The sequence below is a fragment of the Novosphingobium sp. PhB165 genome, from assembly GCF_004341845.1.
Classification (GTDB): Bacteria; Pseudomonadota; Alphaproteobacteria; order Sphingomonadales; family Sphingomonadaceae; genus Novosphingobium.
This window is the reverse complement of sequence record NZ_SLVB01000017.1, coordinates 1-44,036: the sequence shown is the minus strand read 5'-3', so window position 1 is coordinate 44,036 and position 44,036 is coordinate 1. Positions and strand designations below refer to the sequence as shown.

Sequence of the window (44,036 nt, the reverse complement as noted above, 5' to 3'; positions counted from 1 at the left end):
AGCCGGCGTGCTGATAAAACCCATCACAATGACAAAGGGCACACAGTGCCCCAAAGAGGGCCCTTGAGGCCCTCTTCGCGTCTCTGCAAGACGCAACACACGGTGACGCGGGGTGGAGCAGCCCGGTAGCTCGTCAGGCTCATAACCTGAAGGTCGCAGGTTCAAATCCTGCCCCCGCAACCATTCCAAATTGCCTAGTGTCTACCGAACCGGAAGACCCGCTCGAACCCGCCTGCTTTTTGGCGTGTTTTTTGCGTTCGGCGGCGATCGTCAAAATACCGGCCAAATCGCCGTGGACGTCGATGACCAATCCATCGCCTTCCGGGGTCAGGATGATCCACTCGATCAACGAGCGGATGATCTCAGTAGCGATGAGACGGTTGCATTCATCTTTCGAGGAAAGCGCGCGGGTGAGGTTGTCCAACTGCGCGCGGTAATGGTGGGCCATGCTTGGATGCAGCTGCGGAGGCGGTTCCTGCGCCTGCGATACCTGCGCCTCAAGATCCCGCTTCCTGGCCTCCATCTTGAGCATGCGCTGATTGATCTTGTCGGCATTGCCGCCGGCCAGAATCATATCGACGAGCTTGTCGAGATCGCGATCGATCTTGGAGACTTCGGCGCGCGCGGCCTCGGTGGCTTTGCCGGCATTCTTGCGCAGTCTGTTCATTTCTTGCGTGAACTCTTCACAGAATTCGGCGAAGAGGGCTGGGTCCATGAGGTGATGGCGGAGCGCGTGTATGACACGATCCTCCAAACGATCACGTCTGATCGAGCGCCGGTTGTCGCAGGTGCCCTTGTTGCGCGCAGAGGCACAACCGACCCTTTGTTGCGAAATCAATGTGACGGCACCGCCGCAACAGCCACACTGCAACAGCCCAGACAGCATGTACTTTGGTCGTTTACGCGGCCGTGCCTGTCCCACCGTGTCGACTGAGACCCGAGCCTGGCGGTCTTTGGCCTCATGCCAAAGCTCATCGCCAACGATCCGAAGCTCGGGAACGGCTTGAACAATCCATTCCGACTGTGGATTTGGGCGAGCCTGCCGTTTGCCGGTATCCGGATCCTTAATGAAGCGTTGGCGGTTCCAGACCAGCTTCCCAACGTACATCTCGTTGTTGAGGATGCCGGTTCCGCGCTTGGGATTGCCGTTGATGGTTGAGAAGCCCCAATCGCCGCCACTTGGACACGGAATTCCTTCGCGATTGAGATCGGCGGCGATAGCCCGGCCCGATTTGCCGGCGCAGTATTCGCGGAAGATCCGCCGTACAATCTCGGCTTCCTCTTCGTTGATGGTGCGCGTTCCGCGCACGAGTTCACCGTGCTCATTGAGGCTCTTTACGACATCGTAGCCATACGCATTGCCGCCGCCAGACTTGCCTTGTTCGACACGGCCCCGGAGCCCTCTGCGGGTTTTGTCGGCAAGATCCTTGAGGAAGAGGGCGTTCATGGTGCCCTTGAGCCCGATGTGCAGATGGGTGACTTCTCCCTCCGAGAGCGTCACGATCTTGGTGTCTGCATAGGCCATGCGCTTGAACAGACCGGCGATGTCCTCCTGATCGCGCGACAGTCGGTCCATGGCTTCGGCCAGGATCACATCAAAGCGCCCCCGTGCAGCATCGGCCATCAGCGCCTGGATGCCCGGGCGGAGCAGGGATGCCCCGGACGTGGCATGGTCGGTGTATTCCTCGACGATCTCCCAGCCCTGCTTTTCTGCATGAAGGCGGCAGATGCGCAGTTGATCGGCGATCGAGGCGTCGCGCTGGTTGTCGGAGGAGTAGCGGGCGTAGACGGCAACTTTCACAGGAAACATCTCCTGCTTCAGGTATCCGATGGATTGCGTTCCTGAAGCATCTGGGAATAGGTTTCTCGAGCAGCCTGCCGTGCGAGAATGCGCACCAACTCAATCAGCCGGGGATCCCGGCTTGCGTGTGGTGAACTGAACTCCAAGGGCGGCTTGCCCATCCTGCCCGAGCTGCTTTGCTCGTGACGGCTGTGAGCGCTCATTCTTGCGTCACTCGAGCAAGATTGCAAGCCCAATGCGAACGTCGAGCGACTTGCGTTCGTCGGGGCGTTTGCCGCCTCCTATCTAGGCAGCCGACGGTCAACTGACGCGCATTCGTTGAAGGCATATGCGGCACGTGCTTACCCAAATTGGGTCTGACCGCCGGTCGAGACTATTATGCGGATCGGATCCGATGCCAATCAGATATATTTAGGGGCTCGTGCCGAGCCGACGGAACTGTGCTTCGATTGTAGCGCCAGCAATGACGACTTGGTGCCGGGTGCCGATATCGGAACCGCGCATCGAGATAGTGTTTCAACCAGAAGGTGTCGTCCGGTCATGTAAGACGGTTTGCGGCCTGCAACGACGGCAAAATCGGATGATCCGGTTAGTCCGCTTCCGGGCGGCATTTGGCTGGAGTGGACGTTCGTTCAGGCTTTAGCGCGCTTGCTTTGGGAGCAGGATGTCGGCGCGGCTACGTCGGATGATCCGGAACGGTAGCTTCGAAGACACGAAATGGGACCGACGTTCGATTACCTCGGTGCCGGCTTCTGACCCTCTGAGGACACTTAGCGGTGCTTCTTCCATCCTCGAGAGTGGACCGACCGCTCTATCTGGTCGATGCGGAGACCGAGCGGCCGCTTAGGATCTTCTAAATCGAGCTATGGCGCCGTCAACGCGCTTAAGGCGCGTATCAGGAACCAGTATAACGTCGACGATCCGGAGAGCGGTTTGCTGCTGAGGGACAGCGCTCAGTATCCGCTGAGGTCAGACGTGGCGCAGCGCGTCATGACCAGCATGCGTCGGCAATAAAGGCGTGCGTCCGGATTGAGCCAGACTGGATCGATCTCTCGGTATCATCCCCGGCATCTGCGATATGTGTTTGCCTCTCACCGGTGAAGGAGGCTCTCGCTGTTGAGTAAATATGCAGAAATTGCTCGCATGCGCGTGGCAGACCGTGAGGGCCGCGGAAATCGCCCCAGAATTTACGACAATTTGACGGTCGCCTACCTGTATAGGCACGTGACCTACCCCAGGGCTAAAATGCCCCACCGAGTGCCAAAACCCTTCCGAGAACCAAGTGGCACGTGACTACGCTTGTGCGGGCGCGCGATGACATAGATTTCACGGGCGGTCGGTGTGCGGCGTGCTAGGCGTCTGGCATGTCATTGATTTTCGCCGCTGCCGTTTCAGCCTGCATCGCCAACGTCCACGATGGTGACACCGTCCGTCTCTGCGACGGTGAGCGCGTCCGTATCCAGAATATCGATGCCCCCGAGGTCGCCGGATCGCCGCGGTGCTCGCCGCAATCTATGCGCCGCTTGATCGGCTCGAAGAACCCTTCCTGGTGCGACTACCAGCTCGGCGACAGGAGCCGGGATGCGCTTGCCTCGTTGCTCGGGCAGGGGCCGGTGACGATCGCGCGCACTGGCACTGACCGGTACGGGCGCACACTGGCGCGGCTTGTCGTCAACGGTAAGGACGCCGGGAGCTATCTCGTGGCGATGGGGCTGGCCCGGCCATGGCAATGAGCTATCGGATGAAAATCCTACTTTTGCTTTTGCTCGCCTATGGTGTCGGCTTCGCGCAGACATATTGGGAGCGCACCCATCGCGCGCCTTCGCCTCCGGTACACATTAGAATAATACCGGGTGCAGTTTTGGCATGAACTGGTTAACAATTTTCGGAAGTCGGTTAACATTTTGTAGCACGGCACTTATACTCGAAATGGATAACTGCGGTAATTAGACTTAGGTACTCTATCTAGCTTTTACCAAAAAGTGGGGGATAACGTGCTGGAATCGCTTAAAAGAGCTGACGAGCAACCTGCGGGCTCGGGCGAGAAAGCTGGCGTCGATTTTGATGATTTCAATAGATTGAACGGAATTGGCCTGAGACTTGCCGAATTGGTGAGTGAGTATCAACGAGTAGTGCCACAGATCGATTCCATGTTGAACGTTCGGGCGACGGTTGCAGCAAGAGTAGCGAGTGCGGCGTGAGTGGCTCAATCCACCATAGAAGATCGGCAACTTGGCGCTGCGGCAAGGGAGATTTATCGCAGCCGGCGGTTCCGTGAATGTTCTATGCCCAGCGAGCTATTCGGGGAGCCAGCGTGGGATATGCTGCTCGATCTGTTCGCATCTGAATGCGAAGGGCGGCGAATTTCAGTCACGACACTTTGCATTGCATCTTCGGTGCCATCAACTACGGCTCTTCAGTGGATTGCAATCCTTGTGAGCAACGGGTTTGTTGAGCGCGAAGATGATCCTGATGATAAGAGACGCGCGCACGTAAGCCTCACGCCGAAGGGGCGGGCGGCGATGATAGAATACCTCCGCAATTATCTGGGTGTTGAAACGCCGTCGCCCTAGAGTCGCATTCTGCGAACTCCCATGCTAGCTTCTCTGCCTCTCAAGGAACGGCAGGGCATGGGCGCGCAGAAAATCTCGTTGGATCAAGCTCGAGATATCTTGGAAAAGCTGGAGGAAGCGCTCACGTCGCTCGAAATTTGCGGGCAGCCGATCATTGCGGCGCACGTCCAGATGGCTGTCGATCTGCTGTGCGCGTCTACGGATATCGACGAGAATTCAGGCGCGCAGATCGATCCCTGATCGCCGTTGAAACGCTGAAGGCTCGGTATTTTGTTCCGAGCCTTCAGCCTATCTGGACATCAGGGGCACTTGGCGAATTTGCCCTTGTTCGTTCCGGAGGTGTAGCGGCACTTGCCGTCCTTGCCCTTGGCGACTGACGCGGCTGCGGGCTTCTTCGCTGCATCCGGACACTTAATGAACTTGCCCTTTGCGTCGCGGCACTGGTTGGCAGCGAGGGCGGGCGTAGCGCTGATAATTCCAGCGATGGCAATGGCAGCGATCATCTTACGGATCATGACGTGATCTCCCGTTCCGGGCCCGGACTCGGCGGGCCATCGCATTGATGAACCACCGTTTCCGATGCGACAATAGGGTTCGCGACGTAGCTTAGAGCGGAAGTCGCGGTTGTGCGGAGGGATCGTCTGCGGGCGATGCCTTTTCGGCCCAAGTTTCATCCGTGGCATCGATAATCAGCGGATGTTGCCATGGGCGGCAGCGCATTTCCGCATCTTCCAGCGTGCCGTCTGTCCATCGGTCCCAGTCCTGACGGGCGAGGATTCCGCTCTCCGGCGCCCAGGAGTGGCCGCTCTTGGCGGATGCCGTTGAAAAAGTCGCTTCTTGGGTGAGGTGGAGGGTCGGATTGAAGCGGGCGAGCGGAGTTGCCTGACCTCACGTCATCGCTGGCTGCCTGGCAAGGCTGATCTTGGCCAGCTTGCGCAGGTTCTGGGCGGCGGCGGCGAGGTGGAATTCGTCTCGGGCACCGTAGGGGCCGCGTAATCGTAGCCGCTCGAGCCGCATGATCCGTTTCAGGTGAGCGAAAAGCATTTCGACCTTCTTGCGCTCGCGGCGCGAGGCGATCCATTCATCTTCCTGCGATAGTACCCGAGCCAGATCGCGTGCGCCTTCGTGGATCGAACGGGTCACCTTGCGAGCCGGCAGAATGGGTGTGCATTGTGGCTTGAGAGCGCAACTGCTGCAGTCCTGCTGCCGGGCTCGGTAGCGGATGAAGCCGTCCTTGTCGGCATCTGGTCGTGGTGAGGCAAAGTTGCGGTTGCGTGGACGCAGGCGCTTGCCGGCCGGGCAGATATGCTGTCATCCCCGTGATCGAAGGTGAAGTCGCTGCGCTCGAAAGCACCATCGCTCCTGGCGGACTTGTCGAAGACGGGCACGTGCGGCTCGATGCCACGCTCGTGAACGAGCCAAGCGAGCATACCCGCAGAGCCGTAACCGGTGTCGCCAATCAGCTTGCGTGGCCATAAGCACATGGCGGTCGGCCGCTCGCTCGATCATCCTCTTGGCTGCGGTAACCTCCGCTTGGCGCACTGCAGTGCTCGCCTCGACATCGACGATCACCGCATTGTCGACGTCGATCAGGTAATTGGTGGAGTAGCAGAAATCGGCGCGCCCGCCGTGCGCCGAGGTATAGCGGGATCGACAGGCGAGACGCGCTTGGGCTCGAACCGAGTTGCGCCACCGAAGACTGCATCATCGAGAACGGCGAGGTACTCCTCGACGGCACGCCGGGACTGTCAGGATTTCCGTGTGCGGCGAGGCATAATGGGCAACAAGGAGACCCAGCATGTCACGACGGAAAGACCCTTCTATACCGAACGAGATCCTCGATCAGCTGCTTGCGGGCACTGACGCGGCGGCGGCGCTCAGCCAGGGCGGTTTGTTAGATTCCCTGAAGAAGGCTTTTGCCGAACGGGCACTCAACGCGGAGATGGATCACCATCTCGGGCATGATGATCAGGTCGGCAACAACCGCAATGGCTATGGTCGCAAGACGGTGACGACCGACAGTGGGCGGATCGAGATCGAGGTGCCGCGCGATCGGGCCGGCAGTTTCGATCCGCAGTTGATCGCCAAGTACCAGCGTCGCTTCCCCGGATTCGATGACAAAATCATCTCGATGTATGCGCGCGGTATGAGCACGCGCGAGATCACGGGCCATCTGCGCGAACTATATGGCATTGATGCCTCGCCCGATCTGATCAGCACGATCACCGATGCCGTGCTGGAGGAAGTGGCAGCTTGGCAGCAACGCCCGCTGGACCCAGCCTATCCGCTGGTTTTCTTCGATGCGATCCGGGTCAAGATCCGCGACGAGGGGATGGTCCGCAACAAGGCGATCCATATTGCTCTGGGCGTCATGGCCGACGGCACCAAGGTGGTGCTGGGGCTGTGGCTGGAGCAGAATGAAGGCGCCAAATTCTGGCTGCGCGTCATGAACGAACTGCGCAACCGCGGCGTCGAGGATATCATGCTAGCTGTCGTCGATGGCCTCAAGGGCTTCCCAGACGCCATCACCGCCGTCTTCCCCGAAGCGATGGTCCAGACATGCATCGTACACTTGCTGCGAAACTCGATGGATTTCGTCGCGTGGAAGGATCGCAAGGCGCTCGGAATGGCTCTGAAAGCCATCTACCGTGCCGTTGATGCTGTGGTCGCCGAGGAAGCGCTGACAGCCTTCGAAGCCAGCTTCTGGGGGCAGCGCTATCCCGCCATCGGCCAAAGCTGGCGCCGGGCATGGCCCGAGGTCATCCCATTTTTTGCCTTCCCCGAGGAAGTCAGGCGGATCGTCTACACCACAAATTCCATAGAGGCGCTCAATTCCAAGCTTCGTCGCGCTGTTCGCGCGCGGGGGCATTTCCCCAACGATGAGGCGGCGACAAAGCTGCTCTATCTGATCTTGAACCGATCGGAGAAAGAGTGGAAAATGCCGCCGCGTGAGTGGAACATGGCGAAAGCGCAATTTGCCGTGCTCTTCGGCGAACGTTTCATCAGGGCCATGGCGGCCTGATCATCAACCGCCTCGCCGCACACGGAAATCCTGACAGTTCCCGGCACGCCTCGGCAGATCGGCGGGAAGGCCCTGCGTTCCCTCAACATAGGTCTGCCGATTGGCTTCGGCCCGGATCAGGCTAGCATCGACAGCGAAACCGTCGCCTCCCACCAGTCCTTCATCGATGCAGCGCCGCACGGTGGTCTCGAACAGCTGGCGGAACAAATCACTCTCACGAAAGAGACCATGGCGGTTCTTCGAGAAGGTGGAGTGATCCGGCACGTCGCCCTCGAGACCCAGGCGGCAGAACCAGCGGTAAGCCAAATTGAGATGCACCTCCTCGCACAGCCGGCGCTCCGACCTGATGCCGAAACAGTACCCCACGATCAGCATCCGGAGCATCAGTTCTGGGTCGATCGAAGGACGACCGATCGCGCTGTAGAACCCTCGCAGGTGCTAGCGGATGTCTGACAAGTCCACGAACCGGCCGATCGCCCGAAGCAGATGATCAGCAGGAACGTGCCGATCCAGGCTGAACTCGTAGAACAACGCGTCCTGCGCCACTCGGCGCTCGCCCATCATTGCTTGGCATCCTTCAGCATCAAGATGCTGAATCAGAAGCTCACCGCGACTGCAAGACCAACTTTTTCAACGACATCGGCCGTAAGGAGACTAGCGGCTTTCGGCAGATGAACGGGATTACCTGCCCCTCAGGGCATGCCGTCATTGCGGACATGACTTGATGGAGATGCGTCGTCGCTCTGCTAGCTAAGCTGCCATAATCATGCCACTTTCCGTAACGAGCAAGGGCGCAATGCAGCAGCCTCTTTCTCTGATCGAGCACCGCTTTCGCGGGATCGCTCTGATGTCGCTTCTTGCGGCTACCGCTTTGTCTCCCTCGGCATATGCGAAACCGATCTCGATCGAAGATGTGCTTAGGATGACATCGGTTGACGAAGTCGCGCCGTCACCAAACGGTCGCGATCTTGCTGTCGTGGTTCAGCGTCCGGCCGAAAATGGAGAAGCATTCGGGCGCACCTATTACGAGATCGACCCCTCGCGCACCGATATCTGGCTTGTATCCCGCGATGGCCCCGGACAACGCAAGCTCACCTCGGGCCATGAAACGGCCGCCGGCTACTGGTGCGCTCAATGGAGTCCGGACGGGCAGCAACTGGCCCTGCTTTCCACACAGCCCGAAGGCTCGGAACCACAAGGCGGAGACGCTGTCAGGCTTTATCGCTGGAGCCGTAATAAGGGAGCGCTCAACCGGCTGTCACAGCAGCCGATGTTGACGATGACACGCTACGGCTCACCGCTCAATGCCCTTGATCTGCGTGGAGGAGCCAGCGGGGACCGAAAGCCGCGTGAATGCCGACATTATCAGGAGAACGCGCCCTTCCTGTGGCTGGATAAACATCGATTGTTGGTGGTGCAAATGCCGGCCGGGCAAAACTCCGCGCTGTTTACCCAGCATACGCGGGCGTTGGAGGCAGCACGCGATACTGCCCGGCGCTTGCGGGAGGGACAGGTCAGTTCGGTTGATGTTGCCGACAGCGACCGTACGCACCTCGCAGATGCAATCGGTTCATACCAGGCGGAGATCGCCGTCATCGATACGAAAAGCGGAAAGCGCCGATTGCTTGCCCGGGTTCCGGCCTTTCCTTTCCGGGGCATGCTTTCCCTGCTCGTATCGCCGGACCGTCGATCGCTTGCCGTTCTCGCGCCGCGCGGGGTGATCCCGCCGCATGAGCTTGGTCTTCAGCCGTTCAACAATGACGATACCCAGGCAAGCAAGGTGCTGCTGGTGATGGATGTCGAAAGCAGGTCCGCTCCTCGCCTGATCGAGATGCCGCAAGAAGCGCATTATCCACTCGATCTGCTTGACTGGTCGCAGGACAGTTCGGCCCTGATGCTACGGGCGCGGCAAACCGGAGACCAGCGCGAGGCCCACGTTTTCCGGCTCGACGTTGCATCCGGAGTTATAGATCCCGTTGCCCCGGCCATCGTGCAAGATCCGGGAAATGCGACGCCCGAACCGCACGATCTACCCATTCGTTGGGCGTTGGATGGCACTTTGCTCGTGCGCGGCTACCGGGCATCGGAAGGTAAGGCGCCCGAACGCTGGTGGCGGATCGACCAACACGGTCAACCGATAGGGGCTCCCGATCAGAAAGCCCTGGCAGATCCCGAAGTACCGGCGGGAGGAGAATTTCTGGCTGCGGACCAGTACGGGTTTTTCTGGCAGGAGCCGACCTCGCAAGGTCTTGCCTTGCGCCATGCCTCCGCGCCTGACGAGAATCCACGCGATCTTCTTCTGCTTGACCGTCACCTTGCCGATATCGACTGGGGTTCGGTTTCCACTATCGATTATACAGGCGAGGACGGACAAGCACTCAAAGCGCTCCTGATCCTGCCCCCGGGGCATCGGCCGGGAGAACGCCATCCGGCACTCGTGTGGGCCTATCCCGGCACCATGATACAGGGAGCGAACGACTACTGGGCGGATAAGCGTCTGCCCGGCATCTACAATCTGCAACTCTACGCCGCGAAGGGGTATGCGGTCCTAGTACCGTCCATGCCGCTTGCAAAAGTCTCGGCAGGCGGCCCTTACACGCAAATGAAAAATGGCGTGTTGCCTGCGGTAGATCGTCTGGTGGAACTGGGACTGGCGGAATCCGATCACATCGGTTTGTTCGGCCAGAGTTTTGGCGGTTACGCGACTTATGCCCTGGTCACCCAAACGGACCGGTTTGCAGCCGCAGCCGCTATTGCGGGGATTACCAATCTGGTGGCCGACTTTGGGAGTTTCGACCGCGGTGCGTCAGGATGGCCTGGCGCCGCGCAAGACAAGTCAGTCAACCCTACCATCCTTTCCGCCGCAATGCGCATGGATCGCCCGCCTTATGCTGACCTTGAGGGTTACGCGATCAATTCGCCCGCCAACCACACGGGAGCCATCCATACGCCATTGCTCATGGCCCACGGCTCTCTGGACATACGCGGCAGCATTGAGGAAGCGGAAACCGTATTCACTCTTCTGGACCAACAGGGAAAGCCGGCACGTCTCCTGCGATATGAGGGTGAAAACCACGCGCTCGCACTTTCTCCAGCCAACGTACGCAATCTATTTGACGAGCTAATTGCCTGGTTCGATCACTACCTGAAGAAGCCGTGAGGGCGTTGTCCTTGCTGCGGACTAACATTCCCTTCCGTGTTTCCGCTTCCAGGCGCGGCAAAATCGCTGTCGAACGGCTTGAATGGCCGCGTAGCTGACTTTTAGGGCTGCAGCTTGTAACCGGTGATGAGTTGGCCGATCCCGACGCTGGTATCAGCATCGACTCCCGTAACCGTACTGATTGCTGATACGGCCACACGCGGCGCAACAGCAATCGCCATCGCGTCTCAAAGCTATCATCGACAAGACAACCGTTTAAACGCTTGACCCTGTAGCAACTACAGGCGGTAAGGGCCTATCTCACTGACGCGCCGTGTGAATGCATGGGCACACTGAGGCAGGGGCTAATTTTGAGTTTCAAGGGAGTTATCGGGGCACGGCAAAGCACCGTCGTCGCATTGGCAATGGCATCTTCGATTGCTCTGCGGCACAGGCCAAACAGCTGACGGCGATGATGGAGCGGGCGAGGACACCGAGATTGTCGTCCAGGCGACGCGTAGCGGCCGGCGGGTGCAGGATGAACCGTTCCGGGTGGACATACTCGACCGCGAGGAGATCGAGGAAAAGCTCCTAATGCGTCCTGGCAACATCGCCATGCTGGTGAGCGAGACGCCGGGCGTCCGGGTGCAGACGACATCTCCGTCGGACGATCCGGTTATTCCGCTTCCGGGGCGGCAGCTGGCAGGAGCGGACGTTCGTTCAGGCTTTAGCGCGCTCGCTTTGGAGTAGGGTGTCGCGTCGGCCATTCATTTCGCGTGATCGGCAGTCGCCGTTGACTGTAAGGTCTGAAATCTCGGGCTGCGCCTATCACGTGGAGATCGCCCGAAGATGGCATTCGCCAAAATCGCCTCGGTGGCCGGAAGCGACTTTAATCCGAGGTGTCGCAGAGTGCTAAGTATTAAGATTTACCATGCAATCAAGATATTCGTGAGGCATCGGCTGGCGCTTTTTTAGATACTATTATTCCGTCACTTCCGTTGATCTCAATTGGGGTGGCAAACGTCCTCGGCGTCCGGCCGTCTTGGCTCCGGAGCCGTTAAGTTTTGGGTTATGTATTTGATGGCAATCGTTCCTGCGAGTTCCGCTGGCTAGCCTCCACAAGGCGCCGGAAGTTTCGGGTCATGGTAGCCTCCACCTCGGCAGAGCCGCAACCCCAGAGCTCAGCCACGGCCTGGTAAACTCGCCCTTGATCGCCAGGCTCGCGGACTATTCCGTTATGCATTGCAAAAGGGCCGTCAGTCTCCGGAAGGATGCGGTCCCGCGGCATGGCGGAAACTGCCTCGCGTCCAGATTTGCTCAAGAGCATAGACGACCCTACAGAAAACCAACACCCAAGGCGCGATGCTCTCTCAATTGTCATTTGTCCTGTAGAGAACCAGTGAAGCACAAAGCGTCCGGCGCGCGGCTCAAACTCGAGCATATCTAGCAACATCTCGGAGGCGCCTCGGCTGTGAAGAGATATGGTGCGTCCCCCTGATGCAGCGCACAAGTCAAGTATCTCGTGGAGCACCTCCGCCTGAATATTTAGTGTGCTCTTATGCGGTTTAGAGCCATCCAGGCCGACTTCGCCGACGTAGTCCACTTTTGGAAGAAGCTCTTTGAAGAGAACCAGTTCGTGACGGCGGAGAGCTGCGAGCTCAGGATGAAGACCGAGAGCGGTTCGGATTCTGCTACCGGGTCTCGCAAGCGCGGCAGTCCCGACGAAGGCTGTGGGAGTTGTGGTAACAGAGAGTACGTAAACGCCTTCGTCGTCCGCCTTTTGCGCCGTCGCGGCTGGGTCGGGGTAGAGATCAAGGTGACAGTGGAAGTCGATCAGAGCCATTTGATCGTTTTGAACAGTTCTCCGAGTTCCGCCAACCCCCTACCTACGGCATCAATAGTCGCATCCCGAGTCTGCTTGTCCGCCGGCAACGGCCCCGCTTTTCGGATCCAACGCGCGAGATCGTCGCGTGAGGCACGGTTGAACTGGGCGACCGCTTGCCTCGCCGCGAGCACATCGTCGTTTCGCGAGGCGAGGGCGAGATCGTTCAGATAGTTGGTATCATCTTGGACACCTGCAAAAACGAACGAGGCTCTGCGAATTAGGCAGGGCACGCATCGACCACACTGGCCGTTCACTCGCTTTCCCTTTCCGCATGAGTACGATGCACTTGCCAGTCGGGAGAGGTTTGTATGGTGCGCACTTGCTAGCATCTCGCCTTTAGTCAAGTGAAAGAATGGATTTTGGAGCGTTACGTCGACGCCAGCATCAGCCCAAATGCTATTCAACTCAGCAATCAAATGTGGGTGTGTTGTGCGCGTGCTAAGTGAACCCATTCGCCGCCGAGTGAACGGTGGATTAATCGCGATGAGGGCGTTTTCCGGTACCAAGAGATCCCGCAAGTTAGCAGCGGTTGCAGCGACAACGCCGTAGCCAAAGAACAAGATAGAACGGGCTCGCGTAGACCCTTCATAAGGCTGGCGCCAACGTTCGGACACTCGCCCCTCAAATCGATGATGGGTAAGGCCTAGCTCCTGCGCAAGTGTAACCTGAGGATGGATTTCTTTTGGCGATCCCTGGCTGACAAGAAAAGGCTTACGCCTGCCGGTGTCTAGCCATAGCGCACCCAGAAAACTGTCCAATCCCCCCGAGAAAAGCGACACCACATGCCGATCGTGCTGCTTTGGCGCCACATTAGGAACAGGGCAGCCGCCGTCAGTGAACGACACATGCCAGATGTCGCCAGTTAGGAACCGCAGGACGGTGGATATGCGTAGCGCGAGCGGGTGCCACGGCGCCGGGTCCACTAAAGCGACCTTTAGACCAATTACGCGGGTCCAGCTGTTTGCTGAGCTCGCCCTAACGACGAAGCGGTCGGCGGCGAATGCACTGAGAGCAATCGCGAGGAAATCCCAAGCAGCAGTGCTTGGCCGGCCAAGAAGCCCTCGCTCCATTAGGCGCGGGAGCTGCGCGCCCAAGCCGGGGAGCGCTGGCGTTCCCATGCCGAAAAGTGTGACGCCTATAGCGTCCGGTCCCACATGTGCCGCGGCGGCTACTGCAGGGTCCGGCGTTGCGTGCACCGTCAGGTTTACCATTGTGCCATCTCCCCTTCCACGGCGGCGGTGATTTGCGAAATAATCCCGCTCAGGCGTTCTGTATTCAGCGCAGCGCCAGCATGTTGGATGATGGGAGTAGCGATCTGGTCAGAAACTTCCCTCACAAGATCACGCAGCCCGTTCTCCCGTTGTATCGCGAGATCCGGCGACACGTTGTTTGCCGCCTGCCCTTGCTCTATGGCCATTGCGGCAAACACGATCTCCGCGACGAAGCAAGACGTTGCCACGACAACTACGCGGTCCGTAATCTTCGCGATCTCAAAGGTTTCGTCGCCACCGAGGGCCTCGAAGAGGGCATCTCCTACTGCCGCCCGGATCACGTCCTCATCTAATATCCCTGGCGGGCAAAACCGGTCGACTATCTCACCTATCGCTTCTTCCAAGGGCCGTCCGGTAAGTGTGCCAAGGTCAAAGCCGTGGATAACGACCGACTCGCCGCCGGCATTCGCTACGGCCGCCAGCGCCGCGATTGCTCCGGCGCCGGTTCGAGCCGCGCGGGCGTGACGAGTCGCACCGCGGCCGCTTCCGATAGCGCGCGCATACCGGCCGAGGGCCTGGCGGCCGCTCGCGCGGTCGCCGGTGCTGAGATAGTCGCGCATGGCGCGTTTCATCGGCCCAAACGGCGAAGGCGGCAGAACCGGCCCAATCGCACGCGGATACTCAGGCGGGCCTTCGTTGTCCTGTCCGTCCTGGTCGTCCTGACCATCTGGTTCATGGTTTGGTGGGACCGGATCTTGATCCGCCCAGCTGGGCACGAGAGGTGAGCCGCCGCGCGTTCCCGGCTTCGATTGCGAAGTACCCATTAGCCCTCTCCGAGATACTTTTTCTGCCGCAGTGCATAACGTAGCCCGGTGTGGATTTCGGTCGATGCGATGTCGGTTACGAGTGCCTGGAGCACGCGGCGCGCCTCTGCGGAAGCGTCACCAAGAAGAAGGGCGCCGTGAACGCCGCCAAGCTTCGTTGTCCAGTCGCCTTCTCTCAGGCGTGAGACAATGCCCTCCATGACAGCCACACGCTCGTCATTACCGAGGCTGCCTATTATCCTTGTAGCGGTTGGTGAGTTGAGGCTAGTGACACCAAGCAGGCCATCGATCGCTTGTGCAACTGCGTCTGTTTTGTTCCGGCGATGCGAAGGCGCCATTACGTCTCGACTAAGGAACAGCGCTGGATGTAGAAGGTCTGGATCCCTGAAGCGTGGTTCTAAGGAACGCCACTGTTCTATGAATGCCTCGTGCGCCTTCCAAGAGGTGGGGGACTGCGGGCGTTGGAACCCTTCGTCGAATTCCTCGCTGGCCGCGATGAGACGTTCGGCGTCCGTACCTCCGGCCATGACCATGGAATACAGCGCCTGTGTGGCCTCCGCATCCGTGCCCCTCTCGAAGATTGCAAGTTTGGCAAGCGTAGCCAAATCAACATTCATTTTTCGGGATTGAGCGAGTGCCCTGCGCATCACTACAGCGTTTAGCAAGCGCTTGATGATGCGGGGATTACCCTCGATGCGAGGCGCGGTCGCAAGGATCCCTGCCAGGCGATCCGCAGTTCCGAGCATTTCAAGGAGACCAACGGGCTTGCCTGCAATCTCCTCGATTTCGTTGGCGGCGAAGGTTTCGCCCTTCCAGCCGCGTTGAAGCGCTGTCAGCAGGCGCTCTTGGACCCGCGACAGCGCGTCCGGCGCAATCTGCTGGACGAAGAGCGAGTACATGTAGGCGCGCACATCTTCGACACCCACACGGGGCACGTGGAACGGGACCTGAATGACCTTATCCAGATAGTCTCGGACATGGGGGCCGTTTGGGTCGTGAAAGTGCTTGGCGACTGAATGCCGGATCATGTCTTCGTCAGCCGCGACGACGAACGCGGTCCGCGGCATGAACAGGAAGAGGCGGACTGCCTCTAGCGTGCCGATGGCCACATCCGGCAGACATCGGTCGAGATTGTCGATAAAAAGGACGAGCGTCCGGTCGAGTTTTTCTAGAATTTCCGCGAACTCTTTGCGGAATGCTTCGATTTCTTTCGGGGGCGTCTTGGCCTTCTCCGGCTTGATGAGCTTGGACCAGCCCTCCGCAGCCTCTTTTCCGATCTCCTTCAACTCGTCCGCGTTGCCCGGCTTCGCATGACCGGACACGATCGACGATATGGCATTTCCGGCTTTGGTCAGGAGGCCTGGTGGGACGCCGAATGCCATGCCGACCCCGAAATCGGCGACCATGCCAATGGCACGGAAGTAGTTCACGCGAGCGGCAAAGGCCTTAACTTTATCCAGCAAGTCTTTGTCTTGCGCTGCGGCCGTGAGAAGTCGATCAGCAACGACCTCCATCAAGGCAGCCTTGGCATCGTCGAAGCCCTGATAAAGCCACGCGTCGAACTCTATGACGAGGGGCGGAGCATCTTCTATTTCGAGCCTTGCCTTAACGAGCTTTAGGACAGTCGATTTGCCTGTGCCCCAGGTTCCAAATACGCCTATTGATACTGGAAGCATGTCACGACGTGAAGTTAACGTCGCGACCTGGTCAGCAATCTCTGTGAAATTCAGGAAATCCTCATTGCTTTCGCGGTCACTCCACATTGTTGCTTCTCAGATTCGACAGCATTCCGCCCCCTAAGTCTCAATTGCGGGGTGTTCATAGGGGGGGCAGCCCCGGCAATGCGTGATAACGATCACACTCAGGAAGTTGGACAAAAAAGCCCATCGCGGAAGCGTTCGTCGTTGAATTTAAGACATTGTTGTCCATTCAGCTTCTGCATTTCCAGGCGGATTCCTTGACGCGATAATTGCGAAGTGATGTGTCCCGTATTCACGCTAACTATCAACAGCGCCAGATTTATCGAAAGCATGAAACTTGGAGAGCCGTCCTTGACGGAGCCCTCGTTTTAAGAATACCGCTCTGTTCACTGAACGCCTGATGCTGGCGGTTCCCGTCAGCCCAGCTTGCCAGCCGGCGAATGGCAGCATTTCAATATTTTAATGTTAAAGGGGCCGTTCCGGAGCCGTCAACTTTACGGACATTCCAAATGAGAGGCGCTTTCGATCCTCATTCAGTAGGTGTCATGCATAGCACAGCGCGGCTTTTTGATAGCAGACGTCGCACTTGCCGATTATGGGGCAGTGAGTTTCGTAGGAGAGCTTATGAATGACCGGGTTGCTGCGAGGGTTCTCGTCAAAGGTGGGGAGCTTTTGCTCGGTCCGAGTGACCGTGATTGCACTCTTTCTGTTCAGGACTTGTCATTTGTGATCGCCTTTGCGCCAGCTGAAGGCGAACCAAAAATATCGTGGCAGCAGAGCGGTCCGACTGGGCTCAGCCTGCTTGTCCGCGGCGACACCACCTCGGCTCTCGGCACAATGTTCTGGCTCAATAACGTCGGAACCCTGAACGGACAAACCCTCAATCTAACGCTGCTAGTTCGCGGCATCGGTCAGGATCTGAACTTTCACGGCAAGTCCGTAGCTTTTAACTTCACCTTGGGGGCAAACGGATGATGGCCGCTAATACCGCTCACTCTCCTAGTGATATCGATGTTCAGATCATACAGGGTGAGGCTCCAACAATTTACATCTATCGAGTTGATGCGGGTGAGTTGGAGCGCCTGACAAATGCCTCGAACCCGATACCTCTGGCAATATGCGGTATAGGCATCGGCGCCTTCTTTAGCTTGCTGCCAACCGTCGTAGGCGGCCTTGGTAATTTGGGAACTACGTCTTTCGGAAAGTCAGACCTAGCTTATACAATTGCAATTGTTATTGCCCTCCTTGTTGGTGTGATTGCGGGGACAATTGCGCTCAAAAATGACAGCGTCGTTAAGGCAGTTCTAGCGGATATCAAGCGTCGCGCCACCTGACAAAATCCTAACTTTCACATCCGAGAAGACACATTCTCGGGGATCCGTTCGACGGGCGTAGTCCTTCGCATCTGCTTTCTGAGCCACGAGACACGCTCTGACTATCAGTTTGGAAACAGCGGGCCGAAAATCTCGCGCCATTTCTGATTGCGGGACCAAGTCATGTTCTTGTCATCGTAGTTGATGGCCTCCAAGGCCAGCCCGTGCGCTTTCCTCGCCTTTGCCTCGAATGGCCCTTTACGAAATACGGAGGAGCCACTGCCAGGCGCACGCCAAGTCAGTTGGGCGGTGTTCTGACCAGCCAGATACGCGAAGAAATCTCTCGCCATAAAGTCGTGATAGAGAAAGGATTTATCGCGATGCTGCCACGTTGCGATAAACTGATAGGCGAGTGTGTCGATGAGCATTCCGCTCATGGCCACAGAGTGTCTATCTCGCCATACGCGCATCATGCGGCAGAGGTATTTCAGGTTCCGGTTGGTCTCCGCGCTGCGCTTCTCGACTGCCCCTATCTCGGCGCGCGGGTTGCAGACCTTCCAGCTTCCGCCTCCATTGGCGTTAGGGTACGTCCAACTGGTCGCATTTTTGTTCTCGAAGGCTGGCAATACCTCAAACGTTACGCCGTCGTCGAAGCGGATCACAACGACCTGTCCATCGCCGAAGCTATCGGTTGTCCGGTAGGTTTTCTGAATCGATCTCTTCACCGCTTGGAGAAGCGCGGATTGTCCGTTGCCGACATAGGCATTGTACTGGTGGTACACCGCGTTCGGCAGTACGAAACCGATGTCCAAATCGCTGAGGCCATGTGCTGCGGTGTCACGCCCATAGGATCCCACGTAGAGGCTGTGGGCGGTATCCGAGGTGGTGCTCCAGAAATCTGAGTTGAGCTGCTTCGTGATCCGCCTGTACCGGTACGAGATGCTTGTCATCTTCTCGAAGCTGATATTGTAACCGTCCTTGAATGTCGCGAAGGCGTCGCCGATTCCCATGTCGGTTCCTATCAGTCTATATTTACTACAAACGGGCCGCTGCTGGCGACGCAGTAGCCGTTCTTGACGACGAAGCATTCGATGCTGTGAGCACCGGGATATTTTGTGGTTTCCGTGCGGACGAGCCAGCCACGAGAGATCGTTGCCTCCTCGAAATTGCCCCTAAGGTCTTTGGCCTCGGCCGCGGCGGAGCCGGTGTTCACGATCTGCCAAAAGACGTTGTAGGGGGTGGGCACATCGGTCACCGCTTCGAACCGGATCGATCCACCTCGAGGTAATGCCTCGCCGTCGGATGCGATGTGAGCATCGCGGAACCCGTCGCGACTGAAGACGGCGGAGCGAATGGCGACCTGTCCGGTCTTGACGATTGGCCAGGAGGCGGGACGCTTATGAGGGGCGTCCAATATACGCCGAAGCGAGCGGCTCATGCGTGAAATGGTGCTCGCGCGATCTGTCATCTGCCGTCCAGACCGGTTTATAGCCGCATCCATGAGTTCGCGGCCGAGGCGTGGCGAGAGGAGTTCGACGATCGCCTGGGGGTCATTCTCCTCGGCCGCCCGCCGGAAATCGGTGCGAGCGGTCTCCAGCCAGTCGTCGAACGCCGCCTTTCGATCCGGTACGTCATTCCAGGAATCTGCGAAGTTCTCGCGCGGGTCGGATGGGTTGGCGATCCACCACAGGCCGTTGCGATTTTCGACGAATGCCTCCATCCGGCTCAGGATACTCAGTAGCGCTCCGGAGATGTCCGCTTCCTGCTGATAAGCGTGCGCAGCCAGTGTCGTGATGACGATCGACGATGGACGCTTTATCTTTTCCTCGGAGAAGCGCACGTCGCGATGCCGCTTGAGGATTTGGATGGCGCTCTGCAGCGGCGTCTTGACCATGAAATGCGGGATCTCGGCGACCTCGGCCCTCATGTCGGCGAGAGCGATCCCCTTGCGTAGCGTCTCGAACACAACCTTCATGCGTTCGTAGAACCAGTCCGCGTAGCCATTTGGGTTGCTAGCCGGCCAGTCATCCGAGATCCGATCGAAGTTCCTGTGCTTGGAGTCGGTGATCGCCACGGCCTTCTCGACGAAGTCCATCGAGATGGTGTGGTCGAGCCGCAACTGGCGCTGCGTCTGTGAGTCCGGCAGGCATGGCAGAACGTCCATGTGAAAGCGTGCCTCATCCGCATAATTGAGCGTCCAGACCCGGTCCCATGGCGAGGGGGCATCCATGCCGTGCTCCCTGGCGTAATCGACGAGTTCATGACCTAGGTCGGCGTGCAGAGCTTTCTGAGTCTTGAGCGCCTTCGAAACGGCGAATTCACAGACCACGTCTAGATCATAATGTTCGTCGGCACCTATGGGACGGATCGCCGTGCCCAGGCGAAAGGAGCCTTGGACATAAACGTCGGTGTGGATTTCGCAGAAGCGCGAATGCTCGCGCTCCAGCCAGCGGGCCAGAGACTTGTAACTACGGTCGGTGGATTCGTAACGGCTGATCGGAACTTCGAGGCTTTTAGCAAGATCCTCGATCAGTGCTTCCGCGATGCGTGTGGCCACGGGCGTCAACTACCCTTCTTCAGCCCAGCGGGAACGAATGCGTCGATCTCCGCGTCGGAGAAGGTATAGTCCTCATACTTCTTGAGGGCCGTCTGTGCGGCGGAATAGGCCTTTCCGTTCGTCTGCGGCGCGCCCTTATAGATTGCCGCGAGCTCTGCCTGAAGGTCGTCGCGCCGCTTCGCGCCCTCGTCGTCGGTGATCCGCTTCATACGCAAATCGGTGAGCAGAGAGAGATAGGATTCCCGGATTGGCCAGATGCTCGCCGCCGCGTCTCGGTGCTTCTGCGCCGTTCCGCCCGGATCGAAGCTCTTCATGTAGATCGATATCCAAGCGCTCGCGATCGCAGAGAGGGCAGCGACGACTTTCAGCCCGCAGCCGGGGAGAAAGACCGCCAACGAAGCTCCGGCTGCACTGATGACCGAGGTGGCGATCTGCGCCATTTTGTACCAGCGAAGCGTGTCGGCGCAGCGGTCGGCCATTTTCTCATGAGTTTTGTGCGTGTAGACGCACCGACCGAAACATTCTCGAACCTGATCCTCGAGTACGGTGAAGTCAACCATGGAACCCCCTCAATCCAGAGGATTCTAGCTAACCGGATGCCGTTCGTCTCGCGAAATCTGTTCACTTTCTGATCACGGCAAAATTTGTCATCCGCCCCGGGCGGCAACTCCTTCCGTGCCTCTGTACGGCAGCTTGTCTCCGCTGGTTCCTCGAGAGCGGTCGGAGCACTAAGTCCAACATGACTGCCGTTCACGCTTGCGTGCAACTCGCTGAACGGAGGGCAGCTTCCAAGGTGCCCTGATGGGGCACTGAACGGCGGCTCTGTCGGCGAAAATTGAGCCACACCGAGGAAGGGCTTTGGCGGCTACTGCGCTCCAAAGCGGCCGTTGGTAACCTCAAGCGGGTTTGCCCGATACCGGCTTTTCGGTGATGCGGCAGCGCAGATTAGGACTGCGCTGCCGGTCGTCGCTTTTCGGTACCTCTACGCTCAATACGCTGCCGACAGTGTCAGGAACCACTGGCGCGGTGCGATTGGATAAGCCGAATAACCGTTCGTGGCCGATCCGATCGAAAGCGTCGAGACACCCTTTTTGTCGGTAAGGTTGGTCACGTTGAGAGCAAGCTCCACCTTTTGCAGCGGCAACACACCGTCAGGCACTCGTCCCGCGGCGCGCAGCGAGGTCAGGAAGTAGGAGGCGACGCTGGCATCGTTGGTGAATGTGGCGAAGCGGCGGCCAACGTAATCACCGATCGCTTGTACCTCGATCGGGCCCACGTCCAGCGTCGCGACCGTCTTGTTCATCCACTTGGGCGTACCGGGCAATTGCTTGCCGCAAGTCGGGACGATGCCTCCGGTGACGACGTAGCCGCCGATGCAGGTGTCCGTAGCCGCGCCGATGCCCAGCGCCGTAGACGTGTAGTCGTTCTGGTATTTGGAGAGATTGTATGAGACGGCGTTATAGAGCGAGAATATCCGCCCAACCTTCAGCGTAATCGCGGCATCGATGCCATTCGTTTTGACGTCGCCGACATTCACTAGCGTCGAAGTGCCGCCTGTGATCCCGCTTCCCGCGATCCCGCCCGGGTTGGTGGGGATGGCAAGCAGGCGGTTGCTGAAATCGACGTGATAGTAGTTGATCTGCGCCTGGATCGCGAGGCCATTGGAAAACGTGCGGTTGGTGCGTACGCCCGCCTCGTACGTCCAGCTCGTCTCGGGCTTGCCCTCATCGGCGAAGGCGTCGAATGCCGCCTGGCTGCCGGTGAACCAGGGACCACCACCGCCCGCAAGATAGGCCTGATACTGCCGCAGGTTTTTCTGGACGTTGAAGTAGACCTGCTCGTGCCCATTGAAGTCATAGGTCGCGCCGAAGGCGGGCAGGAACCAGTTCTTGGTGTTGATCTTGCCTTCGGGAAGCGCCGTCGTGCCGCCCAGCGAGCCGACGCGCGGCTGGACCGGGAACCACCCGTTCGCCCACTGGGCGCTGGTCTTGACGCCGCCCTGGACGAGCAACTGGTCGGTTACCTGCCAGGTGTCCTGGATATGGAGTTGCAGTTGCTTGATCCGCGCTTCGCCCTGATACTGTGTGAACAGCGGCTCCATGACGTCACGGGGGCGGATGTAGGGAGTGCTCAGCGAAGGATCGGAAACCGGCACGGCATACCAGCGGCGCCATTGCGTGGTACTGTTGTGTTCGAACCAGCCACCGAATTCGATCTTGTGGTTGCCCAGCTCAACGCTTGCTGCCGAAATCACGCCGACGCGATCGATGCGGTATTCGGTGGTGCGGGTGATCATGCCTGAACCGCCAGTAGCAGCCACCAGCGCGGCACCGGAGGCAGCCGCCTGCGCAGCGGTCAGCGCGGTGCAGGCGGACGGGCGGATCCCATTGGCATTGGCGCTAAAGCGGCAATTGGTGGGCAGGGTTGCATAGTTCGGATCGAGATAGGCCTGCGCCGTGGTGATCGACTGGCCGAGCGGTCCAGCGACAACGCCGGCACCATCGTTATGGTGGTAGTAACCCGTGGTCGACCAGGCAATCTTGTCGGTTAGGTGGGCATCGTAACGCGCGTAACCAAGATAGTCGGTACGCTGTGCGTCCGAGTAGTAATTGCGATAGTTGCTGCCTTCGGCTGCCGGCGTGTTGCCCAGCGGCGTCAGGTAGTCCGTGCGGTACCCATCGAAATCCGGATAGAAAAAGGGCTTGGTGTAAGGCGTGAAGAGCTGGGCGGGCGTGGCCGTACCGCCGGCGGAGGGCTTGTAGAAGACAGTCGCGTCCTCGTTCGACTGCGTCATGTCATTGTAGTCGAAATAGAGCGTGAGCTTGCCGGCGTCGCTGTCATGCACGAACTTTGCGTTGGCCTGCCAGCCCTTCTGGATACCGTCGAAATCCCAGGCGCGCGCTCTCTGACGTACGCCAGAGATATAGGCCGAGTTCCCGCCGCCGATGTCGCCGCTATCGATGCGCAGATACGTGCGCGATGCGCTGTAGCTGCCGAAGGTCTGGGCAGCGCGAACGCCCAATTCTTTCTGCGGATCGGAGGAGAAGGTTTCCACGGTACCGCCAAGGTTGCTGTTCGAAGGCGTCCCCAGGTCACCGGCACCGGTGGCCACGACAACGCGCCCCACGTTCTCCGAAATGACGGCGCGCTGCGGCGAAAGGCCGTTGTAGTTGCCATAACTTTGATCGCCCAGAGGGATGCCGTCCATGGTGTAGCCGAGTTGGTTACTGGCAAAGCCATGGATGAACATCTGCGCGTTCTGTTCGTTATTCCCCCAGGGATCGGCCGTGATGTAGAGAACACCAGGCAGGGTCTGGATCGCCTTCAGGGGGGAAACGCCAGGCAGAATTTTCTGGATTTCGACATCGGAGAGCGCCGTGGCCGAACGGGTCGTCTTAGCTCCGGTGACGATGATCGAGTTGCTGCCGTCGGCGGGATTGGCATCGACAGAAGCAGCTTCGTCCGCAACGACCTCGCTGGCCATCGCTTGCGTCGCGGAGCACAGAGTAAGCGCGGTGCCAGCGAGCATAGCCCAGCGCGGGGCCTTGGCCGCCGATCGAATTGCCGTCATGCGATTGTTTTCCCCGAACCTTGTCAGCGGTGGGTTCACCGCACGGCACGGTCGGTAGCCAAGCGCTGTGGCGGTTTGACTTAACTTTGATTGCAGTTTGATTTCACAGGCAAAAGTAGTGAAATCTTGCATTGTGTGCGCACAAGCCGACCTGATCGCGATGAGACCATGCCGATTGGCCATGTCGTGCTGCTATACATCCCGGCTCGACAGGTGACTTTTGACTGCCAGCGATAGCCTGACGCATTAACGAAGGGCCGGTTTGGGAGAAGGCGCTTGACGTGGTCACGGCCGCTCTGTCGGCCTTCATGCAATGCAACCTCCATCCCATCGCTGTGGCATCGGCCAAGCTCAGGCCGAACTCTCCGTTGCTGCTAATTTTGCTTGAAATGCAAAATTAGCAGCAATATTGCTTATAATGCAAAATTGCGGAGGGAAGCGCCGATGAAGGTTTCAGTGCGCAAGAGGTTTATTGCTCTTGAACAACCATTCCGGGTCGCCTTCGGGACGATTTCCGGGTTGGATGTGGTTGAGGTTGAAGTTTCCGACGGCGATGTGATCGGGCGTGGCGAATGCTGTCCAATGGGCATCTACGGCCAGGACGCAGACTCGACATTGGCCGAAATCGAGGCGATCGCCCCTCGACTGGCGAGCGGCGAGCTGGATCGACTTACCCTGCAGGGCGCTATGCCGGCGCGGTCGGCACGAAACGCGCTCGATTGTGCCCTGTGGGATCTGGAGGCGAAGAGATCGGGGCGCTCTGTGTGGGATGTCGCCGGATTGCGTGCCCCGGGCACGATCACGTCGGATGTCACCATCGGCATTATGTCGCCCGAAGCTACCGCCAAATTCGCGGCGACGCTTCGCGATGCATCGATGATCAAGCTGAAACTAGGCGGCGAAGCCGATCTGGAATGCGTTGCAGCAGTTCGTTCGGTGCTGCCCGAAGTGCCGCTGTTCGTGGACGTCAATGCCGGATGGACCCTTGAGCGCCTCAACTTGCTTTCTCCGCGCCTTGCCGATGCGGGGGTGTTCATGATCGAGCAGCCGCTGCCACCGCAGGACGATCATCTGCTTGACGAGTACAACCATGCCGTCAGCCTGTGCGCGGACGAATCCTGCCACGACCGCACCGACCTGGATCGGTTCGTCGGCCGGTATGATTACGTCAACATCAAGCTGGACAAGACCGGCGGTCTTACCGAGGGTTTGGCGTTGGCCGCAGCTTCGCAGGCAAGGGGGTTTCGTTTGATGGTGGGGTGCATGCTGGGTTCTGGGCTGGCGATGGCGCCTGCTTATGTGATCGCCTCGCTTTGCGAGGTCGTCGACCTCGACGTGCCGCTTATCGTCAAGGACCGCGCCGATGCCGGGGTGCACCACGATGGTCGGCGCCTGCATCGCTTTACCGCCGAACTGTGGGGCTGATTGCCGACGGTCCGATCTAGCCAAGCCCTGAGGCAGGGATTAACAGGCACACATGGACATCGTCAAAGACGGGCACATGCAGGTGGGCGACATGCCGGGCACGATCGGCGCTTTGCTGCGTACACTTCGAAAGCGCCGGAAAATGACGCTGGAACGTCTATCCGAACTGACTGGCATATCGGTGTCGTCGCTTTCGCGGATCGAGAATACCCAGCTCGGCTTGACGATCGAGAAGGTAGAGCTACTTGCCAAGGCGCTTGAAATCGCGCCCGAGGATCTGATCGCCCGTAAGCCGGCCCCGGATCACGATGGTGGGGGCGGCTTTGGGGTTGGCAGCGATGGCGGAGTCATTGGGGCTGGCAGGAGTCCGCGCAGGGTCAGTTATCGACGTCTTGCCGTCGATCGTGAGCGGACGCGTGGTAGCAAGGCAAGCAGCTATCGCGAACTCAATCTGAAGCATCTGTTCGAGCCGGACAGCAGTCGTGCGCTGGATTGCATGCAGGTGGCGATCGAATCGATCAGTATCTGGGAATCCGAATTCGTGCGCCATCCTGGCGAGAAGATCATCTACGTGTTGCGTGGCGACGTGCTGATATATTGCGAGGGGCATGCGCCGCTCGTTCTGGAAACCGGCGATGCCCTCTTCATGGATGGTTCCATGTGGCACAGCACCGTCGCTGCGCATGGTCCTCCAGCCGAGCTGCTGGTGACTTATTATCACGGCCCCGACGCGGACCAAGGGGTGTTCGAAACGCAGGTTTTCACGCCCGAAAGTTGGGCGGCGCTTCAGGCCGCCTGACTTTCCCCCCACCCCCAAATCCCGAACAATAGCGCTGCGCACGAATGGTCGTAGCTCGTCCACATAATTTGCTTGAACTGCAATTTTGAAACATATATTGCAGTTAGTGCAAAATATGTGGACAGGGTAGGCGCATGACGGCGCAATGGGGCTTCAAGGTCGGCAAGGCAGGCATGGCCGATGCGCGCTTCGGCTGTGATGACCGTTTTCGCAGCCTCATCGGCATTGAGCGGGGTGTCGGATTGCGGGCAGCAATGTGGTTCGGCTGCGCAGACTCGGCCCACCGTTCCCGCCTTCCCGAACCCTTCCGCGCTGAAGGCGCCAACGCCGATCGAAATGCGGCGGAGTCCGCCGTGCTCGCCAAACGCCAAACAAGGGGTATTCGCATGAGGACATTTCCGAGAGGCAAACTGCGCTTTCTGCTCGCCGCCGGCACGGCGCTTTCCTACATCCCTTCTGCAACCGCGCAGGACGCCGATGCTGCATCCAGCGGCGGATATCCGGGCGAAATCGTCGTTACAGCGCAAAAGCGCGCCGAACGCCTGATCGATACACCTCAATCGATCACTGCGCTTTCGTCGGATGACATGTCGCGGATCGCCGCGAGGCAGTTTGTCGATTTTGCCAATACGGTTCCCGGGCTTCAATATACTTCGCAGGGTGCAGGCACATCGCAGATCAGCATGCGCGGCGTCACCAGCGGTGCGGACGTCTCGTCGACGGTCGGCATCTATGTCGACGAGGTGCCCTATGGTTCGAGTTCGGCATTCGCCAACGGCCCGCGCCGTGCGCTCGATGTCGGGCTTTTCGACATCGACCGTGTCGAGGTGCTGCGCGGACCGCAGGGCACGCTTTATGGCGCCAGTTCGATGGGCGGCGTTCTCAAGTATGTGATGGCCAAGCCCTCGTTGACCGAATTCGAGGCAAAGGCGCAGGCCGGTATCTCGGCGACGGCGCACGGCGGGACCAGTTACGACGCATCTGCGGTGGTCAATGCTCCTCTCGCAACCGATAGAGCGGCAGTACGGGCCAGCGGCTACTATTCGCGCGACGGCGGCTACTTCGACAATGTCGTCACCGGCGAGAAGAATGTCGATCGCGGCAAGGTCTATGGCGGCCGGCTCGATGCCCTGTTCACGCCGGTGGAAGATCTTTCGATCCGGCTTACCGGCTTCGCGCAGAATATCCGGCGCGAAGGCGGCAGTTATGCCAATATCGGCCTCGATGGCGTGCCGGTTGCCGGATATGTCGATCAGGCGCACCCGCTGGATGAGCCCTTCCGGTCAAACTTCCGCCTTGGCAGCGCGACCGTCGATTACGATTTTGGCGACGCATCGCTGACGTCGGTGACCAGTTATCAAGAGAACAAGACTTACGCGTCGACCGATGGATCGGCAGTCTACGCGCCTTATCTTCAGATACTGGCCAATATTCCCGCCGAAGCCGTGGCGATCAACGAACTGGCGAGGACGCGCAAGTTTGCGCAGGAAATCCGTCTGTCGTCGCCAACGGGCCGCACCTTCGAATGGTTGATCGGCGGGTTCTACACCCATGAAAAGAGCCTGTTGCAGCAGGTTGCCGATACTTATGGCGCGGGCCTTGTGCCGATGCCGCAAGTGAACGCGGTAACCGCCGAGATCGACAGTACGTATGAGGAATATGCCGCCTTCGGAAACGTAACCTGGCACCTGACCGATGCCTTCGATGTCAGCGGCGGTATCCGTTATGCGCACAACCGGCAGAAATTCACACAAAACGCCTCGGGCATCTTCGTCGTTTCTGCGCCGGGGTCGACGTCCAGTGAAAGCGTCGTCACCTATCTTGCCAACGCGCGCTATCGATTCAGCCGCAACGTGACGGCCTATGCCCGTTTCGCCACCGGCTACCGCCCGGGCGGCCCGAACTACCGCGTGATCGACCCTGCAACCAACGAACCCTCGGCCGCGACGTACGATTCAGATTCGCTGGCGAGTTACGAACTGGGCATCAAGGCGGAGACTGCCGATCACACCTTCGGCCTCGATCTGTCGGGCTATTATATCGACTGGAAGGATATCCAGCTTCTCAGCCCGGTTGCCGGCGTCAGCAATTTCACCAACGGGCCGGGCGCACATATCAAAGGCGCCGAACTGGCCCTGACCGCACGCCCGGGGCCGGGCTTCGCTGCAACGGCGAATTTTGCATACAACGATGGTTATCTGACGCAGGACGTGCCGCTGCTCGGCGCCCGGAAGGGAGAGCGCCTGCCCAACACACCGCATTTCACGGCTGCGCTCAATGCCGACTATGTACTGCCGAACAGCGACCTGAAGCCGGGGCTGGGCGCGACACTGCGCTTCGCTTCGGACAGCACGGCCAGTTTCGACGCCAGCCCGGCGTTGCGGCAGTATGATGTGCCGGATTATGTGACCGTCGATCTGCGCGCCAGCATGTCGCTCGGGCCGGTCGATGCGCAAATCTATGTGCGCAACCTGTTCGATACGCGGGGCCAGCTGGCAGCGCAGACGGTTCTGTCGCAACTGGGCGGCCCCGCGCAGGTCCTGATCCTGCGGCCACGCACCATCGGCCTGCAGCTGAGTTCGCACTTCTAGGGCGCAATCGCAAGAATGCTGCCGAAAGCCCCCAACCGCGAGCCTTTCGAGGAAACGTGCATGTCCGCGGAATCCAGCCAGACTGCCTACCCCAGCCTAGCACGGGCGCGCCGTTCGCAGGCCATCATCGTCGCCATAGCCTTTTTCACGGCCATGGATATCTACGTGATCTCGCTTCTGGTCGAACCGATCAAACATGAGCTTGGATTGACGGACATCGAAGTAGGGCTTGCCAATACGACGGTGCTTTATGGTGCCTATGCGCTGTTCTGCATTCCGATGGGGCTGCTGGCGGATCGTGCGAACAGGGTCCGGATGATGGCCGCCGCGATGCTGCTCTGGTGCTTTGGCCTGCTGCTCACGGCTCTTTCGGAGGGCGTGTGGCTGCTGGTTGCCAGCAAGGCCGTGCTCGGGATCGCCAACGCCATCACCTTGCCGACCGCCATGTCCTTGCTTGCCGACTACTTCGCGCCGGAGCGACGGGCGATGGCGACGACCTCCTACGGGATCGGCCAGGGGGTCGGTCAGGCCGGGGCGATATTCGTCGGTGGTTTCGGTTTGGGCGCGCTGACCCAATTGACTATCGGTGGATCTCGGCTGCTTTTCGGACTTACTCCGTGGCGGCTGGTATCGCTGGGCTTTGCGGCTGCAGGGTTATTGCTCATTCCTGCTATCCTGTCGCTGCGCGAACCCCGTCGCATGGAAGTCCGGCAAGAGGGTGGCGGCAACATTCGGGAGCTGTGGGCTTACCGGGGTTTTCTTGTTCCCTTGCTTGCCGGAACGACTTTCCTCTCGGGCATGTCGACCGGGGTGGTGAGTTGGATGGCGCCGGCACTCACGCGAATTTATGGGCAGCAACCCGGCGATTTTGCGGGATGGTTCGGCGCGGTTTCGCTGATTTCGGTGCTGGCTGGAATGGTCGCGGGCGGCCGATTGAGCGAATATTTTCGCCGTCGCGAAGGGCAGGGCGGCGTCATGAGACCGGCCGCTTTCGCTGCCGCCGCATGTGCTCCGGCTTCCTTCGTTGCGATGATGCCGGATCTCCTCTGGTTTGCCATGGCAGCGATCTGCTTTACGGTTGCCTTCGCTATCGCGATCACCATTCCGATGGTCGCCATCAGCTTCAGAATCCCGAACGAGTTACGCGGCGTCGTAATGGGCTGCTATGTGGTGACCGTCTCGTTGGGCGGTGCCTTTGCGGCGCCGCTTGTCGCTATGGCAAGCGCGGGGTTCGGCGGAGATGCGATGCTGGGCTATGGCATGGCAGCGGTTGGCGCTCCCTTTGCCCTGATGGCCTCGGCGTGTTTCTGGTGGGCCTCTCGCAGAACGGAATTCTCGGCGGAAGCAGTGCCTGCCGCCGTTTAGGCGCGGTGCCGCGTCCGCAACCTCGTATCAGGGACAGGACAGATGATCCAAGGAACCGTTACAACGCACTTCGATGAAGCCCTGATCGATGCGATCTTCGCGCAGGTCGATCAGTGCAGCCAGCCGGGGGCGGCGGTCGGCATCGCGATGGACGGTGTACCCGTCTATCGCCGCGGCTTCGGGCTGGCCCATATGGAATTGCCGGTGGTTCTCGGCCCGGCCATGCGCATGCGCATCGGATCGACGACCAAGCATTTCACGGCGCTTGCCTATCTTCTCTTGTGTGAGGAGGGGCGTGCTTCGCTCGACGATCCGGTCGGCCAGCACCTCGACGAAATCAACGAGGCGAGCGGGCGCGTCACGATGCGCCAGTTGATGGGGCATACGTCCGGCATTCGCGATGCCATGACGGTGTCGATGCTGACGAATGGCGCGCCCACGAAAGTCACTGATGCCGATCTCCTGGCTTATTATCAGGCTATCGAGGACGTAGATTTCGCGCCGGAAACGAGTTGGAGCTACAACAACGGCGGCTATGTCCTGCTGACCGCCGCGATTGAGCGGATCACTGGCGAGACGCTCGATACCGTTTTGCGCAAACGTATATTCGAACCGATCGGGATGTACGACACGATCCTTCGGCGGTGGGACGACGGTTTCGTTTCCAACAGTGCCGCGCTGCATTTCCGCGCTGCCGACGGCCGCTTCACGCGCGACTACATGGGGTCGGAAGTGAGTGGAGCCGGCGGCGTGGTTTCGACCATGGACGATATGTTGCGTTGGCTGAGGCATATGGACGCCCCCCATGTCGGATCCGCCGACAGCTGGCGACTCCTGAAAGAGCCCCATCGACTGGCGAACGGCACGTCCACGGGTTACGGCCTGGGGCTGGTCATCGGGAACTATCGCGGTGTCGAAACGATCAGCCACGCAGGCGGCGTGGTCGCCGGCAATTCGCAGATGATCAAGGTGCCCGCCGCCAGGCTCGATATCTCGATCGCCGTGAACCGTGCCGATGTGAATGCTGCCGATCTTGCCAACCGGATCATCGATGTCTGCGTTGAAGGCCTGGATCCGGTGATCGAAGTACCTTTCGAAAAAGTGGACTGTGTCTTCGTGTCCGCCGCCGATGGCCGCGTGATCGAGTTGCAAGCCCATGGGGAGATGCAGCTGATGGGGATAGATGGCGCACCCGGTTTGCCTGTGACTGCGGACGAGGGCGGTAACCTGCGGCTCCCGGAAATCATGTCCTTCATTCGCCAGTCGGCGAAGCGGGATGGAAACTCCCTGGTCTTCACCGATTTCGGCAATGAAGACCGGCTCGTGCCGGTTACCCCAAAACCGGGCGCGCGCCTAGGGGATCGGGTGGGACACTTTGAGGCCATCTCGGTAGCGGCAACCGCATGGATCGTCGAAGCGGGCGAGGACTATCGCCTGAGGATCGAGGGCCGCCACGGTCGGGCGGAGTACCGGCTGTCGCCCGTTACCGACAAGATATGGAAAGCGGCCTCTTTCGGGCCGTTCGGAATGCTGGGCGGCATCGTGACTTTCGCCGACGATCGCCGCGGTTTCGAGTTCGCGGCCGGGCGGATGAAGGGGATGCGCTTCACCCGTCCGCGATGAGCCGGGGGCGGAAGGAGGAGTGTGGTGTCCCGCGCTCCTCCTTCCAATCCACCTAGCCTTGCTAGACTTGCAACTGGTGTGGCGGCAAGGGCGGACCGCTCATAAGCTGACAAGGGCAGACAGCTCATAGGCTGACGCATTAACGAAAGGCAGGCTTTGCGGAGGAGACTAGACCTCGCTAATGGCTGGTTTGTCGGCGGCCCTTTCCATGGAGCAGATTGGCTGCCTCCAAAGATTGGCCAAAACTCGCTGGACGACATCCCCGGCCTAGACAGCCGTTCCACCGCTTTAAGGCCTCCGCCAAAGCCAGCGTCGTTCAATATTCCGCGCACGGAACGGAAAATATCCAATTCGTATTAGAATCGCCGGCGAGAGTGAAGATGCCCGTGTCAATGTGAACGCGCGTTACCGAACATGAGGCGCGTTAGCGCGGCTTTGAAAGTGACCAGCAACTCACTCTCTAGAAGGACAGTCGCGCCCTTATGCTGAACACGGATATCGTATCGACGGTCGGGTTCAAGCTCGGGTGGTAGAGGAATTGATAGTCCGGCGTCAGTGCAAGGTAGGACGTCAACGCAAGTCGGTAGAAGACCTCCGACGTGACCTGATCCCGCAAGTTGAAAGGCAGTTGAACCGGGATTTGCGCATCATCCGGCTTGGACCATCCGACCCCAAATCCCAATAGATCACCCGTCCGCGAACTGGGCCTGTATCCAAACCCTCCCGTGAAATTGACCTCGGCAAATCCGCCGGTACCGAGGCCCCCGCGGAAGAACCACATCACGTTCTGACCCATCATCTGATTGACGTTGAATGCAACGCCATAGGCTTTCTTTTGAGGCCGGGTAATGTCTCCGGGGCCACGCGGTTCCAGCGCATCGCGGTACCATACCGTCACGTGGATATTGTTGCGGTCCATCGGGCCGCGCGCGTGGATAGGGGCTGGACGACGGGCAAAGCTGGAGGAGCCGAGTTCCAGAAAATAGAAATGCTCGTTTCGGTTGAAGAAATCATCGACGGTCCAGCCCGTATCGCTGGAATTTGCTGTAAACATCCCTGCTTTCACATAGAAATCACCCAGCTTCCCGCTGCCCGGATACCCGGCGACCACGAACCCCGCGCCGCGCAAAGGCACGGCAATCGTCGGGCTCGTGGAGAACATCAGGTTCAGGAATTGCCGGTTATCGTCGAAGAACGGATAGGCGTTCACGAAATTCGGCGCGAAGATCTTGCCGACCGTATATTGAAGCCTCCCGTCCAATACCGTCTGCCGGATGTAGGCCTGGGTGATACCCAGGGAGAAATCACCCCAAGTGGCAGCCGTCGGCACGCCGGACCCGGCCAGCAGACCGCCCATCAGCGGCGCCAGATCGGAACCGAAAATCGGACGCCTGTCTTCAACGGCAATGTCGAAATGCAGCGCGTTGGGCTCGCCGCGGTTCAGCAACGCAGCCGAGGCATTGAATGTGAACTTGTGCCCCGCCGTGGTATCTTCGCCCACAAGGCTGTCGGTATAATTCTGCGCCAGAATCCCGTACGAACCGCCGAAGCTGATGCCGGTTCGCGCCTCGAACCGCTGCTTGAACGCGACCCACGGGGAGACCGACGGCGTCGCGTTGGTAATGGTGCTCACTGGGCTCTCATCGTCCCGGATATCCCCTTCGACTGAAAGCGTCGTATCCAGCAAATTCGGAAAAGGCGCTATGGATTGATCAGGCGGAGCGGCCTGTTCCTGAGCCGGCGCGGGAGGATTGCTCTCCTGCGCCAGGGCGGGCGACGCGCCGGACAGACCGGCTGCGGCGATCAGCAGGGCGGTACGCATTCACGCCCACGCTACCGTGTCGCTTCCGCGCACGGCCACCAGAGGGGTGCGCCACCGGCCGGGCGTCTTGCTGAGTTTTACTTGCGGCCCGAGACGGCGGACTTCGCCGTAAGGCGTTTGCGCCACGAGGATTTCCGGCGAGATCAGGCGGTTGTCGGGCCCGGTCAGATCGAACTGGCGGTCGTCAAAACGGCCGAGGCTGGCATACCACATCGCCGCGCGGGTCAGGCTTACCCGGACATGATAGCTGCCGCCCTCCTTCGCGCGCCGCCGCAGCGCCGCGATCACGCCGCAAGCGCCTAGATATCCGGCGATGTAGTCGTTCATCACCAGCGTCGGCGGGAAACGCGGCGGGCCGCCTCCGCCCTCCTCGATGGTGAAGCCCGATACCGAGAGCCCCTCCATGTCGAACCCGCCGCGCTTTGCCCAGGGCCCGGTCATGCTGTTGGCGTTACACGAAAGATAGATGATGCCCCGGTGCCCGTCGGCCAGCTCCTGCGGTCCGAAACCGAGCCGGTCCAGCGTCCCCAGACGGAAGTTCTCCACGAACACGTCGGCCTGCGGGATCAGGCCTTTCATTCTCTTGTTCTGGTCGGGATTCCTGAGATCGACGAAGGCCGAGCGCATGCCTACGTTCACGTCGATCACCAGCGCTTCATGCTCGAACGACTGGTCCCGGGCGATGTGCAGGACTTGCGCGCCATACTCGGCCAGCGTGCGCGACGAACAGGTCCCGGCGATGACATGGGTGTTGGACATCACCCGCACGCCCGACAGCGGCTGTGCCGGATGGGGCGCCCACGGAACCGGGGCGCTGTCCGCGATCTTGACGATCTCGACAAGCGGGGCCTGTGCGAGGGCCTGCCCTTCGGGATGAGCGAGCCATTCCGCGCGGGTGCGGTGCACAACACCGACGCCGCCCGCCGCGTTCAGTTCATCCTCGAATTCGAAGGCGTTCACTTGCTTGAAGGCCTTGACGATATTGTCCCGTCCGGGAGGACACTTGAGCGTTTGGAGCGCTCGCTCGTTGAGGTGCGGGTAAGCGCCGGTAACATTGAAGAAACGGCCGTCCTTCGTTTCGAACGGCACGAAAGTCATCGGATTGCCCAGGCCGACCGGCGCCTGCAACATCAGGCCGTTGACCGTGGGGATCACGAAATCGCGCGGGATCGGATCGGCGGCGGGAACGGTGCCCTCGCGCTGCGCCATCAGCAGGATCGCGCCGATCAGCGGGTTCACGTTGTAAACGGATTCGCGCAGATCGACGGTCAGGTCCTGTCCCTGCCCGGTCCGCTCGCGCCAGATGGCTGCCGCCCCCACCCCTGCGCCCATCGCCGGTATTGCCATGCAGGCCCCAACCCGGAAATGACTACGGACAATCGGATCCGCGCCGGTAAACGTGACCTTGCCACCGCCGTCCGTGGCGCTGCTGCCAATCTCGTGCATGAAGCTTGCGAAAGTGCGGTTGATGTCAAAACTGTCAGCCGCCGATGCCGACGACGATATGCCCGAAGACACGATTGCCCCGGCGGCAGCCATCCCGCCGATCTGGAGTACATCACGGCGAGACACGCTATCTGAAGCTGGCATGATTAACCTCCTCAAGCACAAGCCAAGTATTTGTGGTTAAAGGCATTTGAGGTCGTTGTTGATCAATTTGAACACATTCGAATAAATCGTCAAGTGACTACTAATGCACTCTACAAGCTAATTGGATGGTGGCCCTCAATGTCATAACCTTTTGTTGTGAAAGATTTTTGGAAATTTTTGCCTGCGGAATGTCTGCCGAGCGAAGCCAAACGCCGACGCAAATGGGCAGGAAAACGCGCACCAATTGGTCCAGGGAACACGCGTCAAAAGGATATCCGAGTCGAAAATCGGCGATTGAAAATCGTCCAATGATTACGGGAATTATCGTGAGCGAGACGCTTGAGGCACGCACGAGGTTGACCCCACTGATCGCAGTTGCCGTTGCGGGACAGGCGATCGGCTACGGACTTTCCGTCCTGCTAGCACGACGGCTCAGCTTTCAGGAGTTTGAGGCCTATGTCGTCGCCTCCGCGGCGTTCGTCCTGCTCGCGACCTTCGCTGCGCGCGGGACCGAAAAATATACGCTGGTACAGCTTCCGGTCCTGCTGGAGCGCGGCGAATGGGGCCTTGCGAAGGGCTTCGTGCGCTTCGGCGCGCGGCGCACCATCCTGACCGCGATAGTCACCGGGGTACTGCTTGCCCTGTGGAGCGGCTGGTTTCGCAATTCCGGCGATGCGGTTCGCCTTGCCTTGATCGCGACCGGCCTGTCCCTGCCCGCAGGCGCATCGATGCACTATGCCGTCGAGGTGCTTAGTGCCATGGGGAGGCCGGTTCGGGCGCTGACGATCTTCAAGTTGTTCGTGCCGGGGCTTACGCTCGCCCTGATTTCCGCGTTGGTGCTTCTTAGGGTTCCGATTGGCGGCACGGTCGCGGTGGCATGCTGGGGCGTTTCTTGGGCAATCGCGCTTGCCCTCATGGTGCGCGCCATTGGCCGGGCCGCGCCAGGAGCATTGCGACGGGTCACGCCGATCGCGGAACCGGAGGTCTGGCGCGCCGGGGCGCGACCATTTCTGGTCTACCGACTGGCGCTGGCGCTGCTGGGGCAGAGCGGCGTAATTGCGCTCGACCTGCTTCAGCCTTCGGCTGTTGCCGTGGGTGCCTATGCGGCAGCGGCGGGAACGGCGGCTTTGGCGTCCATCCTCGCGGCGGCGACCAACCGAGCCTATGGCCGCGAGTTGGCGCTACGCCTCAACCGCCGCGATTTCGACGGGCTGAACCGCGCGCGCCGACAGCGCATCCTCATGCTTGGTCCGCTCGTAGGGGTGTTCATCTGCGCGGCCCTCGCGTATCCGGAGCGAATTCTGAGCCCTTACGGCGCGATCTTTGCCAGGGAGGGCGCGAATGCCTTCAGGATCCTTGCCGTGTCGACGGCGTTCAGCGTCATCCTCTCGCTGGCGCCGACGTACCTGAAGGCGCGCAAGCGCAACCGCGTGACATACGTCATCGTGACGGCGGCGGGTTTTGGCCAGTTTCTGTTGCTGTTGCTGCTGGTACCGTGCCTTGGCGCTACCGGAGCGGCGCTTGCCCACGCGGTGGCAACATGCGGCCTATATGGCGTGTCTGCCCTGATGGCCCATCGCGAACTGATAGACGTCCGGAAGAATCTTACCATACGTAGCCAGTCCGAAACGGGCGCATAACTGCCACACATCGTTGAAAGCAGGATGGTCGACGGCAATCTCGCGCTCGAACAGAGATCGCATGGCGACAAATTTTGATTGTGCACTTCTGGATAGATCGGCCCCTGATTCCCACACGACCAGTGACAGTTTTTCGAAGCAGCGCCGTGGCCGTAGAGAGCTTGCGGCCACGGTTTGCTATTCGGCATCGATACCCAACATCCACGTCGTAAGGGCGGTCAAGACCACCAGTCATAAGCCGCCTTTAGCAGGCGTAGCGACAATGAACGTCCCGCGATTGACAAGTGGTGAAATCGTCCTTCGCGCGGAGCCATTCGCGATCGAAGCAAGGAGAAACGAAACAATTCTTCTGAAAACCTGGCAGGTGGGAGCTGGGTTTGCATTCTAAACGCGCATAACGAACGGGTGCGATTAGCGCGGAGCAACGCGAGCGTTTGTCCTCATCGCACCAGCCCGTTAGCAGCATCGTGACACTACCTGGCGATATCAGCCTATCAGCTATTCCTAGCTCACTGTCGTCTTCAGGGCTGAATGTTAGTTGTCGCTGCCAATGCCAAAAACAGGCTGTTATAGCTTTGGGCTGCCTTAACCGACAAATGACTTAGCAGAGGCGTCGTCAGCCCTTCGGAAAGCCCGAGCGGTGGCGGTCAACGAATGGCGGCTGTTTCAAAGCGGATGCGCAGGACCTGTCAGTTTCTTCACGGCCAGTTGTGCCTTACAAGCTGCCTTTCTGTCGCGAGAGGCGGGCGCCTGCGCCTCTCGCGACCGGAACGATTACCAGTTCAAACCAGCGCGCACGTAGAGGTAGCGGCCGTTGAAGCCGAAGGGCGAATAGTAGGGGAAGCCGACAACGCCGGTGGTGTTGAGCGCGGCGGGAACTTCGCGCGGATAGACGTCGAACAGGTTGCTGGCGCCGATCGCCAATTGCGCGCCCTTGGCGGGCTGATAACGCAGTTCGAGGTCGGTGATCGTGTGCGATCCAGTACGGTAATCCGCCGAAGCGGTGGTACCGGGCTGGAGCACGTCGCCGTAATAGGTCGCCCGCAACGTGGCACCCAGTGCGCCGTGCGACCAGTCAACAGTACCCGCTACCTTCTCGCTCGGCGTGCCCTCCTCGATGGTGAGGATGCGGCTGCGGGCGAAGAGAGTGGGCGCTGGGTCCAGCACCGATGTGGAGGTGGGCACCTTGGTTACCTTCACATCGTTGACGTTGCCGGCCAATGTGAGATCGAACGTATGCTCGCCCGCGTGCAGGCGGTAGTGCGCCACCGCATCGATGCCCTTTGCGGTCGAGGCGAGGCCATTGATGAAGAACCGCGCGGCCGAGACGTTGAAGGGTGCCAGCAGTTGGGCGACTTGCGGGCTGAAGCTGGCCTGGATGTTTTCCGACAGGCCCAGCTGGTCGCGAATGTGGATGCGGTAGCCATCGACGGTCAGGTCGAAACCGCCGCTGCGCACCACGAATCCCGCCGAGAGGTTGGTCGATTTCTCGGGCTGGAGTTCCTTGCCGCCCAGCGCAACCGCGACATCGCTGGTGGAAGGATATGTGCCGGTCAGGATCGGTATGCCGTTCTGCACCACCGAGGAAACCGAGGTGAAGTACTGCTGCTGGAGTGAAGGCGCGCGAAACCCAGTGGAAGCGGTGCCGCGAATGGCGAAAGCGGGGCTGAAATCATAGCGTAGCGAGAGCTTGCCGGTCCCCGTCGAGCCGAAGTCCGAATAGTGCTCGCCGCGTCCAGCAAGGCCGACCAGCAGCTTGTCGGTCACTTGGGCTTCGAGATCGAGGTAGATGCTCTGGTTGCCGCGATGCCTGTCCACCGCATTGAGCGGCGCAAAGCCGAGGAAGCCCTGCGCACCAGGTGCCGCGCCGGCGGCCGGATTGTCGGCATAGTTGTAGGAGCTGGGTTCGCCTGCCTTGATCTCGAAGCCTTCCCGCCGCGCTTCGACGCCGAAGGCCACGTTCAGCGACTGGAAAACGTCGAACTTGCGTGAGACGTCCACGCCGCCGACGAGTTGATCGTAAATCAGCGCGCCGTCGTAGAAATCGGTCTGAGATGCATTGCCATAGCTGTAGTTGGCGGAATTGAGCGTGCTGAAATCGATCCGGTTGCGCCCGTAGCTGACGTTGACGTCGACGTTCCAGCCGCCCAGATCGCCCTTCAGCCCCAGCGCCGAGTTGAGATCTTTCGAGCGGGTGTTGATGAGCGGCAGGAAGCCGTCGGGATAGATCCCCGAAACAGCCGTGGCCGCACTGGCAAGGCGGGGGAAGGCCGCGCTTTCGCTCTCACGGTGCTGGTAGCCGAACCAGCCGTAGAGTTTCCAGTTATCGCCGATCGAGCTGCCGGCATTGGCCCAGAGGCTGTATTGTTCGACGGCCGGATCGCCAAAGCGCCCGGTGACGCGGCTGGGCGTAACGCGCGGATCGAAGTCGGCCCGGTTGGTGGGATCGCGGTTCACGTATTCTCCGGAGAGCGTGAGGTATCCGTCTTCGCCAAAGCCCATGCCCTGCCACGCCGACGCGGTGATCGCGCGTTCGCCGGTGACGCTGCGACTGCCGCGCGCCGTGTCGATGTCGGTGTCGTAGATGCCGTAAGTCACGCTGGCGCCGCCGCCCGATCGCGCCTGCCGCAGACGCAGGTTGATGACACCGGCAATGGCGTCGGAACCGTATTGGGCGGAAGCGCCGTCACGCAGGACTTCGACAGTTTCCAGCGCGACGGTGGGAATTGTATTGAGGTCGACTGCTGCCGAGCCGCGCCCGATAGAGCCATTGGTGTTGAGGAGGGCCGCCGTGTGGCCGCGCACTCCGTTGATCAGAACCAGCGTCGCGTCGGGCGAAAGGCCGCGCAACGTTGCCGGGCGAATGGCGTCGGTGCCGTCCACGGCCGAGGGGCGGGGAAAGTCGATGGACGGGGCGATTGCCGCCAGTGCTGCGCCCAGTTCGGTGGTGCCCTGCCTGCGCAGGCTGATGCCGCTCAGGACATCGATGGGCGAGGCAGAATCGAGGCGCGAGCGGCCTTGTGTACGCGTGCCGGTGATGACGATTTCGGATTGCGGCGTTTGCGCGCTTTGGTTGGCAGGCGCTTCATCGGGGGATTGTGCCCAGGCCGGAGCCTGGATGGCGACGAGCGCAGTGCTCGCCGCCAGAATGCTGACGGTACGTTTCAAGTTCATGCTCCCTGTGAGAGATTGTTATCGTCGCGCTGCCCTCAGCATGGCGACTTTGCGTGTTGTCCTGTTTGGAGATTGCTATGGAGATGCGGCGTCGGCGGGCGTCACGCTGTCTGCCGTCTGGCCGAACAGGATCCGGCGGGCTTTTTCGCTGAGCGGGGCTCCGGAATCGGGATTTACCTCGGCGACCAGATCGTAGGCTCGCTGCGTTGCGGGGCGGAGCGCGATCGCTTCGAACCAGCGCTGCAGGTTCGGAAAATCGTCCAGCGATTGGCCAAGGCGTTGCCACGGCACGATCCACGGATAGCTAGCCATGTCCGCGATCGAATAGTCGTAGCCGGCCAGGAACGGGCGGTCCGCCAGCCGCTTGTCGAGTACGCCGAACAGGCGGTTCGTCTCGCGCGTGTAGCGCTCGATTGCGTAGGGAATCTGCTCCGGCGCGGCGTAGCGGAAATGGTTGTTCTGACCAGCCATCGGCCCAAGACCGCCCATCTGCCAGAACGTCCATTGCACCGCCTCGCTACGCTCGCGTGGGTTGGTGGAGAGGAATTCTCCGGTCTTCTCCGCCAAGTATTGGAGGATCGCGCCGGATTCGAAAACGGCCAGCGGCGGGCCGCCATCGACGGGATCGTCATCGACGATCGCGGGGATGCGGTTGTTCGGCGCGATTGCCAGGAAATAGGGCAGGAACTGCTCACCCTTGCCGATATTCACCGGGGTAATGCGATAGGGCAGCCCGGTCTCTTCCAGAAAGATCGTGATCTTGTGACCGTTCGGCGTGGTCCAGTAATAGAGATCGATCATCGTACCGACCCTTTCGTAGCTGAGAGATCAGGCCTCGGGTGCCGTTTCGGTTTCCGGCTGGGGGACGAGCCGCAGGTACGGCTTCACGGTCGTCCAACCCTGCGGAAAAATTGCCGCCGCCGCGGCATCGTCCAGAGAGGGGACGATGATCACGTCCTCGCCCTGCCGCCAGTCGGCGGGCGTCGCCACCTTATGGCGGTCGGTCAGTTGAAGGCTGTCGATCGTCCGCAGGATTTCCTCGAAATTGCGGCCGGTGGACGCGGGATAGGTCAGCGTCAGGCGCAGCTTCTTCGCCGGATCGATCACCAGCACGGTGCGCACCGTGGTCGTGTCGGAGGCGCCCGGATGGATCAGGTCGAGCAGGGTGGAAACCTTGCGATCATGATCGGCGATCAGCGGAAAGTTGAGCGCGGTGCCCTGCGTTTGCGCAATGTCTTGCGCCCAGTCGTGATGGCTCTCCACCGGATCGACCGAAAGACCCAGAACCTTGACGCCGCGGCGGTCAAACTCGGGTTTTAGACGGGCAACGGTGCCCAGTTCGGTGGTGCAGACCGGCGTAAAATCCTTGGGATGCGAGAACAACACCACCCAGTCCGCACCCGCCCAGTCATGAAAATCAATGCGGCCTTCGGTCGAATCCTGCGAGAAATCGGGAACTGTATCGAAGAGCTTGAGGGACATGAAATCACTCCTTTTGTCTGGATACCTGAAGGCGGACCGCTCCGCGTGCCACGCGGGCCCGCGCTAATCGGAGGGGAAGGGGGAGTGCCTGACGCTGTCGTCCCGGCGTTTGCTGTTCGCCCGGCAGTGAGAACATCTCACGCATCGGGGCGGCCGTTGCATTCTCAACTTATTTGATAGAGAATTCGAGTCAATCACAAGATTTGCTTCGGTAAGGGCAAGCGATCGTTCTTCGCTACTGGGAAAACACGTCGCCGAACCGGACAGAGTGCAGTTCGCTCCGCTTCAATTCAACGCCCAGCATCAGGAAGGAAATGTCCGAGACGAAAGAGAAGGCAGCTGCAAGCGGCGTTCCGCATAACGTATGCAAAAGCATATGCACGCAAACCGGTCATCGTCTCTGATATCGGGGCCCGGGAAAGGATTTACCGACCGCCGGACCGATCTGTCGGCTTAACTCCCACTCGACCCAACCATCGCCAACCCCGAAAGCTGAGGCGATTCCGGCGTCTTAAGGGGCAAATCGCCCAATTTGTGAGCTTGCCGCATTTCAGCGAAGCAACACCCCCGCCCTAGGAATGAAGCCGCGCCGACCTCGGGTTTCTCCTGATCGCCACGGCTACATTGTCGAACTAGACTCGACCATGCAGACCTCGATCCCGCAGAACGTCATGCGTCCGATCGTCGAGGGCGGTCTCTCAAGAGGATGGCAATCTCATGGCCTCAGCGCAATCCAATCCAGCCTCAAAATTTCTACCGGATTCGGCCGTCGGTGATGCCTATATCTATTTGCTCGGGCGGCTGTTGATTACCAGGCAGCAGCAAGTCGATTTTGACGAGGAAGGGTTTGTCTGGAACGAATTGCTCCACCGCAAGCCGGGCCAGGTCGACTGGCCCAACCCCAACCTCGACGTCGCCTATTCCGAAGCATGGGTAACGATCGACGAAGCGAGCACGCTGCTCGTGACCGTGCCCAGGATCACCGGCCGGTACTATACAGTGGAGTTCATCAATGGATGGGGCGAAACGCTGGCCAACCTCAACGAACGTTGCTACCCCGACCATCCGAATGGGCTGTTCGCCATTTGCTTCCAGGGAAGCGACGTCGAAGTCCCTAGCGGCGCCATGCGCGTGGATGTGCCGGCGAAAACCATGCGCGTGCTGCTTCGCGTCGAACTTGGGGCAAACTGGGATGATGCCATAGCCCTGCAACACCAGTTCAAATTCGAGATCCAGGGAAACCCGCAGGCACCTGAAATCCCCCGTACCGTGATGTTCGACATGGCGCATTTACCTGGCGTCGAAGCGTTCGAGTCCGCCGAGCTTGCCATGCAGGAAAAGGATCTCAGCCCACTGGACGACATGCAGGCGAAAGTTCGCGCCATCGTGAGTGAGATTGCCGATCCCGAACGCCGGGCTGAAGTCGACCGGGTAATTCGAACGAAAGCGCAGGCGGACTTTGCAGCCGCTGCGCCTTATATCGGGCGGGGCTGGATTCGAAACGGGTGGGCGCGGGAAAGTTGTTGCGGGCACTGGGGCACGGATTGGTTGACCCGTACGACCGTCAACTATGGTGGCATTTGGGCAAACGTAATGGACGAGGTAGTCTATTACCGCGGGGCCTTGGACAAGAATCTGAGCTGGGTGGAAGCCGGCGGTACCTACTCGCTCACGTTTCCGGCGGACGCGCTGCCGGAGAAATTCGCGCGGTACTTCTGGTCGATAATTGCGGTCGATCGTCAGTTTCGCCACGTGCTGCCCAATCCGCTCGAACGCTATCTGCTCAACAAGGAGTCTGGCGTTGTTAAAAGCAGCGACGGTTCGCTCACTTTATATTTCGGCCCTGCCAAGCCGGATGGAGTCCCCAATGCCAACTGGTTGCCCACGGGAGCGGGGAAGCCTTGGAGTCTGACATTTCGCTTTTATGGACCACAAGGCGGTGTTGCCGACGGGACTTTCTATCCGCCGCCGCTTATCCGAATGGCATAACTTGCCCACCAGCTTTGGCGCCCGGGCCGGTCCTTACGGATGCCACAAGCTTTCCCAACACCTGCAGCTCGCGGAATTTTGAGGCGGCACGTCCGAAAGGTGGGATGCAGGCATTTCTTGCCGGCACCCTGGCATGCTGAACGGCCGATCTCGGATCACGCCGCGATTCAACCTGCGAACCAATCTGAAAGAACCTCCCTGTAAGTTAGGGTGGGCGCGTTCCTACCAAATTGTCGTTACTGAGGTTGGTGCGACGCGTTTCATATGCTCCATTGCGTTACTGCAATTTGGAGGTCAAAATCGAATGCCCAAAATCAGGCTCATGGCAGCGGCAATTTTAGTATTCGCTTGTCCGGCTGCCGCCGTCCCACCGCCGCCGCCGTTGCCTGATACGATCAATGCGGTTCAAGCGATAATCGCAGCGATGACGAGTAAGGATTTTGCTGGCTACGATCACGTTCTGGCCGACAATTTCGTGGGACATAAAGCGGAGGCGAACGAGGTTCTCAACCGTGAGTCTTGGCTTCATGAAATACACGAGGCTTTCGATAATAAGGTTTTCAGCGTTACTGTCGTGAACGTTTATGAGGGCGCGACAACGACGGATGGCAAGTTTCGCCCACAAGTGATGCTGATAGAGCGTGTCAGCAATTTCGGATTGCACGGCGGCATCCCTGGCGACTGCTGCGCCTATTATCTCACCGAAACGCTCACGCTGGAGAACGGTAAGGTCATACGGATTGACCGCTCGCCTCTCTTTTCCTCTGAGCTATCCAAAACGGGAGAACGAACTGATCTTCAGTGATGTGAATCGACGGCAAGGGCCCAAATACAACCGGCTCGATTAGGCTGTAGACTCATAAACGCGAAGCCACAGCCGTATTGAAGCGAGTTGAACCATGGCAAGGAAGTTCTCGGCCAGTTTGTCGTAGCGGGTTGC

At 59.7% G+C, this 44,036-nt stretch carries 32 protein-coding genes, 1 tRNA gene and 3 pseudogenes; 18 read left to right on the top strand and 18 right to left on the bottom strand.

What is annotated here, in order from left to right:
- The first annotated feature begins 106 nt into the window (after nucleotides 1-106).
- A tRNA-Met gene (locus EDF56_RS25260) sits at nucleotides 107-183 on the top strand.
- On the opposite strand, the gene EDF56_RS25255 is transcribed toward EDF56_RS25260, so the two are convergent.
- A complete protein-coding gene (locus tag EDF56_RS25255; protein WP_243652854.1) occupies nucleotides 140-1,810 on the bottom strand; it encodes a recombinase family protein in 1,671 nt (556 codons plus the stop codon). The two genes, EDF56_RS25260 and EDF56_RS25255, sit on opposite strands and share 44 nt — an antisense overlap.
- A 1,355-nt stretch (nucleotides 1,811-3,165) precedes the next feature.
- Between EDF56_RS25255 and EDF56_RS25245 the strand changes: the two genes are divergently transcribed.
- The 4 genes from EDF56_RS25245 to EDF56_RS25230 all read left to right on the top strand — a co-directional run bounded on the left by EDF56_RS25245 (nucleotide 3,166) and on the right by EDF56_RS25230 (nucleotide 4,614).
- The gene (locus EDF56_RS25245) at nucleotides 3,166-3,534 is read left to right on the top strand and encodes a thermonuclease family protein (RefSeq protein ID WP_132392849.1); all 369 of its coding nucleotides are present in this window, start codon (nucleotides 3,166-3,168) and stop codon (nucleotides 3,532-3,534) included.
- Between the two features lie 261 nt (nucleotides 3,535-3,795).
- Nucleotides 3,796-4,002, top strand: coding sequence for a hypothetical protein (locus tag EDF56_RS25240; RefSeq protein WP_132392847.1), 207 nt, complete (start codon nucleotides 3,796-3,798; stop codon nucleotides 4,000-4,002).
- Nucleotides 4,003-4,122: 120 nt separating this feature from the next.
- On the top strand, nucleotides 4,123-4,374 hold the full coding sequence (locus EDF56_RS25235) for a winged helix DNA-binding protein (RefSeq protein WP_243652853.1): 252 nt from the start codon (nucleotides 4,123-4,125) through the stop codon (nucleotides 4,372-4,374).
- A gap of 57 nt (nucleotides 4,375-4,431) precedes the next feature.
- A complete protein-coding gene (locus EDF56_RS25230) occupies nucleotides 4,432-4,614 on the top strand; it encodes a hypothetical protein (RefSeq protein WP_132392845.1) in 183 nt (60 codons plus the stop codon).
- A 59-nt stretch (nucleotides 4,615-4,673) separates the two neighbouring features.
- On the opposite strand, the gene EDF56_RS25225 is transcribed toward EDF56_RS25230, so the two are convergent.
- Both EDF56_RS25225 and EDF56_RS25220 read right to left on the bottom strand, forming a co-directional pair.
- The gene (locus EDF56_RS25225) at nucleotides 4,674-4,889 is read right to left on the bottom strand and encodes a hypothetical protein (RefSeq protein WP_132392843.1); all 216 of its coding nucleotides are present in this window, start codon (nucleotides 4,887-4,889) and stop codon (nucleotides 4,674-4,676) included.
- Between the two features lie 373 nt (nucleotides 4,890-5,262).
- A pseudogene (locus EDF56_RS25220) lies at nucleotides 5,263-6,122 on the bottom strand (transposase); the annotation flags it as partial.
- A 50-nt stretch (nucleotides 6,123-6,172) separates the two neighbouring features.
- Here EDF56_RS25220 and EDF56_RS25215 point away from each other — a divergent pair.
- On the top strand, nucleotides 6,173-7,396 hold the full coding sequence (locus EDF56_RS25215; RefSeq protein ID WP_132392841.1) for an IS256 family transposase: 1,224 nt from the start codon (nucleotides 6,173-6,175) through the stop codon (nucleotides 7,394-7,396).
- A 93-nt stretch (nucleotides 7,397-7,489) separates the two neighbouring features.
- Here EDF56_RS25215 and EDF56_RS25210 read toward each other — a convergent pair.
- Nucleotides 7,490-7,960, bottom strand: a pseudogene (locus EDF56_RS25210) (transposase); the annotation flags it as partial.
- A 232-nt stretch (nucleotides 7,961-8,192) separates the two neighbouring features.
- Here EDF56_RS25210 and EDF56_RS25205 point away from each other — a divergent pair.
- Nucleotides 8,193-10,556 (top strand): prolyl oligopeptidase family serine peptidase, encoded by a 2,364-nt coding sequence (locus EDF56_RS25205; RefSeq protein WP_165912390.1) that lies wholly within the window; start codon nucleotides 8,193-8,195, stop codon nucleotides 10,554-10,556.
- 417 nt (nucleotides 10,557-10,973) lie between these two features.
- A complete protein-coding gene (locus EDF56_RS26270; RefSeq protein ID WP_207905107.1) occupies nucleotides 10,974-11,285 on the top strand; it encodes a hypothetical protein in 312 nt (103 codons plus the stop codon).
- 1,083 nt (nucleotides 11,286-12,368) lie between these two features.
- On the opposite strand, the gene qatC is transcribed toward EDF56_RS26270, so the two are convergent.
- From qatC to EDF56_RS25180, 3 genes are all read right to left on the bottom strand, one after another.
- Complete coding sequence (qatC, locus tag EDF56_RS25190; RefSeq protein WP_132392837.1) at nucleotides 12,369-13,631, bottom strand: Qat anti-phage system QueC-like protein QatC; 1,263 nt, start codon at nucleotides 13,629-13,631, stop codon at nucleotides 12,369-12,371.
- Nucleotides 13,625-14,251, bottom strand: a complete 627-nt coding sequence (locus EDF56_RS25185; RefSeq protein WP_165912389.1) for a hypothetical protein — start codon at nucleotides 14,249-14,251, stop codon at nucleotides 13,625-13,627. The genes qatC and EDF56_RS25185 overlap by 7 nt, the downstream gene beginning before the upstream one ends.
- Nucleotides 14,252-14,454: 203 nt before the next feature.
- Nucleotides 14,455-16,218 carry a KAP family NTPase gene (locus tag EDF56_RS25180; RefSeq protein WP_132392833.1) on the bottom strand — a complete coding sequence of 588 codons (1,764 nt, stop codon included), beginning with the start codon at nucleotides 16,216-16,218 and terminating at the stop codon, nucleotides 14,455-14,457.
- Nucleotides 16,219-16,779: 561 nt separating this feature from the next.
- Here EDF56_RS25180 and EDF56_RS25175 point away from each other — a divergent pair.
- Together EDF56_RS25175 and EDF56_RS25170 are read left to right on the top strand one after the other, a co-directional pair.
- Nucleotides 16,780-17,130 (top strand): hypothetical protein, encoded by a 351-nt coding sequence (locus EDF56_RS25175; RefSeq protein ID WP_132392831.1) that lies wholly within the window; start codon nucleotides 16,780-16,782, stop codon nucleotides 17,128-17,130.
- Nucleotides 17,130-17,489, top strand: coding sequence for a hypothetical protein (locus EDF56_RS25170; RefSeq protein ID WP_132392829.1), 360 nt, complete (start codon nucleotides 17,130-17,132; stop codon nucleotides 17,487-17,489). Before EDF56_RS25175 ends, EDF56_RS25170 begins: the two co-directional genes overlap by 1 nt.
- A gap of 104 nt (nucleotides 17,490-17,593) precedes the next feature.
- On the opposite strand, the gene EDF56_RS25165 is transcribed toward EDF56_RS25170, so the two are convergent.
- The 4 genes from EDF56_RS25165 to EDF56_RS25150 all read right to left on the bottom strand — a co-directional run bounded on the left by EDF56_RS25165 (nucleotide 17,594) and on the right by EDF56_RS25150 (nucleotide 23,596).
- A complete protein-coding gene (locus EDF56_RS25165; RefSeq protein WP_132392827.1) occupies nucleotides 17,594-18,478 on the bottom strand; it encodes a nucleotidyltransferase in 885 nt (294 codons plus the stop codon).
- Between the two features lie 11 nt (nucleotides 18,479-18,489).
- A complete protein-coding gene (locus EDF56_RS25160) occupies nucleotides 18,490-20,025 on the bottom strand; it encodes a nucleotidyltransferase (RefSeq protein WP_132392825.1) in 1,536 nt (511 codons plus the stop codon).
- A 5-nt stretch (nucleotides 20,026-20,030) separates the two neighbouring features.
- Nucleotides 20,031-20,585: an SLATT domain-containing protein gene (locus tag EDF56_RS25155; RefSeq protein WP_132392823.1), complete on the bottom strand. Its 555-nt coding sequence runs from the start codon at nucleotides 20,583-20,585 to the stop codon at nucleotides 20,031-20,033.
- A 428-nt stretch (nucleotides 20,586-21,013) separates the two neighbouring features.
- Nucleotides 21,014-23,596: a TonB-dependent receptor gene (locus EDF56_RS25150; protein ID WP_207905097.1), complete on the bottom strand. Its 2,583-nt coding sequence runs from the start codon at nucleotides 23,594-23,596 to the stop codon at nucleotides 21,014-21,016.
- A 444-nt stretch (nucleotides 23,597-24,040) separates the two neighbouring features.
- On the opposite strand from EDF56_RS25150, the gene EDF56_RS25145 reads away from it, so the two are divergent.
- Together EDF56_RS25145 and EDF56_RS25140 are read left to right on the top strand one after the other, a co-directional pair.
- The gene (locus tag EDF56_RS25145) at nucleotides 24,041-25,021 is read left to right on the top strand and encodes a dipeptide epimerase (protein ID WP_132392821.1); all 981 of its coding nucleotides are present in this window, start codon (nucleotides 24,041-24,043) and stop codon (nucleotides 25,019-25,021) included.
- A gap of 52 nt (nucleotides 25,022-25,073) precedes the next feature.
- Nucleotides 25,074-25,820, top strand: coding sequence for an XRE family transcriptional regulator (locus EDF56_RS25140; RefSeq protein ID WP_132392819.1), 747 nt, complete (start codon nucleotides 25,074-25,076; stop codon nucleotides 25,818-25,820).
- Here the strand turns inward: EDF56_RS25140 and EDF56_RS26175 are convergent.
- On the bottom strand, nucleotides 25,808-26,191 hold the full coding sequence (locus EDF56_RS26175; protein WP_165912388.1) for a hypothetical protein: 384 nt from the start codon (nucleotides 26,189-26,191) through the stop codon (nucleotides 25,808-25,810). The two genes, EDF56_RS25140 and EDF56_RS26175, sit on opposite strands and share 13 nt — an antisense overlap.
- Nucleotides 26,192-26,206: 15 nt before the next feature.
- On the opposite strand from EDF56_RS26175, the gene EDF56_RS25135 reads away from it, so the two are divergent.
- From EDF56_RS25135 to EDF56_RS25125, 3 genes are read left to right on the top strand one after another with little or no spacing between them, the layout of a single operon-like run.
- The gene (locus EDF56_RS25135; RefSeq protein WP_165912387.1) at nucleotides 26,207-28,411 is read left to right on the top strand and encodes a TonB-dependent receptor; all 2,205 of its coding nucleotides are present in this window, start codon (nucleotides 26,207-26,209) and stop codon (nucleotides 28,409-28,411) included.
- A gap of 60 nt (nucleotides 28,412-28,471) precedes the next feature.
- Nucleotides 28,472-29,776 carry an MFS transporter gene (locus tag EDF56_RS25130; protein WP_165912386.1) on the top strand — a complete coding sequence of 435 codons (1,305 nt, stop codon included), beginning with the start codon at nucleotides 28,472-28,474 and terminating at the stop codon, nucleotides 29,774-29,776.
- Nucleotides 29,777-29,818: 42 nt separating this feature from the next.
- Entirely contained in the window at nucleotides 29,819-31,399 is a 1,581-nt protein-coding gene (locus tag EDF56_RS25125; RefSeq protein WP_132392813.1) for a serine hydrolase domain-containing protein, read from the top strand.
- 460 nt (nucleotides 31,400-31,859) lie between these two features.
- Here the strand turns inward: EDF56_RS25125 and EDF56_RS25120 are convergent, their stop codons facing one another.
- Both EDF56_RS25120 and EDF56_RS25115 read right to left on the bottom strand, forming a co-directional pair.
- Nucleotides 31,860-33,221, bottom strand: coding sequence for a carbohydrate porin (locus EDF56_RS25120; RefSeq protein WP_132392811.1), 1,362 nt, complete (start codon nucleotides 33,219-33,221; stop codon nucleotides 31,860-31,862).
- Entirely contained in the window at nucleotides 33,222-34,811 is a 1,590-nt protein-coding gene (locus EDF56_RS25115) for a CoA transferase (protein WP_132392809.1), read from the bottom strand. It abuts the gene before it with no gap.
- Nucleotides 34,812-34,936: 125 nt separating this feature from the next.
- Between EDF56_RS25115 and EDF56_RS25110 the strand changes: the two genes are divergently transcribed.
- Nucleotides 34,937-36,451, top strand: a complete 1,515-nt coding sequence (locus tag EDF56_RS25110; RefSeq protein WP_132392807.1) for a polysaccharide biosynthesis C-terminal domain-containing protein — start codon at nucleotides 34,937-34,939, stop codon at nucleotides 36,449-36,451.
- A 774-nt stretch (nucleotides 36,452-37,225) separates the two neighbouring features.
- Here the strand turns inward: EDF56_RS25110 and EDF56_RS25105 are convergent.
- From EDF56_RS25105 to EDF56_RS25095, 3 genes are all read right to left on the bottom strand, one after another.
- On the bottom strand, nucleotides 37,226-39,625 hold the full coding sequence (locus tag EDF56_RS25105) for a TonB-dependent receptor (protein WP_132392805.1): 2,400 nt from the start codon (nucleotides 39,623-39,625) through the stop codon (nucleotides 37,226-37,228).
- Nucleotides 39,626-39,700: 75 nt separating this feature from the next.
- Nucleotides 39,701-40,426 (bottom strand): glutathione binding-like protein, encoded by a 726-nt coding sequence (locus EDF56_RS25100; protein WP_132392803.1) that lies wholly within the window; start codon nucleotides 40,424-40,426, stop codon nucleotides 39,701-39,703.
- A gap of 27 nt (nucleotides 40,427-40,453) precedes the next feature.
- Nucleotides 40,454-41,107, bottom strand: a complete 654-nt coding sequence (locus EDF56_RS25095; RefSeq protein ID WP_132392801.1) for a peroxiredoxin — start codon at nucleotides 41,105-41,107, stop codon at nucleotides 40,454-40,456.
- Nucleotides 41,108-41,824: 717 nt separating this feature from the next.
- On the opposite strand from EDF56_RS25095, the gene EDF56_RS25085 reads away from it, so the two are divergent.
- Both EDF56_RS25085 and EDF56_RS25080 read left to right on the top strand, forming a co-directional pair.
- Nucleotides 41,825-43,096: a DUF1214 domain-containing protein gene (locus EDF56_RS25085; protein WP_132392797.1), complete on the top strand. Its 1,272-nt coding sequence runs from the start codon at nucleotides 41,825-41,827 to the stop codon at nucleotides 43,094-43,096.
- Between the two features lie 322 nt (nucleotides 43,097-43,418).
- A complete protein-coding gene (locus EDF56_RS25080) occupies nucleotides 43,419-43,901 on the top strand; it encodes a hypothetical protein (RefSeq protein WP_165912385.1) in 483 nt (160 codons plus the stop codon).
- Nucleotides 43,902-43,940: 39 nt separating this feature from the next.
- On the opposite strand, the pseudogene EDF56_RS25075 reads toward EDF56_RS25080, so the two are convergent.
- A pseudogene (locus EDF56_RS25075) lies at nucleotides 43,941-44,036 on the bottom strand (IS5/IS1182 family transposase); the annotation flags it as partial.

Bases quoted from the DNA above. Each gene is read 5' to 3' on its own strand.
- EDF56_RS25255 (WP_243652854.1), bottom strand. From the start codon at position 1,810: ATGTTTCCTGTGAAAGTTGCCGTCTACGCCCGCTACTCCTCCGACAAC.
- EDF56_RS25245 (WP_132392849.1), top strand. From the start codon at position 3,166: ATGTCATTGATTTTCGCCGCTGCCGTTTCAGCCTGCATCGCCAACGTC.
- EDF56_RS25235 (WP_243652853.1), top strand. From the start codon at position 4,123: ATGCTGCTCGATCTGTTCGCATCTGAATGCGAAGGGCGGCGAATTTCA.
- EDF56_RS25230 (WP_132392845.1), top strand. From the start codon at position 4,432: ATGGGCGCGCAGAAAATCTCGTTGGATCAAGCTCGAGATATCTTGGAA.
- EDF56_RS25225 (WP_132392843.1), bottom strand. From the start codon at position 4,889: ATGATCCGTAAGATGATCGCTGCCATTGCCATCGCTGGAATTATCAGC.
- EDF56_RS25215 (WP_132392841.1), top strand. From the start codon at position 6,173: ATGTCACGACGGAAAGACCCTTCTATACCGAACGAGATCCTCGATCAG.
- EDF56_RS25205 (WP_165912390.1), top strand. From the start codon at position 8,193: ATGCAGCAGCCTCTTTCTCTGATCGAGCACCGCTTTCGCGGGATCGCT.
- qatC (WP_132392837.1), bottom strand. From the start codon at position 13,631: ATGGTAAACCTGACGGTGCACGCAACGCCGGACCCTGCAGTAGCCGCC.
- EDF56_RS25185 (WP_165912389.1), bottom strand. From the start codon at position 14,251: ATGCGCGACTATCTCAGCACCGGCGACCGCGCGAGCGGCCGCCAGGCC.
- EDF56_RS25180 (WP_132392833.1), bottom strand. From the start codon at position 16,218: ATGTGGAGTGACCGCGAAAGCAATGAGGATTTCCTGAATTTCACAGAG.
- EDF56_RS25175 (WP_132392831.1), top strand. From the start codon at position 16,780: ATGAATGACCGGGTTGCTGCGAGGGTTCTCGTCAAAGGTGGGGAGCTT.
- EDF56_RS25170 (WP_132392829.1), top strand. From the start codon at position 17,130: ATGGCCGCTAATACCGCTCACTCTCCTAGTGATATCGATGTTCAGATC.
- EDF56_RS25165 (WP_132392827.1), bottom strand. From the start codon at position 18,478: ATGGGAATCGGCGACGCCTTCGCGACATTCAAGGACGGTTACAATATC.
- EDF56_RS25155 (WP_132392823.1), bottom strand. From the start codon at position 20,585: ATGGTTGACTTCACCGTACTCGAGGATCAGGTTCGAGAATGTTTCGGT.
- EDF56_RS25150 (WP_207905097.1), bottom strand. From the start codon at position 23,596: ATGACGGCAATTCGATCGGCGGCCAAGGCCCCGCGCTGGGCTATGCTC.
- EDF56_RS25145 (WP_132392821.1), top strand. From the start codon at position 24,041: ATGAAGGTTTCAGTGCGCAAGAGGTTTATTGCTCTTGAACAACCATTC.
- EDF56_RS25140 (WP_132392819.1), top strand. From the start codon at position 25,074: ATGGACATCGTCAAAGACGGGCACATGCAGGTGGGCGACATGCCGGGC.
- EDF56_RS25135 (WP_165912387.1), top strand. From the start codon at position 26,207: ATGAGGACATTTCCGAGAGGCAAACTGCGCTTTCTGCTCGCCGCCGGC.
- EDF56_RS25130 (WP_165912386.1), top strand. From the start codon at position 28,472: ATGTCCGCGGAATCCAGCCAGACTGCCTACCCCAGCCTAGCACGGGCG.
- EDF56_RS25125 (WP_132392813.1), top strand. From the start codon at position 29,819: ATGATCCAAGGAACCGTTACAACGCACTTCGATGAAGCCCTGATCGAT.
- EDF56_RS25120 (WP_132392811.1), bottom strand. From the start codon at position 33,221: ATGCGTACCGCCCTGCTGATCGCCGCAGCCGGTCTGTCCGGCGCGTCG.
- EDF56_RS25115 (WP_132392809.1), bottom strand. From the start codon at position 34,811: ATGCCAGCTTCAGATAGCGTGTCTCGCCGTGATGTACTCCAGATCGGC.
- EDF56_RS25110 (WP_132392807.1), top strand. From the start codon at position 34,937: ATGGTGGCCCTCAATGTCATAACCTTTTGTTGTGAAAGATTTTTGGAA.
- EDF56_RS25105 (WP_132392805.1), bottom strand. From the start codon at position 39,625: ATGAACTTGAAACGTACCGTCAGCATTCTGGCGGCGAGCACTGCGCTC.
- EDF56_RS25100 (WP_132392803.1), bottom strand. From the start codon at position 40,426: ATGATCGATCTCTATTACTGGACCACGCCGAACGGTCACAAGATCACG.
- EDF56_RS25095 (WP_132392801.1), bottom strand. From the start codon at position 41,107: ATGTCCCTCAAGCTCTTCGATACAGTTCCCGATTTCTCGCAGGATTCG.
- EDF56_RS25085 (WP_132392797.1), top strand. From the start codon at position 41,825: ATGGCCTCAGCGCAATCCAATCCAGCCTCAAAATTTCTACCGGATTCG.
- EDF56_RS25080 (WP_165912385.1), top strand. From the start codon at position 43,419: ATGGCAGCGGCAATTTTAGTATTCGCTTGTCCGGCTGCCGCCGTCCCA.